This window comes from Streptomyces sp. NPDC038135 (assembly GCF_055601245.1).
This window is the reverse complement of the sequence record NZ_JBVJXS010000012.1, coordinates 221,636-276,607: the sequence shown is the minus strand read 5'-3', so window position 1 is coordinate 276,607 and position 54,972 is coordinate 221,636. Positions and strand designations below refer to the sequence as shown.

Sequence of the window (54,972 nt, the reverse complement as noted above, 5' to 3'; positions counted from 1 at the left end):
CTTCGGCATGGGGATCGACAAGGAGAACGTGCGGTTCGTGCTGCACGCCTCCCTGCCCGGCTCGTTGGACGCCTACTACCAGGAGATCGGGCGCTGCGGCCGCGACGGGCGGCCCGCCCTCGCCGTGCTGCACTACCGGGCCGAGGACACGGGGATGCAGGCGTACTTCAGCAGCCGCACGGTCAGGCCGGAGTCCGTGGGCGAGGTCGTGCGGGCGGTCCACGACAGCGCCGGCGATCCCCCGGACCTGGATGGGCTGCGGCACGACGTGGGCATGTCCCGGGCCCGGGTGACCACGGCCGTGAACCTCCTGGAGGAGGCGGGCGCCGTGGTCACGGACGGCTCGGGCGCCATCCGGCCGGCCTCGGGCATGAAGCCCGCGAGCGCGGTGCGACGGGCCGCGGACAGCGCGGAGGCGCACAAGCGGATGGACCGGTCGAGGGTGGACATGGCCCGGGCGTACGCGGAGGCGACCGGCTGCCGCCGGCACTTCCTCCTCGGCTACTTCGGCGAGCAGTCCGGGCCGGCGTGCGGCAACTGCGACGTGTGCGACGAGCGGGAGGCCGACGGCGACCATGCGGCGTACGACGCACAGCCGTCGCACGCGGGCGCGTATCCGGCCGGGGCGCCGGTGCGGCACGCCCAGTGGGGTCGCGGCACCGTGCTGAGCGAGGACGGGGACCGCATCACCGTGCTGTTCGACGAGGTCGGCTACCGAACGCTCTCCCTCGACGCCCTGGCCGGCCGGGAACAGCTGCTCACGGTGATGAGCGGGAGCGGCGAGGAGTGATCGACGGCCGGGTGGCGCCGGTCCGCGACCGGCCGTGAGGCCGTCACCGGGCAGGTGTGCGGGGCGGTGAACAGCTCCCGGGCGCCGACGAGGTCGAGCAGCCGGTCGACGGCCGGGCCGACGGCGCTCACCGTGAGCGTCTTGCCCTGTCGCCGGGCGTGCTGCCGCAGGCCCAGCAGGACGCCGAGGCCCGCGCAGTCGCAGAAGTCGAGCCTGCTCAGGTCAAGATCCAGGCCGCAGGCCGAGTCGGTGAGCGCGGTGTGGAGCTGGCTGTGCAGATGCCGGCCGGCGTTGAGATCGAGTTCGCCACGGACGGTCACCCGGGTGCGGCATCCGCTCGACGCGTAGGCGACGACCACGAGGCCGGTCGGCACCGGACCACGGCCGTCGTCCGCGCCCGCCGAGGGGCAGCTTCGCACCGTACGGGGCTCTCCGTGATGGGCCGGCTCGCGCATGGCTCCCTCCGTCATCCGATCGACGCGTTGCTCGAGATCCAAAGTACGTCAGTCGATGCCGGAAATAAAGTACGTGTTTTTGGATGCGTGAAGCCTCGGCCAGTAAACTCGAGCCATGGATGGAGTGCCCGAGCCACACAGCGGATGGACGTTCCTCACGAACCATGCCCGCGTACTGGCCGCCATCGCGGACGACCACAACGCCCGTATCCGCGACATCGCTGCCCACTGCCGCCTCACCGAACGCGCGGTGCAGAAGATCATCACCGACCTGGAGCAGGACGGATACCTCTCCCACACCCGGCAGGGACGCAGCAACGCCTACCGGATCGACCCCAGCAGGGTCCTGCGCCACCCGGCGGAGGCGGGGATCGGGCTGACCGTGGCCTCGCTGCTCTCGCTGCTCGCCCAGGACGAGGCGGACCGAACGGTGGCCGCCGACTAGGCGCCGGCCCTCAGGACGGCTCGCACGTCTCGAGGCGGTCGGCGCGGCCGTGCTCGCCGAGGTATCCCTCGCCGACGGTCCTGACCGCAAGCGGGGCGAGCGTGGCGCACAGGCTCGCCGAGCCGTCCTGGTAGACGACCATCACGGTCACCGGCTCGGCGCAGTCGTTGGCGGCTTCGGTGTACCGCCAGCTCTGGTACATCGCCACGCAGGAGGGGGCGGGCGTGGCCGACTCGGGCGCGGCCGACGGTGCCGCGGCCGCGCTCGGCGCCGCGAGGGAGGCGGCGAGGGTCAGCGAGGCCGCGCACACGGCCGTCAGGGTCCCGCCGCGGGACGGCTTTCGCAGGGCTTCGCTCGTGGGTTCCATGCCGGGGAAGCCTGGCAACGACCCGGCTCTCGGCGCAACGCGGAGCACGTCTTTCGGGCACCGCCGGCTTGCGGCGGTGAAACGCTGTGACATCGGCGGACGCCCGACGAGGCCGCCGTCGGAGTCCATCGCGCTTCAACCGGTTCGGGGCCGGGCGGGAGCCTCGTCCGCGTCTCGGCAGGCGGCGGCCCGCCGGACGCGGCGGCGCGCCGCGCCGCCTGCAAGGAACCGCCGCCCGCGGTTGTCCTGGAACCCGGCCCCCGGAATGCGTACAGGCGATCAGTCCGCCAGTCTCCGGAGTGAGTGAGCGATGGCGATGCGGGCACATCGACTGGGGAGGGGATAGGGATGGGGTCCCTGCCCAGCTGTTGTGAGAGAGGTGCCGACCATGGCCGACGAGGCCCTGCTGTTCGTTCTCCCGGAGCGTCATCCGCGTCTGGGTGCGGCCTTGTCCGCGGTCGGCGAGTTGGAGTGTGCCGACAGCCCCGCGGTGCTGGGCTGGCTGCACGCCCACGGGATCCCCGCCTCCTCCGAGCACGTCAGGATCCTGCCGGCCGGGGCCGAGGTGCTCGTACCGGAGGAGGCGGAGCGGCTGCCGGTCCCCCTCAGCGAGGAGGAGACCCTGCGGGTGGAGCACGCCTGCGCGCCCCAGTCCGTGACGGACCTGGAGTCGGAGCTGCTGTCCTTCCGGGACACCACACAGGACTGGCAGTCGCTGGTCCACCGCGCTCTCACCGCCGGAATTCCCGCGCCGCGCATCGCGCAGCTCACCGGACTGGACCCGCGGGACATCGTCCAGTCCGTCGGCGACTGACCGGGCGCCCGCGCGCGGAGCCGGGGACGCCCGGGCGCGCGGCTGCGGCGCCCGGGGCGGTCATCCGGGGTCCGTGCGACCGAACAGGCCGGCGTGGCCCGGCGGCAGCTGGGTGAGCAGGCGGCGCAGCAGGGCCTGGTCCGCCAGCTCGGCGAGCGTGGGCAGCACGGCGTCGATCTCGCGCCGGGCCTCGTCGAGGTCCTCGTTGCTGCGGTCGGCCACGGCCTCGACGAACGACGCCGGGGTCAGCGGTTCGCTGGCCGGCTCGCTCGAGGTCAGCAGTGCTCCGCAGCCCCCGGGCAGGAGCGCGGCCAGGTCCGTGCGGTCGTCGCCCACCAGGTGGGCGCCGAGGACCTCCAGCACGTTCCGCACGGCCCTCGCTCCCTGCTGCGGCCTGTCGTAGCCCGCGCGTTCGGCGACCTGGGTGAGGAAGGTGTCCAGGGTCCAGTTCATGACAGCCTCCTGTCGTGGTTCCCTCTGTCGTGGTCCTCTGCTCCGCGGCGGCCCGTCCTGTCCGGTCGCCGGGTCCTCTCGAAGCGGACCGGACATCACACGGGTGCGGCGTCGTGGACCATGCGGTGGACGTTGGCGACGCTGCCGCAGCGCGCGTTCAGCAACTCGGCCTCCGTCCTGGCGAATCCGGCGCCGAGTTCCTCCCGGCACCGCCGACTGAGGTTCTGCCGCACCCGGTTGACCAGGGTGCGCTCCTCCGCGTCCGTGTGGCGGGCGGTGACGGAGGCCAACTGCTGGAGCCTCCAGTCCCATTCGGCGGAGCCGATGCGGCGCACCTGGAGGAGCGCGAAGAGGACCTTGACGGCTTCCTGGTGGGCGGCCTCGACGTGCTCGACGGTGTCGGCGTCCTCGAAGGACAGCAGAACGGGGTGGACCGACGCCTGTTCGGCCTCCCCGTGCGCGATCATCAGGTGCGCGAAGTCGTGCAGCGCGCCCTGGCGGTCGGCCTCCGTGCTGCGCATCAGGCGGAGCAGGTCTTCCATCGTCCGGTGGTCCTCGAGGATCCTCTCGACGACGTCCTGAGTCGGTGTCATGGGATGCGCCTCCTTGTCGGAGTGACTTTCACATCCCGTTACCCCCGCTCCCGACAGGGATGTTAATTATGCCCCGTTTGCCGGATCACGCCAGGTCGGTGGTCGGCACCGCCGTCGCGGCTTCGAGAGCTCCGGCGCCCCGGCCGGCGTACGACGCGAGGACCTCGGCGGAGCGGGGGCGGTTGGCCCGCAGCCGGCGCAGATAGGACCGGGCCATGGGGCCCGGGGGCACGCCTCGGGCGAAGGCCAGCATGTTGCGCTCACCGGCGTTGTAGCCCAGGGCGAGCAGTTCGTCCCGGCGGTAGCGGCGCACGTGCCGCTCGGGCAGCCGCCCGTCCAGGTCCTTCAGGTGCAGGGCCGCGGCCCGCACGGCGAACGCGGGATCGTCGCGCAGGTCCTTCCACCGGCCCGTCAGCCCGTGTGCGCGCCGCACCTGTTCGAACGTCGCCCGGTGCATGTTGGCTACGCCGAAAGAGGCTTCGGGCTTCCACCAGTGCCACAGCCGCTCCAGCAGCGGATGGTGCGGCTTGTACGCCTCGTTGTGCAGCACGCCCATCAGCAGCAGCGCTGAGATCCCGGCCTCCTCGGCGCTGTCCACGACGAGCGCGGCGTAGTCGCCCGGGTCGTACCCGCCCGGCCGCAGCGACGGAGTGGGGACGTCGTCCCGGTCGGCCGGCCCGGACGAGTACTCCGCCGCCGCGATCGTTTCCCGCGTCATCCCTGCCCACTCTCCCTGTTCTCCTCGACGGATGCGGCACCCCGCCCCGGCTGGGCCGTCGTGACGTCCGCTTGCCCGCGCGGGGGCCCCTCAATCCGGGCCCGGCGGGCGGGCGCGCGACGGCCCCCGGCGCCGCAGGGATGCGGGGCCGGGGGCCGGGTTCCGGCCAGGACGCCGGAGCTACGGGGCGACCGCCGGGGAGGCGGCCCCGGCGCGGACGTCGTCGTCCGCCGAAGCGCTCTCGCCGTCGTCCAGGGAGACGTCCTTGGTCTCCTCGCCGAGGAAGAGCGCGACCAGCGTCAGCACGGCCATGGCGGAGAGGTAGACGCCGACCAGCCAGGGCGATCCGTCACCGGCCTGCCACAGCGCCACCGCGATGAACGGGGCGACGGCCGCCCCCAGGATCGAGCTGACGTTGTACGAGATGCCGGACCCGGTGTAGCGCACGCTGGTCGGGAACAGTTCGGGCAGGAGCGCGCCCATCGGGCCGAACGTCATGCCCATCAGCGTGAAACCGAGCACGAGCCACAGGACCACGCCGAGCGTGCCCAGGCCGATCAGCGGCACCCAGACCAGTCCGAAGACCACGATCGCGGCCGTGATCCACATCAGGGTGGTGCGCCGGCCGTACCTGTCGGCGAGCGGGCCGGAGACCAGCGTGAACACGGCGAAGAACAGCACGCCGAAGATCATCATCAGGACGAAGGTGGTGTAGCTGTAGCCCAGGCCGGGCACGGCGGCGTCCTCGGGGGTGCGGCCGTAGCTCAGGGAGAACGTTGTCATCAGGTAGAAGAGGACGTACGTGGCCAGCATGAAGAAGGTGCCGAGGATCAGCTGCCTCCAGTGGCCGCGGACCACGGTGGCGAGCGGCAGCTTGCGCACCTTTCCCGCCTCGCGCGTCTTGGCGAACACCTCGGCCTCGACGAGCCGCGACCGCACCCACAGGCCGATGGCGACCATCACGGCGGAGAACAGGAACGGGATGCGCCAGCCCCAGCTCAGGAAGGCGTCGGAGGGCTGGGTGGGGTCGGCTCCGGCGGCGGACGGGAGCAAGGCCCCGATGACCAGGAACAGGCCGTTGCCGATGATGAAGCCGAGCGGCGCTCCCAGCTGCGGGAAGGTGCCGTACAGGGCGCGCTTGCCGCGGGGCGCGTTCTCGGTCGCGACCAGCGCGGCGCCGCTCCACTCGCCGCCGAGCGCGAAGCCCTGCGCGAGCCGCATGAGGACGAGCAGCGCGGTGGCGGTCCAGCCGGCCTGGGCGTACGTCGGGAGCACGCCGATGAGCAGCGTGGCGAGGCCCATCGTCAGCAGCGAGACCACGAGGGTCCGTTTGCGGCCGAGACGGTCGCCGAGGTGGCCGAAGACGATGGCGCCGATGGGGCGGGCGACCATCGCGGCGCCGAAGACCGCGAAGGACGACAGCAGCGCCGTGGCCGGGTCGCCGCCCGGGAAGAAGAGGGAGGGGAAGACCAGGACCGCGGCGGTCGCGTAGACGTAGAAGTCGTAGAACTCGATCGTCGTGCCGATGAGACTGGCGATGAGGACGCGAGACCGCGGATTGGCGGGTGTCTGGGCGGAGCAAGTGGATGGTGCGGGCATTGCTCGGTCTTTCGCGCGCGAGGTGGAGATCGGTTACCGAAGGCCCGCGGCCCGCACGCATCCCCTCGCCGAAAGACCGTGCGAACTGTACGGGCGTTGCAAACGATCTCACCCGTCTTGCTTTATGAAAAGCAAGTACCACGATGTGAGATCGACGGTGTTCGGAGCGGCGCTCCACCGGGGCGGCGCTCGGGAGGGGGGTGGACCCGCACCGCTGCCAGGGCCGATCGTGGGCGGCATGAGTGATCACCACATGCCGTCCGCGGCGACCGGCGCGCGCGGCCCGGCCGGGAGCGCCGGCCCGGACGAGGCGGGGGAAGTCCGCCGCTTCTGGAGCGGGCTCGGGATTCCCGGGCTGATCGACGTCCACACGCACTTCATGCCCGAGCGGGTGCTGCACAAGGTGTGGGCCTACTTCGACGCGCAGGGACCGCTGACCGCCGGCCTCCAGTGGCCGATCGCCTACCGGAAGGCGGAGGAGGAGCGGACCTCCCTGCTGCGGTCGTTCGGTGTCCGGGCCTTCACGTCGATGCTCTACCCGCACAAGCCGGGCATGGCCAGGTGGCTGAACGACTGGGCGGCCGGCTTCGCCCGCCGCACGCCCGACTGTCTGCACACCGCCACGCTCTTCCCCGAGCCGGACGCCGAGGCGTACGTCCGCGAGGCCGTCGAGGCGGGCGCCCGGGTGTTCAAGGCGCATGTGCAGGTCGGGGCGTACGACCCGGCCGACCCGCTGCTCCAGCCGGCCTGGGGCGTGCTCGCCGAGGCCGGGATCCCCGTGGTGATCCACTGCGGCTCCGGGCCCGCGCCGGGCGAGTACACCGGACCGGGGCCGATGGCCCGGGTGCTGGCGCGCCATCCGCGGCTGCGGCTGATCGTCGCGCACCTGGGGATGCCCGAGTACGAGGACTTCCTCGGCCTCGCCGAGCGGTACGAGCAGGTGCGGCTGGACACGACGATGGCGTTCACCGACTTCACCGAGGAACTCATGCCCTTCCCGCGCCGGGCCCTGCCCCGGCTCGCCGACCTGGGCGACCGCGTGCTGCTCGGCTCCGACTTCCCCAACATCCCCTACGCGTACACGCACCAGTTGCGCGCCCTGGGGCGGCTCGGTCTCGGCCGGGAGTGGCTGCGGGCGGTGTGCCACGACAACGCGGCGAAGCTGTTCGGGCTGTGAGCATGATGGATGGAGTGCCGCTGCGGTAGGGAAGGAGGCGAGGCCGGTGAGCCGAGCCGAACAGAGCCCGCAGTGGGCGAGGGACCGCACGGAGAGCACCGTCGCGGAACCGAGCGGGTTGCTGGACCTGCTGGGTGTCGCCGCGGTGCTGCTGGAGGCAGACGGCCGGATCGACATGTGGAGCCCGCAGGCCGAGGAGCTGTTCGGCTACACCAAGGAGGAAGCGGTGGGGCAGTACGCGGCGCCGCTGCTCCTGCACCCCGAGCACCGCGACGCGGCGGTCGCGCTCTTCGCCGAGGTGATGGTGTCCGGACGGGGGTGGGCGGGAGCGTTCCCCGTCCGGCACAAGGACGGCCGTACCCGGATGGTGGAGTTTCGCAACATGCGGCTGACGGACAACCTGGGCGATCACTACGCCCTGGGGCTCGCCACCGACCGGGCCACCCTGCGGCAGGTCGAGCACAAGGTGGCCCTGTCCACCCGGCTGGTCACCCAGGCGCCGGTCGGACTGGCCGTCCTCGACAACGACCTGCGGTACCTGGCGGTCAACCCGGCGATGGCCCAGATGCACGGCTTCCCCGAGGCCGAGCACGTCGGCCGGACGTTCCGGGACGTCCTGCCCGGTGAGCCGTTCCGCAGTGCCGAGACCGCGATGCGGGAGGTCCTGGCGACCGGTGCGCCCATGGTGGACCGGCAGATCGTGGGCCGTACCGCCGCCGACCCGGATCGCGACCACGCCTGGGCGGTCTCGCTCTACCGGCTGGAGGACACGCACGGGCACGCGCTGGGCATCGCCAACGTGGTCATCGACGTCACCGACCGTTACGAGGCCGGCCGCAGGGCCGACCGGGCACAGCAGCGGCTGCGGCTGATGGCGAACGGTTCGGCCCGCATCGGCACGACCCTGGAGGTGGAGCGGACGGCGCGGGAACTGGCCGACGTCGTGGTGCCGGACCTGGCCGACATGGTCGCGGTGGACCTGCTGGACTCCGTCCTGCAGACGGGCCGGGCCGACCTGGGCGACGACCTCGCCCAGTTCCGCTCCATGGCGGTCAAGACCGCCTATGTCACCGACGCCGCCGCGGCGATCGTTCCACCCGGCTCCCTCACCACGTACCACGCCGACCATCCGGCGGCCCACTGCGTCCGCACCCGCAAGCCCCTGCTGATCACCCATGTGGACCGCGGCGGCCACGACCGGATCGCCGCCGACTCCGAGAAGGCGGGTCTGCTCGCCCGGGCCGGTGTGCACACCGACATGGCCATCCCGCTCATCGCCCACGACAACGTCATCGGTGTCATGGGCCTGGCCCGCGCCCGCAACCCGCAGCCGTTCGACGACGACGATCTCGCCCTGGCCTGCGAACTCGCCTCCACCGCCGCGCTGAGCATCGACAACGCCGTCCTCCACGAACACATCCGCAGCGCCGCCGAGACCCTGCAGCGCAGCCTGCTCCCCCGGCTCCCGGCCCGCCACCCCGGCCTGGAGGTGGCCGCGCGCTACCGGCCCGCGCAGGCCTTCAGCCAGGTGGGCGGCGACTGGTACGACGTGATCCCCCTGGACGGCGACCGGACCGTCCTCACCGTCGGCGACGTCATGGGCAGCGGCATCGACGCCGCCACCACGATGGGCCGGCTGCGGACCGCCACCTCCACGCTCGCCGATCTGGACCTCTCCCCCGCCCGGGTCCTCACCCACCTCGACAGGATCACCCTGAGTCTCGACCCGTACATCGCGACCTGCCTCTACACCGTCTACGACCCGCGTCGCAGGCTGGTCCACCTGGCCTCCGCCGGTCATCTGCCCCCGGTCCTGATCCCGGCCGGGCGGCCGCCCACGCTGCTGAACCTGCCCACCGGTCTCCCACTGGGCGTGGGCGGCGCACCGTTCGACACCACGAGTCTCACCCTGGAGCCGGGCGACCAGCTCGTTCTCTACACCGACGGTCTGGTCGAGACCCGCGACGACGCCATCGACGACCGTCTCGACGCTCTGCTGCGGCTGCTGGCCGAGCCGGGGAGCACCGTGGAGGAGACCTGCGACCGGCTGCTGGGCCGGCTGCGGCACTCGACCGGCCATGACGACGTCGCCCTGCTCGTCGCCCGCGTCCGGCCGCTGACACCGTAGCCACCGGCGCCCCGGCCGATCAGCTCCCGGTCGTGGGCGCCCGCGCGGGTACGTCGCCCGGGCGTGTCACCTCCTCCCGCACCACGGCTCCGGCGCGGGTCGGCACGGTGAGGACGGCGAGGCACATGACGACGAGCACGATGCCGGTCCAGCCGGCGACGGGGAGCCGTTCGCCCACGACCAGGACGGCCAGGACGGCGGCGACGGCCGGTTCGAGCAGGGACAGGGTGGTGGCCGTGCTGGCCGGCACGTGCGCGAGCCCCCAGCCGAACAGGACGTAGCCGGCGAACATCGGGACCAGTGCCATGTAGGCGCCGACGGCCGCGCCGGACCACGAGTCCAGGAGCGGGGCGCCGGTCGCCACGAGGACGGGGAGCAGGAGCAGACCGCCGAGGCCGAACACGGCGCCCATCGCCGCCCGTGAGGGGATCCCGCCGGTGATCAGCCGGTGCGCGGCCCAGGAGTACAGGGCGTAGGTCGCGGCGGCGACGAGTCCGAGGCCGGTCCCGACCAGCGTGCCGGCCACGGAGCGTCCTCCCGCGCCGCCGGAGGCGTGGGCGGCCTCCGCGACGCACAGCAGGGCCGTGCCGAGCAGGCCGAGGCAGGCGGCCAGCGTCCAGCGGCGGGTGAGGCGGCGGCGGTCCACCACCCGCTCGATCACCGCCGAGGCCAGTGGGGCGGTGCCGATCGAGACCACGGTGCCGACGGCGACGCCGGCCAGCCGCATGGAGCTGTAGAACGCCAGTGGGTAGACGGCCACCGAGACGGCGCCCAGCAGCACGGTCCCGCGGTGAGCGCGCAGGCGTGGTGCGGCGCGGACGGTCCGCCGCGCGGCGGCGAGGGCCTGGAGGAGTCCGCCGAGCCCCATCGCGACCGCGCCGATGGCCAGCGGGCCGACGTCCGGCGCGAAGGTGGCGGCCGTTCCGGTGGTCCCCCACAGCACGGAAGCCGCCAGCACGCACAGCGCACCCGTGCCGGCGGACCGGCCTCGCCCGGCGCCCTTCACAGCCGGTCCAGCAGGCCGGCCGCGAGCGCGCGGGCGTGCCGCAGGCGCTCGTCGTTCCCCTCCAGGCCGGCGCGGGCCATCGCCCCTTCCAGGAGGAACGACAGGTGCTCCGCCGTGGCGCGGGCCTCGTCGGGGCGGCCGGGCAGCAGCTCGGCCAGGTGCCCGGCGATCAGCCGCTCGACCTCCTCCTTGTGGGCGCGGACCACGTCCCGGCCCTCGTCCCCAGCCGGGAACTCGGCGGCGGCGTTCAGCAGACCGCAGCCGCGAAAGCCCCGCTCGTACGCGAACGCGGCGTGGTCCGCGTACGCGTCGAAGACCGCGAGGACCCCGTCCCGCGGGCCCGCGGCCGACTCCAGCCGCGCGCGGTAGAGGCCGAGCCATTCCGCGTGCCGGGCGTCGAGGTACGCGCGGACCAGCTCGGCCTTGGAGGAGAAGTTGTTGTACAGGCTCATCTTCGCGACGCCGGCCTCGGCGGTGATCGTGTCGATGCCGGTCGCCGCCACACCGTCGGCGTAGAACCGCCGGGCCGCCGCCTCCAGCAGCCGCTCCCGCGCCGGTCGCCGCCTGCCGCGCGCCGTCGTACTCATGCCGGTGTCACCCATGGGCCATCCAGATTAGGTAGGTAGGTCTACCTAGATTAGCCCACGTACGGCGGCTGGACACGTGCGGAAGTAAGTCCGGTTTGACCCGATCGGGTGGGTACCCGGTCCGCGAAGACCCGTCACTCACTACGAGGTGAAGGCAATGACCACTTCGCACGGCCCCTCGATGGAGACACACCCCGACATAGTCGACATGCGCATGCGTCACGAGATGGCCGAGCGCGCCACGAGCACCCCGCAGGGGCAGGCCGTCGGCACGTTGGCCTTCCTCACCGGCATCTACATGGCGGCGTCACCGTGGATCACCGGGTTCAACGGCCTGTCCACCCTCGCCGTCAACAACCTGATCGTCGGCATCGCCTACGCCCTCCTCATGAGCGGAGGCTTCGGCCGCGCCTACGAACGCACCCACAGCATGGCCTGGGGAGCCTGCATCCTGGGCATCTGGATGATCATCTCCCCGTGGGTCGTCGCGGGCGACGTCAGCACCACGAAGACCATCGTCAACAACGTCATCACCGGCGCCATCGCCGCCCTGCTCGCGCTGGCGGCCACCGCGGCAGCCGGAAAGGCCGAATCCGGGAAGTCGCGGCACAGCGGCATGTCCGCGCCGTACGCCTCCGGCCGCTGACCGGACAGCGCGTGGCGTCCGACAAGCCGGCCCGCCGGGCGGTGGTGACCGGGGCGTCGTCCGGGATCGGCGCCGAGTACGCCGCCGCGCTGGCACGGCGCGGCTGGGACCTGGTGCTCGTCGCCCGGCGCGCCGACCGGCTCGACGCGCTGGCGGGACGGCTGCGCGAGGGGTGCGGGGCCGGGGTCGAGCCCCTGGTGGCCGACCTCGCCCGCTCCCCGGACCTCGCCCGGGTCGCGGAGCGGGTGACCGCCGACGACGTGGCGCTGCTCGTCAACAACGCCGGGATCAACGGGTACGGACCCTTCACCGAGGTCGATCAGGCCCTGCTCGCCAAGGTGCTGGACGTGAACGTCGTGGCGCCGACGGCGCTCACCCGCGCGGCCCTTCCCGGCATGGTGGCCCGCGGCCGGGGCGCCGTCGTCAACGTCGCCTCGCTGCTGGCGTTCGCCGGCTCCCTGCCCCCGGGCCCCCTCCCCCACCGGGCCGTCTACGGGGGCACCAAGGGCTACATGGTGACGTTCACCAGGACCCTCGCCGCCGAGCTGGCCGACTCGCCGGTGCGGGTCCAGGTCGTCTGCCCCGGGCTGACCGCCACCGAGTTCCACCTCGGCACCGGCGAGGCCCCGGTCGGCGGCGAGGCCCGGGTCCACGAGGACGGCGGCATGCCGCCCGCCGACGTGGTCGCGGCGTCCCTCGCCGGCCTGGAGACCGGGGAGGTGCTGTGCGTGCCCGGCCTGTCCGACCCCGGGCCGCTGACCGGGCTGGCCGAGGCGGAACTCGCCCTGCGCAACGGATCGGGCGCCGTCCTGGCGGAACGCTACCGCGCCGCGGACGCACGGGCGGGTGAGCCGCAGTAGGTGCGTCGGCTTCCGCCGCCGTGCTCGCCCGCATCTTCCGCGTTCCTCCGCGTCCTCCACTTGCCTCCGCGTCGGCACGCGCGGGCCGGCGCGTACGGACACTGCCGCCGGCGTGGTTGTCAGAGCCGGCTGTGCTTGTCGATGTCCTCGGTGAACTCCTCGATCGCCCGGGCGGTGAGCGTCGGCCGGGTGTCGGCGATGGCCGCCAGGTAGTCGTCGGTGGTGGCCGGCGCGCCCCGGCGCTCGGCGACCTCGCGTTCGAACGCGGCCTGGGCGCCCTTGCGGGCCGCGTACTCGATGTCGGCCGGGGTGAACAGCTTGCTGGCCTCCACCAACCGCGCGAGGTCGATGGAGTCGGTGGCGGCCGCTCTGAGGTAGCGGGCCCAGATGGCCGAGCGGGCGGTCGGGTCCGGCGGGCCGATGGGGATGACGTAGTCGAACCGGCCCGGCCGGAGGAACGCCGGGTCGAGGGAGCGGACCGAGTTGGTGGCGCAGGCGAGCAGGCGTGCGTCGTGTTCGCGGAAGACGGGGATGAGCTTGAGCAGCTCGTTGGTGACGCCGTGCCCTGGGTCGACCGCCTTCCCGGACCGCACGGCGGCGATCTCCTCCACCTCGTCGATGAAGAGCACGACCGAGTCCAGTTCGGCCAGTTCCGCGAACACCTCCCGCAGCGCCGCCGCCAGCCCTTCGCCGGTGTCGGCCGCGAGGCGGGAGGGGAAGAGCTCCACGAACGGCCAGCCGAGCCGCGAGGCCACGGCCTTGGCGAAGCTGGTCTTGCCGGTGCCGGGCGGGCCGAACAGCATGACCGCCTTCGGCGGGACGACGCCGTAGCGGTCGGCCAGCACCGGCTCGGTCAGCGGCAGGACGACCCGGCGCTCGATGACCTGCTTCTCCCGCTCCATGCCCGCCATCGCGTCCCACAGCCCCTCCGGCAACATCCGGCCGCCGAGGGCCGCGAGGACGTCGGCGTCGGCGGTCCCCGACGGTTCGAACTTCTCGAAGTAGGTGAGGTCGTCGCGGGACTCGTAGCCCGAGTTGGCCAGGGCCTTCGTCCCGGCCGCGTGGGCGGGCAGCAGCGCGCTGATGTGACGCACTCCGGCGGCCCGCAGCCGCCGCTCCAGCTCGGCGACGAGCGCGCTGCCGATACCGCGCTCGCGCCAGCGGGAGGCCAGCGCCACCAGCAGGATCCAGCCCCGCTTGGCGTAGGACTCCGCCACGGCCATGCCCACGAGCTCCTCGCCGACCACGGCGACGACCGCCGTCTGCCCGGACTTGGCCGCGGCCATCACCTCGGAGACCGGGAACACCCGGTCCTCGTCGGTCCCGCGGCTCTGGTCCCAGATCTGGATGGCCTGGTCGAGATCGTCGTCGTGATAGTCGCGCAGGTGCCATACGGGCATCGTCCCCACCACCTCGCTCGGCGTGGAGATCCCATTGTCCGCCGCGGCAGCGCGCGGTGCCGAGTCGGGCGGGCCGTCGGGTTCCGGGATCACCCGGCGGCCCGATAACGTGCGTGTTCATGACGCGTAGTTGGACCGTCCCGGTGCTGCTGGGGCTCAGCGGTGCGGTGATCGCGACCGGTCTCCGCCTCCTCGGCAGGGGCACCGGAGCGGCCGCGCCGGTGCTGCTGTGGTTCCTCGTGATGGCGGTCCTGTACTCGCCGGTGATCTTCCCGAGGTCGGTCAGTGCGCAGGAGGCCCGGCGGCTCAGCGCGGTCGACGGGCGGCCGGTCGTGTTCTGGCGGCCCGGCTGCAAGTACTGCCTGCGGCTTCGTTTCCGGCTGGGCCGCGAGGCCGGACGGCTGCACTGGGTGGACATCTGGCGCGACCCGGCGGGAGCGGCGGCGGTCAGGGCGGTCAACAACGGCGACGAGACCGTGCCGACCGTCCTCGTGGCGGATCGCCCGTACGTCAATCCCGATCCCGGCTGGCTGCGCGACCGGCTGTCCGAGGCCGCCGGGGGCGGCGGAACGGCACCGGACTCGGCAGGCTGACGGCGGCCGGCGCCCGCGCGTGACGGCGCGGCCGGAGCCGCGCGCCGTGGTGGCGCGGTCAGCCGGCCGTACGGCGTGGCTGCGCGGTCAGTCGGCCGGCGGGGCCGGGCGGATGGTGAAGACCTGGTCGAGGCCGACGATCGTGAGGATCCGCAGGAGGTGGGGCGGGACCGCGGTCAGGACGATGCCGGCGTCCGCGGCCTCGGCCTGCTGGCGTGCCGCGAGCAGGACGGTGATCCCGGTGGAGTCGCAGAACTCCAGGCCGGACAGGTCGATGTCCAGGCACTGGCCCGGGCTCAGGGTGAGGGAGTCCAGTTCCTGCCGCAGCATGGCGGCCTGGGCGTGGTCGAGTTCGCCGGCCACGTAAAGGACGGGTCCCGCGGTGGCGTCGCGGTGCGTGATGTTGAGCGGGGTCATCGTCTGTGCTTCGTTGCCGGGTGGGGACGGGCGGCGGAGGCCCGGGCGGGGACCTTGGGGGCCGGGGCTCCGATGGCGAACAGGGCCGTGTCGTCGTCGAGACCGTCGCCGAAGCCTTCCAGCAGTTCGGTCAGCGCGGCGATCAGCGCCTGCGGGGTGGCCGACGCGTGGTCGGCGGCGAAGGCGAGCAGTCCGTCCTCGCCGTACAGGCTGTCGCGGGTGGGGCCGGTGCGGGCCTCGGTGAGGCCGTCGGTGTAGAGCAGCAGCGTGTCACCGGGGGCCAGGGTGGTCGTGGCGGCGGTGAAGGGCGCGGTGGGCAGGGCGCCGACGAGCAGGCCGCCGGGGGTGTGCAGCGGCTCGGCGCGGCCGTCGGCTCGCATGACGAGCGCCGGGGGGTGACCGCCGGAGGCCAGCCGGACGGTCGTGCGCCCGTCGCCGGTGCCGGGTTCGAGGATGCCGAAGATGCAGGTGCAGTACCTGGGGTCGCCGCCGGCCGTGTACCGCTCGTGCAGGACGGTGTTCAGGGTCGTCAGCGCGGCGGCGGGCTCGGGGGTGTGGTGGGCGGCGGCGCGCAGGGTGTAGCGGGTCAGCGAGGTGAGGGCGGCGGCCTGGGGGCCCTTGCCGCACACGTCCCCGAGGAAGAAGGCCCAGCGGTCGCCGTCGATGGGGAACAAGTCGTAGAAGTCGCCGCCGAGTTGGTCGGGGGACGCCGTGTGGTAGTACACGGCGGTCTCCAGTCCGGGGACGGCCGGCAGGGTGTCGGGCAGCAGGGACTTCTGCAGCACGGCGAGCGCGTCGGCGAGGCGTTCGCGGTCGGCCTCGGCCTGCTTCCTCGCCTCCTCGGCCTCGACGCGCGCCTGTTCGGCCTCGGCGCGGGCGCGTTCGGCGTCCTGGCGGCGGCGCAGCAGTTCCTCTTCGTAGGCGCGCCGGTCGGAGGCGTCGACGACGGTCGTGCGGATCAGCAGGGGCTCGCCCTCGCTGCCGTGCTTGACGGCGGAGGAGACCAGCACCGGGAGCCGGGTGCCCCGGGCGGTCTTCATCTCCAGTGCGACGCCCCGCAGTTCGCCCTGCATGCGCAGCAGCGGCGCGAAGTGCGTCTCGTGGTACATCCTGCCGCCGACGGTCAGCAGGTCGGCGAAGCGCCTGCGTCCGACGACGTCCTCGCGCCGCAGGCCCAGCCACTCGAGCAGGGTGCCGTTGACCTTGGCGACCGTGCCGTCCATCAGGGTGGAGAGGTAGCCGCAGGGCGCCGCCTCGTAGAGGTCCTCGGCGCTGTCCTCGAGCAGGGCGGTGAAGGCCGGGTCGAGGTCCTCCGCGCCGCCGCCCCGGCCGTTGCGGTCGGGCGGCTCGGAGAGGCTGTCCGTACGGCACATCACGACAGGTCCCGCAGGAAGTCGAGGATCGCCGCCGTCGTGGCTTCGGGGGCGCTCAACTGCGGGCAGTGGCCGGTGGCGTCGAGGGTGACGAGGCGGGAGCCGGGGATCGCCGCGTGTACGTAGGCACCGACCTCGCGCGGTGCGATGGCGTCCTCGACGCACTCCAGGACGAGCGTGGGAACGGCCACGCTCTTGAGGTCGTCCCGGCTGTCGGAGAGGAACGTGGTGCGGGCGAAGACACGGGCGATGTCGGGGTCGGTGGCGCAGAAGCTGTTGGTCAGCTCCTGTCCCAGCTCCGGCCGCTCCGGGTTGCCCATGATCACCGGGGCCATGGCGGACGACCAGCCGAGGTAGTTCGACTCCAGGGAGACCAGCAGCTCGTCGATGTCCTCGGCGTCGAAGCCGCCGCGGTAGCCCTCGTCGTCGATGTAGCGGGGCGAGGGCCCGACCATCACCAGGGCGCCGATCCGCTCCGGCGCGGCCCGCGCCGCCAGCACCCCGGCCATGGCGCTGACCGAGTGGCCCACGAACACCGCCCGGTCGAGGTCCAGGTGCTCGCAGACCTCGACCACGTCCCGGGCGTAGCCGTCGAGCGTGGAGTACCGCGCCTCGCTCCAGGCCGACAGGTCGGAACCGCCGGAGCCCACGTAGTCGAACAGCACCACCCGGTACCGCTCCGCCAGTGCCGGCGCGACCAGGCGCCACATGTTCTGGTCGCAGCCGAACCCGTGCGCCAGCACCAGGGCGGGAGCGGCGGCCGGGCCGGCGACCGTCACGTTGTTCCTTCGGCGGATGTCCATACCATGCATCCTCCCATCCGCCACGGCCGGCATGGGACGGCGGCCCCCGGATGCCGGCCCGGCGTCGCCGCGAGCGGCCGGGCGAGCGGCGCCGGCCGGCCGAGCGGCGCCGCCGGGCGACCGGGGCTGCCCGGGCGACCGCCTGATCAGCCCCGCTCGGTCACGTAGAGGCTCTGGGTGCCGCGTCCCAGCGGGCCCTTCTCGTCGTGCAGGGCGGACTCGGCGAGTCCGATGCCGGCGCCGTCCACCATCGTCCGCGCGTCCAGGCAGACCCACTCGCCCTCGGGATGGCGGTGCAGGCTGACGGTGAGATCGGCGTTGACGAAGACGTAGCGGTGGAAGTCGAGCGCCGAGCTGACGCCGTTGCCGGAGTCCGCCGCGGTCAGCACCCTGCTGAGCGGCGCCGTCTCCTCGCCCGCCACCAGGGGCACCCGCATCCGCATCCACGCCGTCGCCGGACCGGGTTCCAGGAACGAGCCCGCGGCGAAGCGCACGTCCATGGCGGTGTGGTAGCCCTGGTCCCAGGGGACGGGGAAGAAGGCCTGCGGGTCCACGGCGCCGGGCCCGGGCACCTGCGGACCCGGCGACACCTCCGGCACCGACTCGGGCGCCGTCCGCATCAGCAGTGCCGTCGCCCGCATCACCTCCGTACCGCCCTCGGGCGTCAGGGCGGCCTCGACGAGTTCCACGCTGCGTCCGGCGCGCAGCACGCGGGTGGTCACGGTGAGCGGCCGCAGGGGGACGGGCCGGGTGATCTCGTAGGTGAGCCGGGTGATCCGCATGTCCGGCCGGGCCCCCGGCCGTTGCTCCACGGCGAGCCCGAGCAGCGCGGCCGGCGGGCCGGCGTGCTGGGAACCGGCGTCCCAGGGACCCCGGGTGTAGCCGGTGGGGAGGAACCGGTCGGCGGCCTCCCGCTCGTAGAAGGCCTCTGCTTGCGACGACGGCATGGTGCGTCCTCCCTGTCCCACGACTTCCCGCAGCTTACCAAGCGCTTGCTCACCTCAGGAGGCCCGCGGCGTACGGAAGGGCGACCGTCAAGGAGTCGAAGATCAAAAGGAATTGGGGCTTCCGTTTCCCTCGGCCACCACGTAGGTTCCGACTACCCCGCGTCGTCGCCCACCGAGGCGTCGGCCCGCCGGTCCCGGGACGGCGGGCCGCGCGGGGTCCAAATACACGGTCACGGCACCCGTGCCGGCCGGCCGGGCGTACGGTGTGCCGCTGTCAGCGGTGCGACCGCGCGCCCCCCTGGTCGACGATGCCCCTGCGCTGCCGCGCGGCCGCCGAAGTCCCTGGCGAGCCCGTCCGGCGGGCCGTGGGGGGGCCGCGTCGATGCGCGGGGCCGATCACCGCCCGGATCCGCGGGTTCCGCGGCCGCCGGACGCCGGCCGCCCCGTGCCGGCCCTCAGGGCAGGATCGCGATGGCGCTCGACCAGTTCAGGCCGAGCCGCTCCTGCGCCGCCATGTGCAGGAACTGGAACGCCTCCAGCTCCCGCGCCCGGCGCAGCGGCCCCACGTCCAGGGGGCGCAGCCCCGCGGAGGAGGCCAGTGCGGACACGGTCTCCTTCGCCGTGTCGTCGTCTCCGGCGACGAAGACGTCCAGCGGCCGACCGGCCACCTCTCCGCTGACGAGCGGGCCGGCGAAGGTGGTGTTGAAGGCCTTGACCACCCGGGCGTCCGGCGCCGCGGCGGCGATCTTCTCGGCCGCCGAGGTGCCGGCCGGCACCACCAGGGAGTCGAAGGTGGTGAAGTCCACCGGGTTCGAGATGTCGACAACCGCCTTCCCGGCCAGGGTGCCGGCCCACGCGGCGGCCACCTCGCAGCCGGCCGGGTAGGGCAGGGCCAGCACCACGACGTCGGAACCGGTCACGGCGCCGGCGTCGGCCGCCGTGACCTCCGGCCCGGAGCCCGCCTGGCTCAGAGCCGTTGCCAGGTCCTCCGCCTTCGCCCGGTTGCGGTCGTACAGCCGGACGGAGTGACCGCCCGCGAGCGCCCGGGTCCCTATGCCGCGTGCCATGTTTCCGGCGCCGACGATGGTGACGATCATGGCTGACTCCTCGGTCCGGGTCCCCGCTCTCCAGCCTCACTCCCCCGCCCGGACATCGCCACCGACGGGCTCGCCCGGCCCACGGCCGGGCGGGCCCGGGGCGGCACGGGCGCGTCAGACCGGGCTGAGCGGGTGGGCCGCCGTGGCGGACCTCGGGGGCCAGGCCTGCGGGGCCAGGATGCCCAGTACGTAGGCCCGCGCCACCAGGGCCGGCCGGGTCGCGGCGTCCAGCAGGTCGCGCAGGCGGCTGAGGTGGTAGTCCACGGTCTGCCGGGACAGGTGCAGCGTCCTGGCGATCTCCGCGTTGCTGCGCCCGGCGGCCAGCAGGGCGAGTATCCGGACCTGGGCGGCGGTCAGGGGCGGCCGCGCCTCGTGGGGCAGGCCCAGGTGCGTCAGCACCGCCCAGACGCCGGCCACCCGCTCCGGGGCCCGGCACACGGCGCTCAACTGGATCAGGGCCCGGCGCCGGCGGTCGTCCGCGTCGACGAGCACGGCGCAGGTGCGGGCGCTTCGGCGCCGGCCGCTCACGAGGTCGTGCCAGATCCGGTGCAGGCCGGTGCGTTCCGGCGTGTCCGCCAGCAGGGAGTCCGCGGGCCGGCCGATGAGGTCGGAGAGGCGCACACGCAGGAGTTGCGCGGCCGCCGTACCCGCCTCCTCCACGAGCCCGTCCACGGACAGGCGGACGCAGGGCAGGCCGCTGTGATCGCGCAGAGCGCGTAAGTCCTCCTCCGCGCGGTGCCGTTGGTCGAGTGCCCGGGTGTGCTCGGTGATGTCGACGTAGATGCCGGCCACGCAGCGCGCGGCGCCCCAGCGGACGGGGAAGCGGTAGCCCGCGGCGTGGCCCGGTGAACCGTCGGAGCGCCGGTAGGCGAGGGTGTGCCGGACGGGTGTGCCGCAGGTGAGGGTCTCGCGGTCCAGGGCGAGGAACCGTTCGACGTCGCCGGGTTCGTCGACGTCGGCGAGGTGGCAGCCGATCACGGCGTCGCGCGTGGTGCCGTACAGGTGGGCGTAGGCGTGGTTGGCCCACAGATAGCGGCCGCCGGCGTCCCGTACGAAGGCCGCGGCCGGGGTGAGGTCGGCGAACGAGGCGTACGGGTTGTCCTCCGCGCCGCCGCCCACCTCGACCGCCACTCCCCTGCTGCCGCGCTCCGGCCCCAGGTCCCGCGCCGGCCAGTTCACGTCGAAGGTCCGGCCCTCGAAGGACGTCTGGTAGGGGCCGGCGTCGGCGGGGAGCGGTGTGCCGCCGCGGTCGGCGCAGAGGGCCTCCAGGAAGCGCCGGGCGGTGCGTTCGTCGTCGAACGCGCCTCCCCCGCTGTCCACGACGGTCAGTCCGCCGTCGGCCTCCCACCAGGACACCGGAAGGGTCTCGAGCAGCGCCTTGAGCTCGGTCTCGTCCACGGCCCAACTCCTTCAACCGTCTACTACGTTACTTTGCGTAACACATCATGCGTTTCCCGTAGCGCGGCGGACATGCGGGGGTGACCGGACGGGGTGCTTCCGGAGCGGCCCGCACCTAGCGCACGACCGGACCCGCGAGCGACCGCCGGCGCCTTCGGCAGTCGGGCATTTGCCTGAGCCGTTCGCGCGTCTCGGGCCCTGCGGCGGGGGTCGGGGCTGGTTCGCTTGAAGGAGGCGGTGAGACGGCGGGCGCGTACGGGCGCCGCGGTCCCGCCGTACGCGCGCGGCACTACGGGCGCGCCTCAACCGACAGTGGATTAAAAGGAGTTGGGTATTCGTGAGCAGGGTGCTGTACGTGCATGCCAAGGGCGGCCCCCCGGTGGGGCACGCCCTGACGCGGGTGGCCGCGAGGTCCGCGGTGCACCTGCTGGCACTCAGCGAACTGCCCGCCGCGGTGGCGGCGGACGCCGGCGGGCTGTGCGAGTCGGTCGTCACGGCCGGGGAGCTGCCGGGTTCGGACCTCGTCGGGCTGATCGCCGACCGGGCGCGCGAGGTCGGCGCGGACGCCGTCGTCACGTTCTCCGAGTACGCGGTGGTCGCGGTCGCCGAGGCGTCCCGTCGGCTCGGGCTGCGGGGCGCGGGCCCGGCCGCGGCGCTGGCCCGCGACAAGCGGCTGATGCGCGCCGCCTGGGAGCGCCGCGGCATACCCCAGCCGAGGTTCCGCCCGGTCACGGACGCCGCCGAACTGGACGCCGCAGCGGCCGAGTTGTCGTACCCGCTGCTGCTGAAGGCCGCCTGGAGCGCCGGTTCGACGGCGCACCAGGTCATCGAGGCGCCCGAACAGGCACGGGAGGCCTGGCACCGGTCGCGGGCGGTGATGACGGAGTCGGCGCTGCTGGGGTTCGCGGAGCTCCATGTGGCGGGCGCCGGTGAGGACTTCATCGTCGAGGAGATCGTCAGCGGCTGTGCCGGTGAGTGGTTCGACGGCTCGGGCTGGGGCGACTACGTCAGCGTCGAGGGCGTCGTGGTGGACGGTGTGTTCCGACCGGTGTGCGTGAGCGGGCGGATGCCGACGGTGGCGCCGTTCACCGAACGCGCCGGCATCACCCCGGCCGCGCTCGGCGGCGACGCCCAGGACCGGATCGTGGAACTGGCCCGGCAGGCCGTCGAGGCCCTGGGGCTGGAGGACTGCGGCACCCACACGGAGATCAAGCTGGGTGCGGACGGCCGGATGTGGGTCATCGAGACGGCAGCGCGGTTCGGCGGCGCGATGACGGTGCCGCAGATCGAGGAGGTTTTCGGGCTGGACCTGGTGGGCCTGTTCACCGACCAGCTGCTCGGCCGCTCGCCCGAGTGGCCCTCGCGGGCGCTGACCGGCGAGGACGCCGAGGGGGCGGCCGGCTCCCTGGTGGTCCTCGCGGTGGACGGCGAGGGCGCGCCGTGGGCCCGACGGCATCTGTGGGACCCGGCGGCGGTGCTGCGCGGCGCGCCGATCGGCGCGGGCAGCTCGCTGTCCGTCGTCCACGAGAGCTCGCTGCCGCAGGGCGCTCCGGTACCGGTCTACGACCCGGCCGCCGGGGCCAACACCATGGCGGGGCTGTGCCTGTTGTCGGCCGACCGGCCGGAGTCCGTGGTCCGCGACCTCACCGCGCTGGTGGACGCCCTGCCGCGCCTCCTGCCCGCGCACGCCGGCGAGGGGGTGCGGGCATGACTCTCGCGCTGGACGGAACGGGCGCGCCCGACGCGGCCGGCGACCGCACGGTCGTCGGGGCCAACCTCTCGCTGCCGCTGTTCCGCACCCTGTCCGGGGTGCTGGCCGGACATCCCTACCTGAAGGTCGTGGTGGACCGTGCGCAGGACACCTGGCATCTGCTCGACACCCGGGTGCACCCCTTCCACGTCAACTACATCGCGACCCGCGTCCTCGGCCTGACGCTCGACGAACTCGACGCGGACCTGGACGCGTTCAACGCCTCCGTGTACACGGACCCCGAGCGCCGCTTCCTGCTGGGCGTGCTGTCCCTGCACACCGACGAGGAGGCCGACGGCGCCGAACGGCCCTTCCTGGTGCTGGAGACGACCGAGGCGGACACGATGCACGGCGCGCTCCTGGAGGAGTTCTACGGCTATGTGCGCGGGCGGGTGGACGGACGCCTGCCGCTGCTGCTGAAGCCCGCGAACCACGGGCAGGAGCACGAGCTGTCCCGCGTCAGCGAGACGCGGGTGCCGCGCATCCTCAGCCACGAGCTGTTCGGCAACCGGACCCGCACCTGCCTCAACCCGGGCGAGGCGCGCGGGCGGCTGCGCTACTTCCGCACCCCGGCGGAGTACGAGGAGGCGGCCGGCGAGCTGGGCTGGTCGGACATCGTCGCCATGCCCTGTCCGCCGGACGACGTGCCGCGCGTCGCCGGGATCATCAACACGGCCCCCATCACGCCGCTCTCCCACACCAACGTCCTCGCCTCGGGCTGGGGCATCCCGAACGCGATCGTCCGCGACCTCGACGAGGTGGTGCGGCGCGACGGGCTCGACGGCGCGTGGGTGCGCTACCGGGCGCAGGAGGACGCCGTCACCCTGGAACGGCTTTCCCGGGCACCGGAGTTGACCAAGCCCGCCTGGCACCAGCAGCGGATCCGGCTGGAGGCGCCGTTCCTGGAGGACGCCCCGGTCCTCGCACTGCACCGGCTGCGCAGCGCCGACCGGGACGGCTACGGCACGAAGGCGGCGAGCCTCGGGGAACTGCACCACGTCCTGGACAGCCGCACCGCGGACCTCACCGCGTTCTACGCGCGTCCGCGTCCGCCGCGGCCCGACCTGCTGGGCCATCTCGCGGCCCGGCTCGGGGAGCCCGGGGCGTCACGGGAGCGGCTGCGGGCCGTGGCAGCGGCACGGGTGGCGGAGACGGTCCGCGCGCCCGAGGGCGTGGCGCTGCCGTTCCGGCTGCACCACCTCTTCCTGACCTCGTCGCCCGCGCTGCAACAGGGCATCGGCAAGCTGAAGATGGCGCTCGAGCTGGAGGCCTTCGAGGTGGTCGACTCCCTCGCGCTCAGTCTCCAGCAGCTGACGCGCACCACGCCGATGCCCGACGAGGTGGAACGCGCGATCACCGCGTCCGTCGCGCCGCTGTCGGCCGACGGGCGCCGTCTGGTGGTGCGCTCCTCGTCCAACGCCGAGGACCTGCCCGGTTTCTCCGCCGCGGGCATCTACGACTCGGTCACCACGGTGCGCGGCACGGACCAGCTCATGGACGCCGTACGGCAGGTGTGGGCGTCGCTGGTGTCGCCGCGCAGCGTGCGCCTGCGGCACCAGGCCGGCATCCCGCTGGACGACACCTACATGGGGGTGATCGTCCAGGAGTACGTGCCGGCCGGTCTCGGCGGTGTGCTGGTGACCTGCAATCCGACCCGCCGCGAGGACTTCCGCAACGTGTACGTCAACTGCGCGCCGGGTTCTCCCGAGCGGGTGGTCGACGGCACGATCCTGCCGCAGCAGTACCTCTACAACACCGTGGAGGGCGGCGGGCGCACCGTGGACGTCGGCTCCTCGGGCGAGGATCTGCCGGCCGCGACGCGCGCCGCGCTGGCCCGACTGGCCCTGGCCGGGCGGCTGTTGCAGTCGCACTTCAGCGCGGACGACCCCGACGGGGCCCTGGACATCGAGTGGCTCATGACCGCGGAGGGAGCGTTCCGCCTGGTCCAGGTCCGCCCCTACTCCCGGTGAGGCCCGGTATGCCATTCTCGCGGTCCACCTCGCCGGCGCCGGTCCCGAGTCCGGCGGCGCGGCGCCTCATCCGCCTGAACAACGGTTTCCAGCTCCTGTTCAACCTGCTGTGGTGGATGCCCGTCTTCTACGCCTACCAGCGCGACGCGGGCCTGTCCGACGACCAGATCTTCGGCATCCAGAGCATCTACTACATCGCGTTCTGCCTCTTCGAGATACCGACCGGAGTCATCGCCGACCGCATCGGCGCCCGCAACTGCCTGAGCGCCGGGGCGGTGGTCATGACGGCGGCCAATCTGGCGCCGGTCCTGTCCCCGTCGTACACGGGCTTCCTGGTGCACTTCCTCGCGATCGCCGCCGGGCGTTCGCTGACGTCCGGGGCGGCGAGCGCCTATCTGTACGACGGACTGCGGGCCGAGGGCGCGCAGGCCCACTACCTGCGCGCCGAGGGCACGGCCCGGGCCCTGGGGCTCGCCGCCAAGGTGGTGTGCTGGCCGCTGGTCGGGCCCCTGATGACGCTGGCCCCGCAGGCCCCGTACGTGCTCAGCGCTGCGAGCGCGGCCGGTTCCCTCGGCTGTGCGCTCGCCCTGCCACGGCTCGCCGCGCCCGGGGGCGGGCGGGCCCGCCCGGAAGGCCGGGCGCGGCGGGACGGCAGCCTCCTGCGCGACACCCGGGCCGCGCTGCGCGCCCTGCGGGCGTCGCCGCGGCTGGCCCTGCTGATGGTGCAGGGGGTGGCCGTCTTCACGCTGTCCCGGATCTGCCAGGTGAACCTGTTCCAGCCGGTGCTGCTGGAGCACGGCGTCGGGGAGGGCGCGCACGGCGGGGTGCTCGCGGCGATGACGGTCGCGGAGGCGGTGACCTCGGCCCGTCCCCAGTGGCTGGGCCGCCGGCTGTCGCCGGTGGTGTGGGTGTCCCTGCTGAGCGTGGCGCTCGCCGCGACGCTCGCGGGCACCGCCGTCGGCGGACCCTGGGCCGTGGTCGTGCTGCTGTGCGCGTTCGCCGCGATCACCGGGTTCGTGTATCCGGTGCAGCGCAAGCTGGTCAACGACGCGATCCCGGCGCAAGCGCCGCGGGCCACGCTGCTGTCGGTGGAGAGCATCGTGGACCGGGGTGTGTGCGCGCTGGCCGCGGTCGCCGCGGGCGCCTACCTGGCCGCCGGGCGGCTGGACGCGCTGCTCTGGCACAGCGCGGCGGTCACCTGCGTGCTGATGCCGGTGCTCCTGCTGGCGCTGCGCCGCACGCGCACGCGAACCGGCCTCCGGGACAAGGGCGATGCCGTCGGCGCCCCGGCGGCGCCGGTGGAGGAGCCGGTCCCGCTGCCCGTCGACGAGGGCGCCGCGCCCCGCCCCTGAGCGGGGCGGGCATGGCGGTCCGGCCGGGCCGCCATGCCTTTGCTTCGCCGCCGATCATGTAAGAAACTGGTGCGCCCCCCGTGCCAGTCCGGCCTCGCGAGACGGTGCCCCCCACCCCGGCTCCCCGCACCCGGTGAAGGACGCCCATGCGACGCTCCACCCTGATCACCCGCGCCCTCGGCGGCGCCGCCCTGGCCTGCGCGGCCGTGGCACTGTCCCTGGTCTTCGCACGCTATGACGCACCCGCCCCGCGCTGGGACATACTGTCGGCCCTCGCAGCGGCCGCCGTCGCCGGCGGCGGCTGGGCGCTCGCCGGCCGTGCGGCGCCGCCGCTGAGCCCGAACACGCCGTCGGCGCCGGAGAAGGTGCCGCCGCTGCCCCGCCGGCTGCCCCTTCCCGCGCGGCAGGCGGGCCGTACCACGGGAGCCGTTCTTCTGCTGCTGACTCCGCTGGTGCTCACCCGGCTGGCCGCCGGCTCGGGCGGTGTGCTCTCCGGAGTGCTGATCCTCCTCGTTCTCGTCCTGACGGTGAAGACCCTGCTGTTCGCCCGCCGTCAGGTCAGTCAGGCCGCCGTCCGGCGCAAGTTGCGGGTGCTGGTGGAGGACGCCGCCCGGGGAGAGCTGCACGCCATCCGGGCCCGCGCCGGGAAGCCGGTGAGGATGCGGTACAGCGAACGAGGCTCGAAACCCGGTGAGTTGAAGGTCACGCAGTACCACTGGCTCGTCCTGGAGGCCGGTGGCCGCGCGCTGAAAATCGCGGCCCCGCCCCAGGAGGTGGGCCGCGCCGCCCTGCTTCTCGGCGGGCAGGAGGGCTGGTTGTGCTGGCCGGAGCGGTGGAAGCTGATCGAGGACGAGCTGCCGGCCGCGTTCGTCGCCGACACCGGCGAGGTGGTCATGGGGCTCGCGGACCCGGACGAGGCACGCCCGCACCTCGACGGCTCCCACCGTCCCGCCGTCTCCGCGCGCCCGGTCCGGCGGCTGCCCCGCACCACCCCGTTCAGCGCGGCCGTGCACGGGCCCGTCCTCGGCGGCGCCCTGCTCGCCGCCGTGTGCGCCTCGCCGGTCCTGTACTTCGGGCCCGACGGGATGCCGTGGGCGCTGGACTGGCTGCTGTGCGCGCTGGCGGCGGTCGCGGTCGTCGTGTTCCCGCTGCGCGGGGCCGGTGCGGCCTCCCAGGCCCTGCCCGAGGGCGTCTCCTGGACCGTCGAGGAGGAGTCCGACCCGTCGATCGCGTGAACCGGGCGGCCCGGCGCGACGGCCTCGCCGAGCGGGTCCGGTAGCGGTACCGGCGGCCGGACCGGTCAGGCGGGCCGGCTGGTCAGGTGCCGCTGGATCCAGTCGGCGGCGGTCCTGCGGAAGAGGCGCCGGTTGTCGGCCCGGCGGAAGTCGTGCCCTTCCTGACGGAGCATCAGCAGCTCGGCCTCAAGGCCGCGTTCCCGCGCCGCCCGGACGAACTGCGTCGACTCCCCCACCGGCACGTTGGTGTCGTGCTCCCCGTGCACGGCGAGCACCGGCACGCGCAGGGCGTCGACGCGGCTCATCGGCGACAGCGACCGCAGCAGTTCGTGGTCGTGTTCGGGGTGCCCGTACTTGTGGGCGGCGGACTCGGCGATCCACGGCTCGGTGCCGGCGAAGAACGTCGTGAGGTCGGACATCCCGCAGACCGCCACGCCGGTGCGGAAGAGCTCCGGGTGCCAGACGAGGGACGCCATCGTCAGATAGCCGCCGTACGAGCGGCCCATCACCGCCAGCCGCCGGGGGTCGGCCAGGCCCGCCACGACGACGTGGGCCGCGCAGGCGGCGACGTCCTCGATCGCGGCGAACCGGTTGGTGCCGAGATCCGCGTCCACGAACGAGCGGCCGTAGCCGGAGGAGCCGCGTACGTCGGGGGCGAAGACGTCCAGTCCGCGGCCGAGCAGTTCGTGGTAGAGGGTCTGCAGGACGGGGCGCTCCTGTTCCTCGGGGCCGCCGTGCAGATGCAGGACGCAGGGGGCCGCCTCGCCCGGGGAGCGGCCGGGCGCCCGGTAGTACCAGCCGCCGAGGGCGAGCCCGTCCCGGGCGACGGGCCGGACGGGGAACGGCTGCACGGGTGCGTGGCCGGCGTCGGGCACCGCGTCCTCGTCGCGCGAGGACCAGGGGGTGCGCAGGGCCGAGGCGTGCGGCAGCCACCACACGCCGGGTCGCCGCCGCGACCCCGACAGGGCCACGACGGGGCCGTCGGGGTCGGGGGTGGGCGCGATCCTGGTGACCACCTCGTGCGGCAGCGGGACGCCGCGGGACGTCCCGGCCCTGGGCACGGCGGCGCCTCGCAGGGCGGCCGGGCCGTCCCCGTCGGGGGCGGTCGCCGGCAGCCTGCTGATCTCCAGCTCGCTGACCCCGCGCACGTTCCAGGACAGGACGGCGTGCCGCCCGTCCCGGTGCAGGCTCAGCAGTTCGAGGTCGCACTCCGGGCGGGCGGCGACCGGCCACTGCGCCAGCCGCTGCCCCCGTGAGTCCAGCCGCACCGCGAGGAGTGCCGCGAACTCGCGGTCGCTGTCGCTGCGCAGCCATACGGTGCGGCCGTCCGGGGCGAAGCCCCCGATCCAGGGATCGCCGTCGGCGACCCGCACGGCGCAGGTGACGGCCCGGTCCCGGCGGCGCACCACGAGCGCCTCGCGCCGGCCGCGCGGCCCCCGGCGCAGCAGGGCGAGCCTGCCGTCCCGGCTGAGGCCGCAGACGCGCAGGGTCGGTGCGCCCTCCTCGCTCGCCACCAGCTCGGGCGCGCTCGCGCCCTCGGGGTCCACGAGGTAGGCCGCCAGTGCCCGATGGCCGGGCTCCCGCGAGGGCGAGGCGTCGAGCCCCTGGAGCACGGTGGCGTCCGCTCCGTACGGGGCCCCGAGCGGCGTTCCGCCCAACAGCACCGCCCGGCCGTCGCGCCCCGCCCAGCCGCCGGTGTGGGCGATGTCCGGGAGGTCCGCCACCGGTCCCTCGGGGCCGTGCCGGGCCCGGCCGGCGGGCGCGGGTTCGGTGAGCGTCACCGCGATCGCCGAACCGTCGTGCGTCCAGCAGCCCAGGTAGGCGGAGGCGCCGGGCCGGCCGCCGGCCAGCAGCCGGCGGCCGGTGCCGTCGGGGCGTACGCACAGGACGCGGGTGAGTTCACCGCCGCCGGGCGCCGTGGTGTAGGCGATCCAGCGGCCGTCCGGCGACCAGGAGACCTCGGTGACCGGGTCCGGGTCGGCGTCCAGCAGCCGTGCCTCCTCGCCGTCGACCGGGCCGGTCCACAGTTGCGGAACCCCCGTCCGGTCGCAGATGAAGGCGACGTTGCGGCCGCCGGGGTCGACGGAGGGGTACCAGCAGCCGTGCGCGGTCAGCCGCTGCGGCACGTCGTGCACGGCGGCGGCGTCGGTGAGCAGGACCGGCTCGGGTGCCGCTCGGGCCGCCGCCGTGGCGCCGCCGGCCGGCTCGGCGCCGGCCTGGGCGACCACGCGCGCGGCGTCGGCCGGAGGCGCCCCCGCGGGCCGTTCAGCGTCCGGGGGCGCGGTCGTCGCCGTGGCGGTGCCCGCCCTCGGCGGGTGCGGCGCCCAGGCGCCGGGGCCGTCGGCCGGGGTCAGCGGATTCCGTGCGTCTGCAGCCATATCTCCAGCAGCGCTACCTGCCACAGTGTGTTCGCTCCTCGCCTGGTGCGGTGCGCGTTGGGTGCTTCGAGCAGTTCCGCGACGTACTCCTCGCGGAAGACGCCGCGTTCCTTCGCCTCCGGCGCGGTGAGGGCCTCGTGGACCCGTTGCAGCACCGGGCCCGCCATGTGCTTGATCGCCGGCACCGGGAAGTAGCCCTTGGGCCGGTCGACGACCTCCGCCGGGAGGACCCTGCGTCCGGCGGCCTTGAGGATGCCCTTCCCGCCGTCGGCGAGCTTCAGCTCGGGCGGGCAGGCGGCGGCCAGTTCGACGAGTTCGTGGTCGAGGAACGGGACGCGGGCCTCCAGGCCCCAGTCCATCGTCATGTTGTCCACGCGCTTGACCGGATCGTCGACCATCATCACCTGGGTGTCCAGGCGGAGGTCGGCGTCCAGCGCCGTCTCCGCGCCCTCGGCCGCCATGTGGGCGTGCACGAACTCGGCGGAGACGTCCCGCCCGGCCAGGAATCCGGGCTCGAGGATGCGGGCGAGCTCGGCGTGGGACCGGTCGAAGTAGGCGTCGATGTAGGCCTCGGCGGCCTGGCCGCGGGGAACGCCGGACATCGCCGGGTACCAGTGGTAGCCCGCGAACACCTCGTCGGCGCCCTGGCCGCTCTGCACGACCTTCACCTCCTTGGCGACCTGCTCGGACAGCAGGTGGAAGGCGACCACGTCGTGGCTCATCATCGGTTCGCTCATCGCGAGCACCGCCGACTCCAGCGCTCCGGGGATGCGGTCGGACGCCACCAGGAGCTGGCGGTGGGCGGTGTCGAAGTGGCGGGCGACCAGGTCGGAGTAGTGGAACTCGTCGCCCTCCTCACCGCCCTCGGCCTCGAATCCGACGCTGAACGTCGCGAGATCGTGCTGTCCCTGCTCGGCCAGCAGGGCGACGATGAGGCTGGAGTCCAGCCCCCCGGACAGCAGCACGCCCACGGGGACGTCGGCCACCATCCGGCGGCGTACGGCGGTGCGCAGCGCGTCCAGCACGGCGTCCGTCCAGTCCTCGGCGCCGAGGGAGGCGAACTCGGGCCGCCGGGTGTGGGACGGCTGCCAGTAGCGGTGGTCGTGCTGGGTGCCGTCGGGCTCGATGACGCGCACCGTGGCCGGGGGCAGCTTGCGTACGCCGTTGAGGACGGTGTGCGGCGCGGTCACGGTGGCGTGCCAGCTGAAGTACTGGTGCAGGGCCACCGGGTCGAGGGAGGTGTCGACGCCGCCGGCCGCCAGGAGGGCGGGCAGCGAGGAGGCGAACCGGAGCCGGTCGGCGGTCCGCGTCAGGTACAGGGGCTTCACGCCGAGCCGGTCGCGGCCCAGTACGAGGCGTCCGCTGTCCAGCTCGACGAGCGCGAAGGCGAACATGCCGTGGAAGTGCCGGACGCAGTCGGGGCCCCACTGCCGGTAGGCCTTGAGTACGACCTCGGTGTCGGAGTCGGAGAAGAACTGGTGGCCGAGCGCCCGCAGTTCGTCGCGCAGCTCGCGGTAGTTGTAGACGCAGCCGTTGAAGACTCCGGCGATCCTGGCGCGCGGGTCGGCCATCGGCTGGGCGCCGTCGTCGGAGAGGTCGATGATCTTGAGCCGGCGGTGTCCGAGGGCGACGGCCCCCTGGGACCACACTCCGCGGCCGTCGGGGCCGCGGGCCGCGAGCCGGTCGGTCATCCGCTCCACCGCCGCGACGTCCGGCCGCTCGCCGTCGAAGCGTATCTCTCCGCTGAGTCCGCACATCAGCTGCTCCTCCGTCCCCCGCCCAGTGGCCGGGCGGGCTCCGGCGCGCGTGTGCCGCGCTTGTGCCGGGCCCCGGGCACGTGCGTGCGCGCGGCACGCCCGGAACGGTGGTGTGCGGGGGCCGGGGGGTGTTGCGAGGTGTGCATGAGGACTTGACTCTCCTGGATCGATGGACGGGATGCCGCGGTCGGCCGGGGCTCATGAGCCGGTCGTGAGGCCGTGCGCCCGGCCGCCGGGGGACGGTTGGCTTCAGGCGCTGCGGGCCGGTGCGGCGGTGCCGTGGCCTGGGGTCTGCGTTCCGGCCGGGTCCCACCACGCGGCGGGCCGGGCCAGCCGTGCCGAGGGCCGGCCTGCCGGCCGCTCGCCGCGGGTCTCGGCCGTCAGCAGGTCGACGCCGGCGAGCAGGCCGCCGGCCCGGGCCGTGCGACGCAGCCGGTGCGCGGCGCTCCCGAGCGACAGTGCCTCCTCCAGGAGCGCGTGCACGGTGTCCCAGTCGCCGGACGCCTCGAGAGCCGGGCGCAGCCGGGCCAGCATGCCAGTCAGCACGGTGCCGGCCGGTGCCGCGAGGCGGCTGACCGGATCGACGAGCCGGCCCTCCAGTCCGGAGCGCGCGGCCCGCCAGGAGGCGGCCCGCAGCCAGTCGTGGCGGCCGTCGCACAGGGGGCCGTCCGACTGGGCCAGGCGCTCGCAGGCGTCGCGGACCAGGGCCCGGAAGAGGCCCGCGACGAGCACCACGGTCTCCACCCGCGGGCAGGCGTCGCAGATGCGCAGTTCGAGCGTGCTCTGGTGGGCCGAGGGCCTGACGTCGTGGTAGACCATGCCGGCGTCGCTGATGACGCCCGAGCGGATCAGTTCCTCGATCGACCTGTCGTACTCGGCGGCGTCCCGGTGGCAGCCGGCCGGTCCGGCGGTCGGCCACCGCTGCCACAGCATGGTCCGCCAGCTCGCGTACCCGGTGTCGGCCCCCAGCCAGTACGGGGAGCTGCCCGTGAGGGCGAGCAGCGGCGGCAGCCAGGGCGAGACGAGGCACATCGCGCGGACGGCGGTGTCCCGGTCGGGGACGTCGACGTGGACCTGCGCGCTGCAGATGAGCTGTTCGTCGGCGACCATGCGGTAGTCGTCGACCATGCGCTGGTAGCGGGCGTCGGCGGTGACGTCCAGGGGGCGCACACGGGCCAGCGGCACGGTGCCCGCGGCCACGACGGCGAGGCCGAGCCCGGCGGCGGCCGCGCCCAGGCGGAGCCGGGTCGAGGAGAGGTCGGTGTACAGCTCCTCCAGCGTGCCGTGCACGCCGCTGTTGCTCTCCACCACCGAACGCTGCAGCTCGGTGGTGAAGTCGGGTCTGCCGAGGTGCTCTATCAGTTCCGCGGCTCGTGGCACGAGTCGGCCGCTCTCCACGTCCAGTACATGGAACTCTTCTTCCGCTCCGAGGCGTGGTGTCACGACTTCTCCCCTGCGAATGGACCACAGCCGCCGGTGCGCTGACGAGGCAGTCCGCACCGGCCGGTTGACGTGGGCCGGGTTCCCTGATCAGTCGGTGTCAATCAACGCTGTTCGCACATGTGTCACACACCCCACTCATGTGAGCGCCGACTCCGCGGCGCGAGGTGCGGTCCGGTGGGCGGCGCGCGATTCGGGGCGCCACCGGCGGTGGACGCGCCGGGTTAGGCCGGATGCCGTGTGTGGATGCGTGCCGGATGCGCGCGCCCCAGGATCCTGATCATGCGGAAATCCACTCTTACCGGGTCCGTCCCGGGGTCCACTGCGCGGCGGCCGCGGCACGGCGGAGCGCGGCACGCCATATGCGCGGCCCTGGCCTGCGGCCTCCTGCTGGCGTCGACGGACGCGTGCGGCTCCGGTGAGCCGCAGGGCCCGGGTGGCGCGCCGGGCACGAACAACCCGGCGATGTCGGCCTCTCCCCAGGCGGCCGTAGGGGCTCGCCTGCCGGGGGTCGGGGACCGGATGTGGCGGCAGGTGCCGGCCGGTTCCCGCCAGGTCGTGGTGGTCTACGGCGAGCGCCGGGACTCGCCCGACAGCCTCGTCGTGCTCTACGAACGGCGGGCCGCGGGCTGGGAGCGGACGGCGGCCTGGCCCGCGCACAACGGCAGGCTGGGCTGGACCACGGAGCACCGGATGGACGACGAGCGCACCCCGGTCGGCGTGTTCGGCCTGACCGACGCGGGCGGCACGCTCGGCAATCCGGGCAGCCGGCTGCCGTACTGGCACGACGACCACGCCTTCGCGTCCACGATCACCGACGACGAGGCCCACGCCCACGACTTCGACTACGTCATCGCCATCAACTACAACCGCCTCGTGGGCGCCCCGCCCTACGACTGGTCCCGGCCCGAAGGGGTGGAGAAGGGCGGCGGCATCTGGCTGCACCTGGACCACGGGGACGGCACGTCGGCCTGCGTCACGATCCCGGAGTCGGGCATGCGGACCCTGCTGCGCACCCTCGATCCCGGCGACCACCCCGTGGTGGTGATGGGTGACCGGGAGCGCCTCATGTCCTGAGCGGGTCACCGCGGGCCGTCCTCGTCGAGCCGGGCGAGTCCGTCCCGCCATCGTCGGCGGCGTTCGGCCCCGGACTGCTCCCACCAGGGTGTGCCGCGTTCGCCCAGCGCGACCTTCGCGCGGTGCACGCGTGCGCGTGCGGACCTCTCGGCGTCCGGGTCGCCAGCGGAGGTCGCGGACCGCACCGCGCGGCGCGCCGCCATGAGATGGCTCCGGAGGCGGGCGGCGGCCTCCTCGGGAAGGTCCGGATCGGTCGCCCGCCAGCGCCGCCCGCCGATGACGACGAAGCGTCCGTCGGGCGTCTTCTCCGGTGGCTGCCGCACGTCCACACCCTCGATTCTGCCCGCACTCGGCCCCGTCGGCCCGTGGAGCGGCCGTCGGCCGGGCGCTGCCCGGCCCGCGCCCGGAGCCCCGGCGGGCCGGTCAGCCGCGCGGGCCACTGACACGGTCGGGCCGGATCACGTAGATCACCCGGACCTGGTCCCGGCCGCCGAACCACGGGTAGGGGCCACCGAGGTACTTGCGCGAGAGCGCCTCGATGTGGTCGACCGCGCCCTCCTTGGTCACCCGCACCACGCGGCCGCGGATCTGAACGTAGGAGGCCGGGTCCGAGGGGTCGGACACCGCTACGGCCACCCGCGGGTCGCGGGCGATGTTCCGGGTCTTCTGGTGCGACTCCACGCTGTTGATCAGGACGTGCTCGCCGTCCGTGTCGACCCAGGTCTGGGTGAGCTGGGGCGAGCCGTCGGGCATCGTCGTGGCGATGTAGCAGGTGCTGGGGCGGCGCAGCAGCGCCACCACGTCGTCACCGAGGGATACGGGCACCGGTGGTCTCCAGGGTCGTGCGGCGGCTGCTGGGGCAGACGTTACGTCGGCCCGCGTGCCGCCGGGACATCAGGCGTCCGAACGCGGGTACCAGATCTGTGGAGGTTCATGATGTTCGAGGCGGGCGACATCCGTGAGTGGCGCGGGCACGACGTGGTCGACCCCGGCGGGCGCAAGATCGGCGCCCTGGAGTCGGTCTACGTCGACACCGCCACCGACGAGCCGTTCTTCGCCACGGTGACCGTGGGGCTGCCCACCCGCCGCCGCCTGGCGTTCGTGCCGCTGACCGGCGCGACCGTCGGCCCGGGGTATCTGCGGGTCGCCTTCGATAGGGACGCCGTGAAGAAGGCTCCCGCCATCGACACCGACGGGGAGCTGCCGGCGTCGGACGAGCCGGCCGTCTTCGCGCACTACGACCTCGACTACGCGCCGGGCGCCGGCGGTGAACGCCGCCTCGGGCGCCGCTGAACACCCGGACCCGAACCGCCGCGGCGGACCCACCGCCGTCGACGCGACCGCCGCCGGGCGGCCGGAGCCACCTGGAGAGCCGATGAGTCTGTTCCTGCTCCTGATCCTCGTGGCCCTCGTCCTGGGCATCATCGGGTTCGCCGCCCACGGCCTGTTCTACCTGCTGATCATCGGAGCCGTCGTGCTGCTCGCCGACCTGGTGTACGGCGCCGTGCGCCTGCGGCGCGGCGGCCGGCGGCACCGCATCGCGCGGTAGCGGGGCCCGGCCTGCGCTGCCATGGCGGGGCGGGCGCCCCGCCATGGCAGCGGCTCCACGTCCCTACCTGCGCCACGGCCCGGTCACCGCGAAGGTGGTGCCGGGCGTGTAGCAGTTGACGTACATCGTGCGGCCGTCGGGGGCGAAGGTGACGCCGGCGAACTCGCCCCACTCCGGCTCCTGCGCCGTCCCGATGTTCTGGCGGCCCCGCGCCATCGCGTACACCTCGCCGCCACGGGTGACGCCGAACACGTGCTGCGCGCCGTTGCCGTCCTCGCAGACCATCAGGCCGCCGCTGGGCGCGAGGCAGATGTTGTCCGGTGACTCGCCGGGCAGTCGCACATCGGTGTCGGGGCCGAACACCACGACCAGGGTCAGCCGGCGGCGCGCCGGGTCGTAGCGCCAGATCTGCCCGTAGTGGTCGGCCGCCGAGCCGTCCGCGCTGCGGGCGAAGGACGACACGAAGTACACGCAGGCGCCGCCCCAGTAGCAGCCCTCCAGCTTCTGCGCGTGGGTGATGCCCCCGGGGCCGTAGTCCTGCAGCCGGGTGGGAGTGGCCGCGGCCAGCGGGTCGGGCACGTCGGCCCATTCGACGCCGTCGAAGTGCGCGCCGGTCTCCTGGATCGTCGACAGGTCCGGTACGCCGGGCACGCGCATCGCCTGGAGCCTGCCGCCCGCCCGCAGCGAACCGACGCCGCCCAGCGGCTTGTCGGGCAGGAACCGGTAGAACAGACCGAAGGGTCTGTCGAAGGCGTCCTCGGTCTCGTAGACGACGCCGTGGCGCGGGTCGACGGCGATCGCCTCGTGCTGGAAGCGGCCCATCGCGGTCAGCGGGACGGCGCCGGTGCGGTGCGGGTCGGTGGGGTGGACCTCGAAGATGAAACCGTGGTCCTTGGTGTACCCGTTGGTGCCGGCCCGGTCCTCGGTCTCCTCGCAGGTCAGCCAGGTGCCCCAAGGAGTGCGGCCGCCCGCGCAGTTGACGGCCGTGCCGGCGATGGCGACCCGCTCGGACAGCACCCGCTGACCGGCGTCGAGCGTCAGCGCCGTGCAGCCGCCCTTGCCCGCCGGGTCGTAGGTGAGGCCCCGGACCGTCTGGACGGGGATCTTGGCGGTGACCCGGTTCTCGTGGTTGCGGACGAGGTGCGTACGGCCTCCCCGGCCGGCGAAGGCGGCCATACCGTCGTGGTTGGAGGGCACCGGGCCCTCCCCCGAACGGAGTCGGTCGCCCTCACGGGAGAGCACGGTGTAGCGGAAACCTTTGGGCAGGTCGAGCAGTCCGGCGGGGTCGGGGACCAGCGGGCCGTAACCGGTGTCGCCCAGGTTCCGCGCGGCGGCGGTGCCCGCGAAGAGCTCGGACAGGGCCCCGGTGAAGGCGATACCCGCCCCCACCGCACGTGCCCGGGCCAGGATCTGACGGCGTGTTGCGGACATGCGGCAGCAACCTTCCTGCTGGCGGACAGGAACTGTGACGCCGCTGTGTCTATCACCTGGTGCGGGCCCCGTGAACCACGCCCGTCGCACGTGTCACGCCGCCGGGCGGGACGCGATCGGCCGCGACGGACCGGTCGGCGCGCCGTGCGCCGTGCCCCTCCGGCGCTCAGGCCGCCCGGGCCACCGGCCGGACGGCGCCGGCGCGAGCGGACCGCGCCGGGGCGGATCTGACGCGGTAGGTGACCTTGCCGGGGTCGACGATCGGGTCGCCGAGGACGATGCGGCCGGCGGCGTGCAGCGCGTCGCACTCGGACACGGGCAGCGCCACGTATCCGCCGCCCCTGCCGGTGGCCGGGTCGAACGGCTGCCAGTAGGCGTACCTGCGGCGTCCGCCCTCGTGCACGGTCAGGAAGACCGAGGTGCCCGGGTCGGCGATGATGCGCAGGAGATCGGCGGCGCCGCGCCCGAGCCGGGCACCTTGGGACCTCTGGTGACGCGGGAGCATCATCTGCATTGAGAACGGCCTCCTACCGCAGGAACTGACGACCGGTTACCCACTTCGGGCCGTGTCGATCTCGCTGCACCGGAATTAATCAGACGGCACTGACAATGGGCCGTGCGACTGTCCGGCTCAGGCGTCCCGCGGGGCCCTCGTGGGCTCCGGCTCCGCGGCGTCCCAGCTCCGTCCGGCGGACATCACGGGCGACCGGGTCAGGCCGATGATGCCCAGCGCCATGAGGAGGACGCCGGCGACCTCGGGCAGCATGCGCCAGCCCAGGGCGATGCTCTCCCCGAAGAGCAGGCCGCCGAGGATGACGCTGATCAGGGCGTCGCCGAGGGTCAGCGCCGGCTGCGAGGCGGCCAGCGTGCCGGCCCGCAGCGCCCACTGCAGGAGCAGGACGCTCAGCAGGCCGGTGACGGCGGCGGCGTAGGTGTGCCAGGTGGTCAGGACCGCGGTGACGCCCCCCGGGAACCGGCCGGTCACTTCCTTGATCAGCGCCGCCGTGACCGCGAAGCAGGCGGCGGTCGCGGTGCCGAGGGTGGCGGCCTGCAGTGGGCCGCGCATCCGCCGGGCGGCCGCCAGGAGGACGGCGACGCAGCACGTCAGCCCGCCTCCCACGGCGAGCCAGTGCCAGTCGGAGGCCCGGTCGCCGCCGGGCGAGGGGGAGGCGCTGAGCAGGAAGAGCGCCAGTCCGCCGGCCAGCATCACGAAGGAGCGCCAGGTGCCGGCCGTGGGCCGGCGGCGGAACACGACCGCGCCGATCAGCAGGGTGAACAGCAGTTCGCTGGCAAGCAGGGGCTGTACCAGCGAGAGCTGCCCGGAGTCGAGGGCGATCACCTGGAAGACGGCGGACGCCGCCATGGCCAGCGCTCCCGCCCACCAGAAGGGGCGGCGCAGCAGTCCGGCCAGGCGGGCCGCGGCCGCCCGGGCGCCGTCTCCGGACACCTCGTCGGGCTCGACCGCGGCCCGCCGCTGCAGGACCGACGCCGCCCCGTTGGACAGCGCGGACAGCAGCGCCGTGATGACGGTGAGCACGTTCATGCGACTGCCTGTCTTCGCGGGAGGAACCCGGCGGGCGGCCACCGCACGCTCGGTAGACGGACAAAGATAGCCAAAGCGAACAAAGACGTATCCGTCGTGCGCGGTGATAAACCTGTTCATACCGCCCGTACACGACGGGTGGCGGACTGGTCGGCGCCCGCCGGCGCCGCTGTCACGTCCACCCGTCGTACCCGTCGTACCCACCGCCCGCCGTTCCCACGAGGTGACCATGCCGCCTACCCGCCCCCGGCCGTGCCCGTGTCCTCCGGCCCGCCTCGCTCCGCCGGTCCGCCGGACCGGGCGGAGGGCCGCCGCGGCGCCGGTGCGGCGTCTGCCGTGAGCCGGCTGCTGGTCGTCAGCGCGAGCATGGGGGCGGGCCACGACGCGGTGGCCCGTGAGCTGGCCCGCCGGCTGCGTGCGGGCGGGCACGAGGCCGTGCACCGGGACGTGCTGGAGCTGCTGCCGGCCCGTGTCGGGGCCGGGCTGCGGGGCTTCTACCGGACGACGATCCGGCATGTCCCCGCGCTCTACGGGGGCATCTACGCCGCCTTCTTCCGCGGCGGCGCGGGGCCGCGGCCGGGCAGCGCGCCGTTCGCCGCGCTCGCCGGGGACCGGCTGCGGGCGGAGGTGGCGCACGAGCGCGCCGACGCGGTCGTGGCGGTCTTCCACCTCGCCGCCCAGCTCACCGGCGGGCTGCGGGCCCGGGGGCGGCTGGCGGTGCCCAGCGCGGTGGTCGTCACCGACTTCGCCGTCCACCGGCAGTGGCTGCACCGGGGCAACGACCTGCATCTGTGCCTCACCCCCGAGATCGCCCGCGAGGTGCGGCGGAGTCTGGGGCGCCCCGCCGCCGCCTGCGGCCCGCTGCTGGCGGACCGCTTCCGGCCGCACCCGGCCGGCGAGGCGTCCTGGCGGCGGCGGCTCACGGCGGACGACGGCCGTCCGCCCGTGCTGCTGTCCGCGGGCGCGTGGGGGGCGGGCAGCCGGCTCGGCGCCACGGCCCGGCTGCTGGTCGGCGCGGGCTATCTGCCGGTCGTGCTGTGCGGGCGCAACGAACGCCTGCGCCGCCTGCTGTCGAGGGTCTCCGGAACGCTCGCGCTGTCCTGGGTGGACGACATGCCGGGCCTGCTCGCGGCGTGCGCCGCGGTGGTCGACAACGCGGCGGGGCAGACGGCGCTGGAAGCGCTGGCCGTCGGCGTCCCGGTCGTCGGCTACCGCCCGATCCCCGGCCACGGCGCCGAGGGGGTGCGCCGCATGGCGGCGCTCGGCCTGACCGACTACGCCGCCGACCCGTGGCGGCTCGTGCAGTGCCTGGACCGCCTCACCTCGGACGGCCCGGGGCCCGGCCGCCGCGCCCCGGCCGGCCGCGGCCTGGTCCGGGGTGACGTCGTGGGCCCGCTGGAACGTCTCTGCTCCTGAGACCCGGGCGACCGGGTCAGCGGGCGCGGGGCGTGCGTGCCGGGTGCGCGACGCCGTGTTCGCCCAGCGGTCCCACGGTCAGGCCCGCCGTGCGGCAGGCGTCCACCAGCCGGGGCAGCGCGGCCAGCGCCGCCCGCCAGCAGTCCGGCGCCGCCTGCCGGTCGGTGTCGTGCAACAGCACCGTGCCGCCGCCCGTCAGCTCCGGCAGGACGGTCGCCAGCACGGAACCGGCGGTGGCGTCGGCCGCCCAGTCGCGGCCCCAGGCGGTCCACAGGACCGGGCGCAGCCCGGTGCGGCGGGCGGCCAGCAGCCGGTCGCCGGTCAGGATGCCGTACGGGGGCCGGTACCAGAAGGGGCGTGCGCCGGACACCTCCGCCACGGCGTGCGCCGCCCGGGCCAGCCGCCGGGCCTCCCTGACCGGCGCGGGCCGCCAGGGGCGGTCGTGCGTCCAGCCGTGCACCGCGAGTTCATGGCCGCGCCGGACGATCTCGTGGCTCAGCTCCCGGTGGGCCGCCACCTGTTCGCCCAGCACGAAGAACGTGGCGCGGACCGCCAGCTCGTCCAGCGCGGCGAGGAAGGCGGGGGTGGAGCGGGGATCGGGGCCGTCGTCGAAGGTGAGCGCCACATGGTCGGCGCGGCCGGCGCCGGCGAGGGAGGGCAGCCAGGCGCGGCGCGGTCCCGGAAGCCAGGTGGCGGCCGGGACGACATGCGCGGCGGCCGCCAGTACGGGCACGGCGGCGACGGCCGCGGTGAGCCGCCGGCCCCGGTCGGCGCCGCTCCTCATGCGCGTCTCCCTTCGCCTCCGGTCCCGCGATCGCCGGGCGCGGGCGGGTCGCCGTACGGTCGTCAGCCGAACCGGGCCGCCAGGCGCCGGTACGGCGCCGGTGCCAGGCCGCGCAGCGCCACCGGGAGGCGGAGCCAGCCCGGCACGAACACCTCGTGGCGGCCGCCGCGCACCGCCTCGACCACCGCAGCGGCCACCCGCTCGGGCGGGACCGGACGCGGGCGCCGGCGGGAGTAGGGCACCCCCCGCCGCGCGAAGAACGGGGTGTCCACCACGCCCGGCACGACATGGGTCACCCCGACGCCGGTGCCGTTCAGCTCGTACCGCAGCGCGTCGGCGAAGGCGCCGAGACCCGCCTTGGCCGCGGAGTACACCGCCTCCTCGCGCACCCCGACGCACCCGGCGACGGAGCCGACGAGCACCAGCCGGCCCCGGCCGCGCGCCACCATGTGCGGCAGCACCTGGCGGACCAGGTGCACCACCGAGGCCAGGTCGACGGTGAGCACCCGGTCCACCTCGCCGCCGGGCATCGAGGTGAACGGTCCGGCCCAGCCCACTCCGGCCGCGGCGACGAGGAGATCGACGCCCGGCGCCCGGTTCAGGGCCTGTTCGGCCAGTCGCCGGGCGCCGTCGGCGCCGGCCAGGTCGCAGGGGATCGCCACGCCGGAGGTCTCGCGCGCCACCGCGTCGAGCCGGGCCCGGTCGCGTCCGGACAGCAGCAGCGTCCACCGCTCCCCCGCCAGGGCCCGCGCCACCGCGGCGCCGATCCCGGAGGAGGCGCCCGTCACCAGCGCCACGCCCGTCGTGGGCGCGGCGCCCGGCAGGAGGGTGGACGGGGCGGGGTACGGATCCGCCGTGGCGCGTCCCAAGCTGAACCTCCTCGAGTGGTGGGGCCCCGGCGCGGCCCGGGGGTCCGCCGGCCGCCCGTGAGCGCACTCTCTGCCCCGCCCGTCCCCGTGCGTCCGTGCGCCGTGCGCCCGTCGGTGCCGGCGACCATCGAGGGATAGCCGGAGCCCACGGCTTTCAAACGTGGGCCGGCGCCGGCCCGCGGGGCACGGCAGCCGCCTCGCCGTCGCGCGGCCGGGTCCGGCCGCGCCGAACCGGTGAGGTGACCGCCCACGGGCCGTCCGGCGCTCCGGTGACCCTGCGGGCGCCGCGCGGGCGGCGCGGCGATGAGCCATGCGGGTGTTCTTTCCGGGACGGTCCCGGCCGGGGTCCCGCCGTCCGGAGCCTTCGCCGGGCCCGGGCGGGAGGATGGCACGCCGTGGTCTACCTCTTCGCCCTTCCCGCCGCCTGTCTGCTGGGCTTCGGCTTCGTGCTCCAGCAGCACGCGGCCGAACGCGAACCCCTGTCCCTGATGCTGTCCTTCCGGCTGCTGCTGGATCTGATGCGGGTGCCGCTGTGGCTGGCGGGCATCGCCTGCATGGTGGTCGGTCAGGTCCTCGGCGCGCTGGCGCTGACGCAGGGCAGCCTGGCGCAGGTGGAGCCGCTGCTCACCATGAACCTGCTCTTCGCGATGGCCCTGGCACGGTGGATGGGCGACCAGCCGCTGGGCTGGTCGGGGTGGCTGGGAGCGCTGGCCCTGAGCGGCGGGGTCGCGGCCTTCGTGGTGGCGGGGCGGCCGCACAGCGGCCAGGGCGAGGTGGGCGCGCTGCGGCACTGGCTCGTGATCGGGTGCGTGCTGGGGGTGGCCGGAATCCTCGTCGTCGTCTCCCAGCGGCTGCGGCTGCTGCACCGGCCGCCCCTGCTGGCCGCGGCGGCCGGCACGCTGTACGGCCTGCAGGACGCGCTCACCCGGGTCTGCGGCGGCATCTTCGGCGCGAAGGGGCTCACCGGGCTGCTGGCCTCCTGGCAGCCCTGGGGGGTGGTGGCGCTGGCGGTGGTGGGGCTGCTGCTGGTGCAGAGCGCATTCGAGGCCGGGCCGCTGCGGCTGTCGCTGCCCGCGCTGAGCGCCGCCGAGCCGCTGAGCGGCATCGCCTGCGGCATCGGCTTCCTCAACGACGAACTGCGGACGACACCGGGCGCGCTGGCCTGGCAGGCGGCCGGCGTGGTGGCGGCGCTCACCGGCGTCTTCGTACTCGGCCGGCATCCGGTGATGCCCAGCGGCGAACGGCGCCCGGAGCCGCCGCCGCACCACCTCGTCCACCGGCACTGACGGGCTCTACGGTGTGCCGGCGAGCCGGGCTGCGGTCTCCAGCATCACGGCGTGGACGAAGGCCTGCGGAAGGTTGCCGCGCAACTGGCGCTGGGCGATGTCGAACTCCTCCGCGTACAGCCCGGACGCGCCGCAGGCGGCCCGGTTCCGCTCGAACCAGCGGTGCGCCTCGACCTCGTCGCCCTGCCGGTGCTCGGCCAGCGCCATGAGGAAGCCGCACAGCAGGAACGCGCCCTCGGCGTCCTCCAGGGGCCGGTCGTCGTGCCGGAACCGGTAGACGAAGTGGTCCTGGGTGAGCTGGTTCCGGCAGGCGGCGAGGGTGGCGCGGGTGCGCGGGTCGTCGGGGGGCAGCAGGCCGCGCACGGAGGGCAGCAGCAGGGCAGCGTCGACGGCCGGGTCGTCGGGGGTGCGCTGCCAGTGCCCCCGCGGGTGCACGCAGCTCGCCGCCGTCTCGGCGAACAGGGCGTCGGCCAGGTCGGCGCAGGTGGCGGCGAGCGGCAGGCCGGGGGCCGCGTCGGCGAGGGCGCGCAGCCCGGCGACGCAGCTCAGCCGGCTGTGCGTCCAGAGCCGGTCGTCCAGCTCCCAGATGCCCGCGTCCGCTTCCCAGCGGCGCTCGGCGACGGCCCGTACCGCGGCCTCGGCGGCCTTTCGGCCGTCGGGGTCCAGCCGGCCCATGCGTTCGGCGGCGGCGAACAGCAGCAGCGCCTCGCCGAAGCAGTCGAGCTGGAACTGCCGCTCGACGTGGTTGCCGACGCGGCTGAAACCGCCGGGGTAGCCGGGCAGGTCGAGTTCGCGCTGCTCGGGGACGGGCGTGCCGTGCACGGTGTAGGCGGGGGCGAGCCGCGGGCCGTCGGCGAGCAGCCGCTCGCTGACGAAACGGACGGCGGCGTCGAGGAGTTCCGGTGCGTTCGCGGCGGCGGCCGCCTGCCCGGCGTAACTCTGGTCGCGGATCCACACGTACCGGTAGTCGTAGTTGCGGCCGGCCTCCGCGCGTTCGGGCAGGCTGGTGGTGGCCGCGGCGACCATGCCGCCGCCGTGGGCGGTCAGGCCGCGCAGCACGGCGTAGGCGCGGCGGGCGTCGCCGGTGGCCACGGTGTGCTCGAGCGCCGGCACGGACCGGCGCCAGGCCCGTTCGGTGGCGGCCCAGGCCCGGTCGGCCCTCGGCAGCGGGTGCGGGAGCGGCGAGTCGGAGCACTCCAGGACCAGGTCGTGCTTCTCACCGGGCTCGAGCACCAGGTCGGCGGTCAGTCCCTCGGCGCGTACGGCGGCCGTCGGCGCGCCCTGCCAGCGCAGGCGGTGGTGGCCGGTGGTGAGGTGCCAGACGCCGTCGTCGTCGCGGTGCGTGGCGGCCGGCGGGGCGTGGCCGTAGTCGGCGCGCGGGTCGAGTACGAGGCGGACGTGGGCGGTGCCGTCGACGGCGCGCAGCTGCCGCAGCAGGACCAGGCGACCGGGCTCGCCGGGGAAGGCGAGGGCCTCGCGGCACTCGATGACTCCGTCCGTGGTGATCCAGCGGCTGCGCCAGATCAGGGAGCCCTCCTCGTAATAGCCGCCGGGCACCCAGCGGCCGCGCGGCGTCACGGCGTGGACGCCCGCGCCGCCGATGAGGGAGGCGAAGACGGCGTCGTCGTGCCAGGTGGGCGCGCACAGCCAGTTGACGGCGCCGTCCGGTCCGATCAGCGCGCCGCGTTCCCCGTCCGCCAGCAGCGCGTAGTCGTGCAGCGCGTGCGGTGGGAACGAGGTGCTGATCATCGGTGCCGTCTCCTCTCCCTCCGGCCGCCCGGGTACCCTTCCCGGCCGCCCGTATGGGAACGGGATCGCACGGCGGGCGGCGTGGCGCGCGCGGCGCGCGGGAGATCGCCGCGCGCGTCGGGCGAGGGGCGAGGGGCCGTCATACGGTGTCGCCGGAATCCGTGTCAGCCGGGTCCGGGCAGAACACCGGCACCCGCTGAACCAGGTTGTTGGCGAAGCCGCCCCGGTTCCAGGACTGTTCGAGCGGCTGGGTGTTCCCCGCCGCGTCGTGGGCGCGGACGCTCAGCAGGTGGTCGCCGGGCTCGGCGGACCACTCGCAGGTCCACCGGCGCCACGCCCAGCGGTGTCCGTGGTCCGGTTCGAGATCCACCGGGTGACGGCTCGCGCCGCCGTCCGTGCTGAACTCCACGGTCGTCACCGGGGCGCGCCCCGACCAGGCCCGCCCCTCGACGCGGACCGGGCCCGGCGCGACGACCCGGGTGCGGGACATGAAGTCGGGGAAGCCGGGCGGTATCAGCAGCGCACGGGGAGCGATCCGGGTGACGGGCCGTCCCGCCTCCCCGGTCTCCTGCCTGATCCGGTAGGCGACGGACTGCTGGAAGCCGGTGAAGGGCTCGTCGACGACCGTGATCGCGCGCAGCCACTTGACCTGGGCCATGCCGTACCAGCCGGGCACCACCAGGCGCAGCGGTCTGCCGTGCTGGGGCGGCAGCGGCGCGCCGTTCATGGCGTAGGCCACCAGGACCTCGGGCTCCGCGCCGGTGGCGACGTCGAGCGGGAGGGAGCGTGCGTAGTCCTGTTCGACGCCGCGTTCCACGCCGTGGTCGGCGCCGGTGAAGACGACGTCGACGGCGTCGGAGGCGACCCCGGCCTCGGCGAGCAGGTGGCGCAGCGGTACCCCGGTCCACTCCGCCGTGCCCACCGCCTCCAGCAGCCAGGGCTGGCTCACCGGCCTCGGCGACAGCAGGGCCCTGCCGTTCCCGGCGCACTCCAGGGTCACCCGGGTGGTGACGGCGGGAAGGGCGCGCAGGTCGGCGGCCGAGAGGGTGAGCGAGCGCCGCACCCGTCCGCCCAGCGTCAGCCGCCAGGCGTCGTCGTCGGACACGTACGGGATGTCGTAGTGGGTGAGGACGTAGTGCAGGCCGGGCGGGGTGAGGTCGTAACGCAGGGCCTCCAGCGGCAGGCCGTGGTTGCGGGCGGCAAGCGCCAGTTCGTCCTGTCCCAGGCCCTCGCCCGCCGCGGCCAGCCGGGCGGGAGCGCTCACGTCGGTGAGTCGGCGCCCCATGCCGTCGATTATTCGCCCTGGGCCGCGCTCGCGCACCGGCTGGATCGGCGCGCGGCCCGCGCCCGGGGTGCGGCGGGCGTCTTGACGTTCCGGGCGGCAGTGGCGATCCTCGGGGCAGATTGTGTCGTACATGACAACATTAGCCCGACCGTACCGCGCCATCCCGCCGACCGAGGGACGTGGGCCGTGACCGTACGCAGAGACCCCCAGCGCCACCGCAGGGAGGCGGGCGTCCTCACGGCGCTGCTCCTGGTGCTGGCCGTCGTCCTGAGCCCCACGCCGAGTTCGGCGGCCGCCGCCGGGAACGACTGGTGGACACCCGTGTCACGGCCCGCGCCGGACTCGGGGATCGGCGTCACCGGCGAGCCGTTCAAGGGCACCGACGCCCAGGGCCGGGTGCGGGGGTTCGCCGACGCCCACGACCACCTGTTCGCCAACGAGGCCTTCGGCGGCCGGCTCATCTGCGGCAGGGTGTTCTCCGAGGCCGGGATCGCCGACGCGCTCAAGGACTGCCCCGAGCACTACCCCGACGGCTCGCTCGCCGTCTTCGACTTCATCACCAAGGGCGGCGACGGCAGGCACGACCCGGTCGGCTGGCCGACGTTCAAGGACTGGCCCGCCCACGACTCGCTGACCCACCAGCAGAACTACTACGCCTGGGTGGAGCGCGCCTGGCGCGGCGGTCAGCGCGTGCTCGTCAACGACCTGGTCACCAACGGCGTCATCTGCTCGGTCTACTTCTTCAAGGACCGCGGCTGCGACGAGATGACCTCGATCCGGCTGCAGGCGAAGCTGACGTACGACCTCCAGTCCTACGTCGACCGGATGTACGGCGGCCCCGGCAAGGGCTGGTTCCGGATCGTCACCGACAGCGCGCAGGCACGCGAGGTCGTCGAGCAGGGCAAACTCGCGGTCGTGCTGGGCGTGGAGACCTCCGAGCCGTTCGGCTGCAAGCAGGTCCTGGACGTCCCGCAGTGCGACCGGCACGACATCGACGCGGGCCTGGACGAGCTGTACGCGCTCGGCGTGCGCAGCATGTTCCTCTGCCACAAGTTCGACAACGCGCTGTGCGGAGTGCGCTTCGACTCCGGCGGACTCGGAACGGCGATCAACGTCGGCCAGTTCCTGTCGACCGGCACGTTCTGGAGGACCGAGAAGTGCGCGGGCCCGCAGCACGACAACCCCATCGGCTCGGCGGCCGCGCCCGGGACGGAGGCCAAGCTGCCGCCGGGGGTGAGCGTTCCCGGGTACGGCGCGGACGCGCAGTGCAACGCGCGCGGGCTCACCGACCTCGGCGAGTACGCCGTGCGCGGCATGATGAAGCGCAGGATGATGCTGGAGATCGACCACATGGGCGTCAAGGCCGCCGGCCGCGCGCTCGACATCCTGGAGGCCGGCTCCTACCCCGGCGTGATCTCCTCGCACAGCTGGATGGACATGAACTGGACCGAGCGGGTCTACGGCCTCGGCGGTTTCGTCGCCCAGTACATGAACGGCTCGAAGGGCTTCGTCGCCGAGGCGGACCGCACCAAGGCGCTGCGGGAGAAGTACGGAGTCGGCTACGGCTTCGGCACCGACATGAACGGCGTCGGCGGCTGGCCGGGGCCCCGGGGCGCGGACGCCCCCGACAAGGTCGTCTACCCCTTCCGCAGCGTCGACGGGGGTTCCCTGATCGACCGTCAGACCACGGGCGAGCGCACCTGGGACCTGAACACCGACGGGGCCGCGCACTACGGCATGGTGCCGGACTGGATCGAGGACATCCGGCGGGTGGGCGGCCAGGACACGGTGGACGACCTCTTCCGCGGGGCCGAGTCCTACCTCGGCACCTGGGGGGCGGCCGAGCGGTACCAGGCCTCGGCCGACCTCGCCGTCGGCGCGCCGGCCGCGGCCAGTTCGTCCGAGTGGAACCCGTTCACCAGCTACGCGCCGGGCCGGGCTGTGGACGGCCGGCGGGACACCCGCTGGGCCAGTGACTGGAGCGACGGCCAGTGGCTGCGGATCGACCTGGGCTCGACCCAGCTCGTCGGGCGGGTCACGCTCGACTGGGAGCGGGCGTACGGCAGGTCGTACCGCGTCGAGCTCTCGACGGACGGAGTGAACTGGCGGACCGCCTGGTCGACGACCAGCGGCGACGGCGGCCTGGACACCGCCCGCTTCTCCCCCGGGCCGGCCCGCTACGTCCGCGTCACGGGCACCGGGCGCGGAACCCGGTGGGGCTACTCGCTCTACGAGGTCGGCGTCCACAGCGGCTGACGCCGGCGGCCCCGGCCCCTCAGGAGCGGCCGCTCCCGGACCCCGCCGTTCCGCCCGGCACGCCCGCGGGCGCAGGCGGCGGAACGGGCCCGGCGGACGACGGGGCGGCCGGGTCCTCGTCGTCCAATTCGCCGCGCAGGGCCGCGACGGCGAACGCCACCATGGAGGCGGCGAGGAGCACGGCCAGCGGCCCCCAGATCGCCGGGATCGCCCACATCGGCCAGTCGTTGGCGGACTGCGCCCAGAGCGTCATGAGGGCGGTGACGGCCATGCCGAAACCGTGCCACCGCACCACGGCCGCCGCCCGGGCGTGCCGCCGGTCGCTCCGGGCGAACAGGGACCACAGCGCTCCGACGAGTGCCGTCAGACCGAACGAGCCGCAGGCCAGGGCGCCGCCGAGCCGGTCCTCGGGCCACCCCACGGGCCCGTCGGACGTCTGCTGGCGCCGCCCCTGGGCGTCCCGCACCTCGACGACACGGCCGTGCCAGATCAGCCCGACGACCTCGTCGCCCGGTTCCAGCTCGGACAGCACGGGGTCCGTCTGCCGGAACGTCACCCGCCACGGCTTGCCGGAGGGCAGCGCCAGCCGGGCCTCCGGCGACTCGTTCCGCTGCGCGCGGTGCAGGTCGGCCGTGCGGACGGTGAAACCCTGCCGCCACACGCAGGCCGAGGGCTTCACGGGCACGGAGGGGCACGCGGGCGCGGCCCGGTAGGCGCGCTCCCGCTCCAGCGCCCCGCGGATCTCGGAGGCCGAGGCCACGGCACCGCCGAGAGCCACCACGGCGACCAGCAGCCACATCACGCTCCGCAGCCCGTTGTGCTCCCCCGCCCCCACCCTGCCCCCTCGCCTCACCCGTGCCGTTCCCTGCCCGTATCCGAGCATGCCGGTGCCGGGCCCGCCCAGGCCCGGCACCGGCAAAGCGCACCCCGGCGGACCTGCCGGACCCCGGCAGCGAGCGGAGAGCCGGCCCGCCGCCGGCGCCCCATCCCGCGGCGCCGTCTTGTGGCGAGCCGTCACAGCCACTTCAATGCTCCCTACCTCCCCACAGGAGAACACCTGTCCCACACACCCAGTGAAGGGGTTCTTCTTGACCGCCATACGCGCCACCGCCGTGACCGCGGCGACCTGCGCCCTCGTCCTCGCCGCCGCGCTGCCGTCCTCCGCGATCAACTCGTACAACGCCGCTCCCGCGCCCGAACGCACCGAGGTGGGCGCCCTCGTGGCCACCTGGGACGACGACGGCGATCCGGCGACCCCGGACCGCACCGACTGGGTGTGCTCCGGCACCATGGTCGACGCGAACACCTTCCTGACCGCCGCGCACTGCACCAGCGACTGGCCGGCCGGCGTCAGGTTCCACGTCTCCCTCGACCAGGACGTCCAGGCCGGGCTCGACGCCGCCGCGAAGCGGTACCCGGGCGACCCGGCCGCCCAGGCGGACGCCGTCGGGGTCGAGGGCCTCGCGCACACGCACCCCGCCTACCCCGGCCCCTCCTCCGACCCGCACGACATCGCGGTGATCGAACTGCCCGCCGCGAAGGTCGCGTCCCGCTGGTCGTTCACCCCGGCCGCCCTGCCGGCCGCGAACCAACTGGACGGCCTCACCTCCAAGGAGCTGAACTCCACCGAGTGGACCGTCGCCGGGTACGGCACCCAGGAGGCCGCACGGGGTCCGGGCGGCCAGACGCACCCGGGCGGCGGAGTCCGCATGAAGGCGCCCGTGAGCTTCGACGCGCTCAACAAGGCATGGGTCCGGCTCGCCATGACGGCACCCCAGGGCAACGGCGGGGCCTGCTACGGAGACTCCGGCGGCCCCAACTTCGCCCAGCTCGGCGGCCGGAGGGTCCTCACCTCCACGACCATCACCGGCGACGGCCCGTGCTACGCCACGAACGTCACCTACCGCCTCGACACCCCGGGGGCCCGGGCGTTCCTGTCCCCCTTCGTGAAACTGCCGTGACGCCCACCGCGCGCCAGGAGCGCTCACCGCGTCCTCTGTCCCGCCGGTCGGATGACATGATCACCGTGTGACCAGCGAACTCGGCAGCACCGGGGCACGGAAGTACCTCCTCTTCGACGTCGACGGCACGTTGATCGACGCCGTGGCGAACCAGCGCCGGGTCTGGGACACTTGGGCCCGGCGCTACGGTCTGGATCCCGCCGAGGTCTACCAAGTCGCCCTCAGGACACGGCCGATGGAGACGTTCGCCGTCGTCGCTCCGAACGAGGACCCCCGAGTGTGCCTGGCGGCGCTGCACGAACTGGAGGACCACGACGTCCGGTACGGCGAGTACTCCGCCTTCGACGGCGCGGGCGAGTTGCTGGCGGCCCTGCCCGCCGGCTGCTGGGCGCTGGTGACCTCCAACTACGAGCACCGGGTGCGGGGGCGGTTCGCCCGGACCGGGCTGCCGGTTCCCCAGGTGCTCGTGGACGCCGGATGCGTCGAGGAGGGGAAGCCTTCGCCCGTCCCGTACCTGCTGGCCGCGCGACGGCTCGGGGCCGAGCCGCGGGACTGCCTGGTCGTCGAGGACGCGCCGTCCGGGGTCGAATCCGGACGGCGCGCCGGCATGACCGACCGGTGCGCACCGCCACTTCCGTACCCTGCGCGAGGCGATCCCCGAGATCCTCGCCTTCGCGGCGGAGGCGCGCGGAACGCGCCCGGCGGAGCCGGAACCGGCTGCCTGAGCGGGCCGGGGCGCCGGTTCAGGCCGCCGTCGCCCCTCCGTGTTCCGCGCGGTCGCGGTGGATCGGTGTGTCCGTGCCGGTCAGGGGGACCCCCGTACCGCCGCGCCGGGCGGCGACGATCTCCGCCGCGATCGACAGGGCCGTCTCCTCCGGGGTGCGGGCGCCCAGATCGAGTCCGATCGGGGACCGCAGCCGGTCCAGTTCCCGAGCGCTCACGCCCTCCTCCCGCAGCCGCCGCAGGCGGTCCTCGTGGGTGCGGCGCGAGCCGAGCGCGCCGACGAACGCCACCGGAAGCGCCAGCGCCGCCTTGAGCAGCGGTACGTCGAACTTCGCGTCGTGGGTGAGGACGCACAGCACCGTGCGGGCGTCGGTCTCCGTCCGCCGCAGATAGCGGTGGGGCCAGTCGACGACGACCTCGTCGGCGTCCGGGAAGCGGGCCCGGGTGGCGAAGACGGGCCGGGCGTCGCAGACGGTCACGTGGTAGCCGAGGAACTTCCCGGCCCGGGCCAGCGCGGACGCGAAGTCCACCGCACCGAAGACGATCATGCGCGGGGGCGGCACGTTCGCCTCGACCAGCAGGGTGATGCCGCCGGGGCAGCGCGAGCCGTCCTCGGCGATGTCGACCGTGCCGGTGCGCCCCGCCTCCAGCAGCGCCCCGGCCTCCGCCACCGCCGTCCGGTCAAGGTCCGGGTGGCCGCCCAGGCCCCCCTCGTACGTGCCGTCGGGCCGCACCAGCACGGCTCGGCCGAGGAGTCCGGCCGGGCCCCGGACGACCCGGGCGAGCGCGGCCGGCTCGCCGTGGGCCGCGGCCGCCAGGGCCGGCGCCAGCGCCGTGCGGGCGGGTGCCGCCGCGCCCACCGGCGTGATCAGCACGTCGAGGGTGCCGCCGCAGGTCAGGCCGACGGCGAAGGCGTCCTCGTCGCTGTAGCCGAACCGCTCCAGGACGCTCTCACCGGTCTCCAGCGCCTCCTGGCACAGGTCGTACACGGCGCCCTCCACGCACCCGCCGGAGACCGAGCCGATGACGGCGCCCGCACGGTCGACGGCCAGGGCCGCGCCGGGCCCGCGGGGCGCGCTGCCGGCGACGGCCACCACGGTGGCGACGGCGAACTCCCGCCCCTGTGCCATCCAGTCGTTCAGTTCCCCGGCCAGGTCAAGCATCCGGCGCTCCTCCGGAGGCGGTGAGGACGCGGTCGGGCCGGATGGGCAGGTTCCGGTGGCGTACGCCGGTCGCGTGCCAGACCGCGTTGGCGATGGCGGCCGCGGCGCCCACGATGCCGATCTCGCCGATGCCCTTGATCCCGACCGGGTCGTCGGGATCGGTGTCCTCGATCCAGTCGGCCTCGATGTGCGGCACGTCGGCGTGGGTGGCCACGTGGTAGCCGGCGAGGTCGGGCCCGACGTGGCCGCCGCTCGCGCGGTCCCGGACGGCCTCCTCGTGCAGGGCCATGGAGATGCCCCAGGTCATGCCGCCCAGGAACTGGCCGCGTGCCGTGAGCGGGTTGACGATCCGGCCGGCCGCGAAGATGCCGAGCATGCGGCGCACGCGCACCTCGCCGGTGGCGACGTCCACGGCGACCTCCGCGAACTGGGCGCCGTAGGAGTGCCGTTCGGCGGGTGCGAGGGCGCCGACGGCCGCGGTGGTGTCCGAGCGAACGGTGATGCCCTCCGCCGGGATGTCGCCGCTCAGGGCGAGCCGTTCGCGCAGTTCGGCGGCGGCCGTGGTGACCGCCCAGGACCAGGAGCGGGTGCCCATGGAGCCGCCGGCGATCATCGCCGGCCCGAAGTCGCTGTCGCCGATGCGGACCCGGACGCGGTCGGGGGCGGCGCCCAGGGCGTCCGCGGCGACGAGGGTGAGCGCGGTGCGGGCTCCGGTGCCGATGTCGGCGGCCGCGATACGGACGGTGAAGGTGCCGTCCGGATGGGCGGTCGCGGTGGCGGTGGACGGTGCGGCGCCGGCGCCGAAGGACGCCGCGGCCGTGCCCGTTCCGAGCAGCCAGCGGCCGTCGCGGCGCCGTCCGGGGCGCGGGTCGCGGTCCGCCCAGCCGAACCTGCGGGCGCCCTCCCGGAAGCAGGCGGGCAGACTGCGGCCGGCGAAGGGCAGCCCGGAGACCGGCCCCCGCTCCGGTTCGTTGCGCAGGCGCAGTTCGATCGGGTCGACGCCGCACTGCTCGGCCAGTTCGTCCAGCGCCGCCTCCAGCGCGAACGAGCCAGGCGCCTCGCCCGGGGCCCGCATCCAGGTCGGGGTCGGCAGGTCGAGCCGTACCACGCGGTTGGCGGTGTGGTGGGCGTCGGCGTCGTACATCACCCGGGCCACGCCGGCGCTGGGTTCCACGAACTCGTGCACGGTGGAGGTGACGCTCACCGAGCGGTGCTCGAGAGCGCGCAGCCGGCCGGTCGCGTCGGCGCCCAGCCGGACGTGCTGCGTGGTGGGGCTGCGATAGCCGGCCAGCGAGAACATCTGACGCCGGGTCAGCACCACGCGCACGGGCCGCCGCAGGGCGGTCGCCGCCATCACGGCGGCGACCTGGTGGGCGCGGACGCCCTTGCTGCCGAAGCCGCCGCCGACGTGCTCGGAGCGCACCCGCACCGACGCCGGGTCGAGCGAGAAGAGGTTGGCGAGTTCACCGACGACCCAGGTGGCGCCCTGGTTGGAGTCGACCACCTCGAGCCGCCCGCCGTCCCAGCGGGCGGTCGCCGCGTGCGGCTCCATCATGCTGTGGTGCTCTTCGGGCGTGGTGTACTCGGCGTCCACGACATGGGCGGAGGCGGCGAGTTCGGCGTCCAGGTCGCCCTTGCCGGTCACCGCCGGCATGAAGCCGTCCACCGGGTAGGCGTCCGGGTGCTCGCCGTCGAAGTCGATGTCGTGGGGCTCCTGTTCGTAGTCCACGACGAGCGACTCGGCGGCCTCCCTGGCCTGTTCCGGCGTCTCGGCGACGACCAGCGCGACCGGCCAGCCCAGGTGCGGCACCCGGTCGTGCTGGAAGACGGCGCAGGTGGGGTCCGGCGGCGTGCCCAGCATGCCGACGTAGTCGGTGTTGAGGCGCGGGGCGTTGCGGTGGTCCAGGACGGCGACGACGCCCGGCATGTCCAGGACGGCGTCGGTGTCGAGGGCGCGGATGCGACCGCGGGCGATCGTGGAGAGCACCAGCCAGCCGTGCGCCAGGCCGGCGAAGGGGATCTCCCCCGAGTAGCGGGCGGCTCCGGTGACCTTGTCCCTGCCCTCGACGCGGGTGTGCGCGGTGCCGACGGAGGCGGGTCGCGCGGGGGTGCCGGTGGTGACGGTGGTCATCGGGCGGCCTCCTCGGCGAGTTCGGTCAGGACGGCCACCACGAGGTTGCGCATCAGGGTCACCTTGTATCCGTTGCGGGGCAGCGGCCGGGCTGCCGACAGTTCGGCGTCCGCGGCGGCCGCGAAGGTGTCGGCGCCGGCCGGGGCGCCGGTCAGGACTTGTTCGGCCGCGTGGGCGCGCCAGGGGCGGGAGGCGACCGCGCCCAGGGCCAGGCGCGCGTCCCGGACCACTCCGTCCCGGATGTCGAGCGCGGCGGCGACCGAGCCGATGGCGAAGGCGTACGAGGCCCGCTCGCGCACCTTGCGGTAGCGGGAGTGGGCGGCGACCGGCGCGGGCGGCAGCGAGACGCCGGTGATCAGGGCGCCGGCCGGCAGGGCGGTCTCGCGGTGCGGGGTGTCGCCGACGGGCAGGTAGAAGTCGGCGAGTGGCGACCGCCCCGGACCGTCGGCGGTCTCGAAGTGGACGACGGCGTCGAGCGCGGTGAGCGCGACGCCCATGTCCGAGGGGTGCACGGCGACGCAGTGACCGGACGCCCCGAGGATGGCGTGGTTGTGGTGCTCGCCCTGGACGGCCGGACAGCCGCTGCCCGGGACGCGCTTGTTGCACGGCTTGGTGACGTCGGTGAAGTAGCCGCAGCGGGTGCGCTGCAGCAGGTTCCCGCCGACCGTGGCCATGTTGCGCAGCTGTCCGGACGCGCCGGCCAGCACCGCCTGCGCCAGCACCGGGTAGCGGCGCCGGACCGCGGGGTGCGCGGCCAGGTCGCCGTTGGTGACGGTCGCGCCGATGCGCAGGCCGCCGTCCTCGGCCGACTCGATCTCGTCCAGCGGCAGTTCGCGGATGTCGACGAGCCGGGCCGGCCGTTCCACACCGGTCTTCATCAGGTCGACGAGGTTGGTCCCGCCGCCGAGGAAGCGCGCGTCCGGGTCGGCGCCGAGCACCGCGACGGCGCCGGCGACGTCGGACGCCCGCTGATAGCCGAACTCCCTCATGCCGAGGCCTCCTTCGTGCTCGCCGCGGGGGTGGCGGAGACGGCGGTGTCCGCTTCGGCGCCGGCCGCGCGGGCCACCGCCCGGACGATCGACACGTAGGCGCCGCAGCGGCACAGGTTGCCGCTCATCCGCTCCCGGATCTCCTCCGCGGTCAGGGGTGGCGGCCCCGCTTCGGGACTGATGTCGCCGGTGACGGCGCTGGGCCAGCCCGC

51 protein-coding genes and 1 pseudogene (2 of these 52 only partly in view) are annotated in these 54,972 nt (G+C 74.4%); 20 read left to right on the top strand and 32 right to left on the bottom strand.

Annotated features, from left to right (window positions below):
• Positions 1–790, top strand: the 3' end of a protein-coding gene (locus tag ACZ7JA_RS31870; RefSeq protein WP_470811822.1) for a RecQ family ATP-dependent DNA helicase. It extends 905 nt beyond the left edge of the window; the window shows 790 of its 1,695 coding nt (coding positions 906–1,695); its start codon lies beyond the left edge, outside the window; its stop codon occupies positions 788–790.
• Here ACZ7JA_RS31870 and ACZ7JA_RS31865 read toward each other — a convergent pair.
• A complete protein-coding gene (locus tag ACZ7JA_RS31865) occupies positions 712–1,245 on the bottom strand; it encodes an STAS domain-containing protein (protein ID WP_389450539.1) in 534 nt (177 codons plus the stop codon). The two genes, ACZ7JA_RS31870 and ACZ7JA_RS31865, sit on opposite strands and share 79 nt — an antisense overlap.
• A 115-nt stretch (positions 1,246–1,360) precedes the next feature.
• Between ACZ7JA_RS31865 and ACZ7JA_RS31860 the strand changes: the two genes are divergently transcribed.
• Positions 1,361–1,690 carry a helix-turn-helix transcriptional regulator gene (locus tag ACZ7JA_RS31860; protein WP_351669354.1) on the top strand — a complete coding sequence of 110 codons (330 nt, stop codon included), beginning with the start codon at positions 1,361–1,363 and terminating at the stop codon, positions 1,688–1,690.
• A gap of 10 nt (positions 1,691–1,700) precedes the next feature.
• Here ACZ7JA_RS31860 and ACZ7JA_RS31855 read toward each other — a convergent pair whose 3' ends face one another.
• Positions 1,701–2,057: an alpha-amylase gene (locus ACZ7JA_RS31855; protein WP_351669352.1), complete on the bottom strand. Its 357-nt coding sequence runs from the start codon at positions 2,055–2,057 to the stop codon at positions 1,701–1,703.
• Between the two features lie 388 nt (positions 2,058–2,445).
• On the opposite strand from ACZ7JA_RS31855, the gene ACZ7JA_RS31850 reads away from it, so the two are divergent.
• On the top strand, positions 2,446–2,871 hold the full coding sequence (locus ACZ7JA_RS31850) for a DUF6003 family protein (RefSeq protein WP_389450533.1): 426 nt from the start codon (positions 2,446–2,448) through the stop codon (positions 2,869–2,871).
• Positions 2,872–2,931: 60 nt separating this feature from the next.
• Here the strand turns inward: ACZ7JA_RS31850 and ACZ7JA_RS31845 are convergent, their stop codons facing one another.
• The 4 genes from ACZ7JA_RS31845 to ACZ7JA_RS31830 all read right to left on the bottom strand — a co-directional run bounded on the left by ACZ7JA_RS31845 (position 2,932) and on the right by ACZ7JA_RS31830 (position 6,234).
• Positions 2,932–3,324 (bottom strand): DUF2267 domain-containing protein, encoded by a 393-nt coding sequence (locus tag ACZ7JA_RS31845; protein ID WP_470811818.1) that lies wholly within the window; start codon positions 3,322–3,324, stop codon positions 2,932–2,934.
• Between the two features lie 95 nt (positions 3,325–3,419).
• Positions 3,420–3,917, bottom strand: a complete 498-nt coding sequence (locus ACZ7JA_RS31840) for a hemerythrin domain-containing protein (RefSeq protein ID WP_470811816.1) — start codon at positions 3,915–3,917, stop codon at positions 3,420–3,422.
• A gap of 85 nt (positions 3,918–4,002) precedes the next feature.
• The gene (locus ACZ7JA_RS31835) at positions 4,003–4,635 is read right to left on the bottom strand and encodes a lytic transglycosylase domain-containing protein (protein ID WP_389450529.1); all 633 of its coding nucleotides are present in this window, start codon (positions 4,633–4,635) and stop codon (positions 4,003–4,005) included.
• 180 nt (positions 4,636–4,815) lie between these two features.
• Complete coding sequence (locus ACZ7JA_RS31830) at positions 4,816–6,234, bottom strand: MFS transporter (RefSeq protein ID WP_470811814.1); 1,419 nt, start codon at positions 6,232–6,234, stop codon at positions 4,816–4,818.
• Between the two features lie 253 nt (positions 6,235–6,487).
• Between ACZ7JA_RS31830 and ACZ7JA_RS31825 the strand changes: the two genes are divergently transcribed.
• Positions 6,488–7,411 (top strand): amidohydrolase family protein, encoded by a 924-nt coding sequence (locus ACZ7JA_RS31825; protein WP_470811886.1) that lies wholly within the window; start codon positions 6,488–6,490, stop codon positions 7,409–7,411.
• Between the two features lie 46 nt (positions 7,412–7,457).
• A complete protein-coding gene (locus ACZ7JA_RS31820) occupies positions 7,458–9,539 on the top strand; it encodes a SpoIIE family protein phosphatase (RefSeq protein ID WP_351669339.1) in 2,082 nt (693 codons plus the stop codon).
• A 19-nt stretch (positions 9,540–9,558) separates the two neighbouring features.
• On the opposite strand, the gene ACZ7JA_RS31815 is transcribed toward ACZ7JA_RS31820, so the two are convergent.
• Positions 9,559–10,545 (bottom strand): DMT family transporter, encoded by a 987-nt coding sequence (locus tag ACZ7JA_RS31815; RefSeq protein WP_450746776.1) that lies wholly within the window; start codon positions 10,543–10,545, stop codon positions 9,559–9,561.
• On the bottom strand, positions 10,542–11,147 hold the full coding sequence (locus tag ACZ7JA_RS31810; protein ID WP_351669335.1) for a TetR/AcrR family transcriptional regulator: 606 nt from the start codon (positions 11,145–11,147) through the stop codon (positions 10,542–10,544). Before ACZ7JA_RS31810 ends, ACZ7JA_RS31815 begins: the two co-directional genes overlap by 4 nt.
• Before the next feature lie 166 nt (positions 11,148–11,313).
• On the opposite strand from ACZ7JA_RS31810, the gene ACZ7JA_RS31805 reads away from it, so the two are divergent.
• Positions 11,314–11,778: an SPW repeat protein gene (locus tag ACZ7JA_RS31805; protein WP_450746783.1), complete on the top strand. Its 465-nt coding sequence runs from the start codon at positions 11,314–11,316 to the stop codon at positions 11,776–11,778.
• 11 nt (positions 11,779–11,789) lie between these two features.
• A complete protein-coding gene (locus tag ACZ7JA_RS31800; RefSeq protein ID WP_470811811.1) occupies positions 11,790–12,638 on the top strand; it encodes an SDR family NAD(P)-dependent oxidoreductase in 849 nt (282 codons plus the stop codon).
• Positions 12,639–12,757: 119 nt separating this feature from the next.
• On the opposite strand, the gene ACZ7JA_RS31795 is transcribed toward ACZ7JA_RS31800, so the two are convergent.
• Positions 12,758–14,038 carry an ATP-binding protein gene (locus ACZ7JA_RS31795; RefSeq protein ID WP_470811809.1) on the bottom strand — a complete coding sequence of 427 codons (1,281 nt, stop codon included), beginning with the start codon at positions 14,036–14,038 and terminating at the stop codon, positions 12,758–12,760.
• Between the two features lie 119 nt (positions 14,039–14,157).
• Here ACZ7JA_RS31795 and ACZ7JA_RS31790 point away from each other — a divergent pair, with 119 nt between their 5' ends.
• Positions 14,158–14,631 (top strand): glutaredoxin domain-containing protein, encoded by a 474-nt coding sequence (locus tag ACZ7JA_RS31790; protein ID WP_351669329.1) that lies wholly within the window; start codon positions 14,158–14,160, stop codon positions 14,629–14,631.
• Positions 14,632–14,718: 87 nt separating this feature from the next.
• On the opposite strand, the gene ACZ7JA_RS31785 is transcribed toward ACZ7JA_RS31790, so the two are convergent.
• The 6 genes from ACZ7JA_RS31785 to ACZ7JA_RS31760 form a co-directional block, all read right to left on the bottom strand.
• Positions 14,719–15,048 carry an STAS domain-containing protein gene (locus tag ACZ7JA_RS31785; RefSeq protein ID WP_351669327.1) on the bottom strand — a complete coding sequence of 110 codons (330 nt, stop codon included), beginning with the start codon at positions 15,046–15,048 and terminating at the stop codon, positions 14,719–14,721.
• Positions 15,045–16,421 carry a PP2C family protein-serine/threonine phosphatase gene (locus ACZ7JA_RS31780; RefSeq protein ID WP_470811806.1) on the bottom strand — a complete coding sequence of 459 codons (1,377 nt, stop codon included), beginning with the start codon at positions 16,419–16,421 and terminating at the stop codon, positions 15,045–15,047. The genes ACZ7JA_RS31785 and ACZ7JA_RS31780 overlap by 4 nt, the downstream gene beginning before the upstream one ends.
• A complete protein-coding gene (locus ACZ7JA_RS31775) occupies positions 16,421–17,224 on the bottom strand; it encodes an alpha/beta fold hydrolase (RefSeq protein WP_389298274.1) in 804 nt (267 codons plus the stop codon). The genes ACZ7JA_RS31780 and ACZ7JA_RS31775 overlap by 1 nt, the downstream gene beginning before the upstream one ends.
• A 146-nt stretch (positions 17,225–17,370) precedes the next feature.
• A complete protein-coding gene (locus ACZ7JA_RS31770; protein ID WP_351669321.1) occupies positions 17,371–18,171 on the bottom strand; it encodes a thioesterase family protein in 801 nt (266 codons plus the stop codon).
• A 455-nt stretch (positions 18,172–18,626) separates the two neighbouring features.
• Positions 18,627–19,268 (bottom strand): NADPH-dependent F420 reductase, encoded by a 642-nt coding sequence (locus ACZ7JA_RS31765; RefSeq protein ID WP_389450509.1) that lies wholly within the window; start codon positions 19,266–19,268, stop codon positions 18,627–18,629.
• 114 nt (positions 19,269–19,382) lie between these two features.
• Complete coding sequence (locus ACZ7JA_RS31760; RefSeq protein ID WP_470811803.1) at positions 19,383–20,666, bottom strand: helix-turn-helix transcriptional regulator; 1,284 nt, start codon at positions 20,664–20,666, stop codon at positions 19,383–19,385.
• Positions 20,667–21,003: 337 nt separating this feature from the next.
• Between ACZ7JA_RS31760 and ACZ7JA_RS31755 the strand changes: the two genes are divergently transcribed.
• The 4 genes from ACZ7JA_RS31755 to ACZ7JA_RS31740 all read left to right on the top strand — a co-directional run bounded on the left by ACZ7JA_RS31755 (position 21,004) and on the right by ACZ7JA_RS31740 (position 26,973).
• Positions 21,004–22,377 (top strand): ATP-grasp domain-containing protein, encoded by a 1,374-nt coding sequence (locus tag ACZ7JA_RS31755; RefSeq protein ID WP_351669315.1) that lies wholly within the window; start codon positions 21,004–21,006, stop codon positions 22,375–22,377.
• Complete coding sequence (locus tag ACZ7JA_RS31750) at positions 22,374–24,386, top strand: PEP/pyruvate-binding domain-containing protein (RefSeq protein WP_351669313.1); 2,013 nt, start codon at positions 22,374–22,376, stop codon at positions 24,384–24,386. Before ACZ7JA_RS31755 ends, ACZ7JA_RS31750 begins: the two co-directional genes overlap by 4 nt.
• A gap of 8 nt (positions 24,387–24,394) precedes the next feature.
• The gene (locus tag ACZ7JA_RS31745) at positions 24,395–25,738 is read left to right on the top strand and encodes an MFS transporter (protein WP_389298265.1); all 1,344 of its coding nucleotides are present in this window, start codon (positions 24,395–24,397) and stop codon (positions 25,736–25,738) included.
• A 146-nt stretch (positions 25,739–25,884) separates the two neighbouring features.
• Complete coding sequence (locus tag ACZ7JA_RS31740; protein ID WP_470811800.1) at positions 25,885–26,973, top strand: hypothetical protein; 1,089 nt, start codon at positions 25,885–25,887, stop codon at positions 26,971–26,973.
• A 65-nt stretch (positions 26,974–27,038) separates the two neighbouring features.
• Here ACZ7JA_RS31740 and ACZ7JA_RS31735 read toward each other — a convergent pair whose 3' ends face one another.
• The 3 genes from ACZ7JA_RS31735 to ACZ7JA_RS31725 all read right to left on the bottom strand — a co-directional run bounded on the left by ACZ7JA_RS31735 (position 27,039) and on the right by ACZ7JA_RS31725 (position 32,551).
• Complete coding sequence (locus ACZ7JA_RS31735) at positions 27,039–29,351, bottom strand: prolyl oligopeptidase family serine peptidase (RefSeq protein ID WP_470811798.1); 2,313 nt, start codon at positions 29,349–29,351, stop codon at positions 27,039–27,041.
• Positions 29,324–31,108 (bottom strand): N-acetylglutaminylglutamine amidotransferase, encoded by a 1,785-nt coding sequence (locus ACZ7JA_RS31730; protein ID WP_470811796.1) that lies wholly within the window; start codon positions 31,106–31,108, stop codon positions 29,324–29,326. Before ACZ7JA_RS31730 ends, ACZ7JA_RS31735 begins: the two co-directional genes overlap by 28 nt.
• Before the next feature lie 249 nt (positions 31,109–31,357).
• Positions 31,358–32,551: a carboxylate-amine ligase gene (locus ACZ7JA_RS31725; protein ID WP_470811794.1), complete on the bottom strand. Its 1,194-nt coding sequence runs from the start codon at positions 32,549–32,551 to the stop codon at positions 31,358–31,360.
• 462 nt (positions 32,552–33,013) lie between these two features.
• Between ACZ7JA_RS31725 and ACZ7JA_RS31720 the strand changes: the two genes are divergently transcribed.
• Complete coding sequence (locus ACZ7JA_RS31720) at positions 33,014–33,625, top strand: L,D-transpeptidase family protein (protein WP_389298257.1); 612 nt, start codon at positions 33,014–33,016, stop codon at positions 33,623–33,625.
• 5 nt (positions 33,626–33,630) lie between these two features.
• On the opposite strand, the gene ACZ7JA_RS31715 is transcribed toward ACZ7JA_RS31720, so the two are convergent.
• Both ACZ7JA_RS31715 and ACZ7JA_RS31710 read right to left on the bottom strand, forming a co-directional pair.
• A complete protein-coding gene (locus ACZ7JA_RS31715; protein ID WP_389298255.1) occupies positions 33,631–33,954 on the bottom strand; it encodes a hypothetical protein in 324 nt (107 codons plus the stop codon).
• A gap of 94 nt (positions 33,955–34,048) precedes the next feature.
• Positions 34,049–34,450: a PPOX class F420-dependent oxidoreductase gene (locus ACZ7JA_RS31710; protein WP_351666467.1), complete on the bottom strand. Its 402-nt coding sequence runs from the start codon at positions 34,448–34,450 to the stop codon at positions 34,049–34,051.
• Between the two features lie 111 nt (positions 34,451–34,561).
• On the opposite strand from ACZ7JA_RS31710, the gene ACZ7JA_RS31705 reads away from it, so the two are divergent.
• On the top strand, positions 34,562–34,918 hold the full coding sequence (locus ACZ7JA_RS31705; protein WP_470811884.1) for a PRC-barrel domain-containing protein: 357 nt from the start codon (positions 34,562–34,564) through the stop codon (positions 34,916–34,918).
• 82 nt (positions 34,919–35,000) lie between these two features.
• Positions 35,001–35,174 (top strand): hypothetical protein, encoded by a 174-nt coding sequence (locus ACZ7JA_RS31700; protein ID WP_351666465.1) that lies wholly within the window; start codon positions 35,001–35,003, stop codon positions 35,172–35,174.
• Between the two features lie 63 nt (positions 35,175–35,237).
• On the opposite strand, the gene ACZ7JA_RS31695 is transcribed toward ACZ7JA_RS31700, so the two are convergent.
• From ACZ7JA_RS31695 to ACZ7JA_RS31685, 3 genes are all read right to left on the bottom strand, one after another.
• Complete coding sequence (locus tag ACZ7JA_RS31695; RefSeq protein ID WP_389298251.1) at positions 35,238–36,605, bottom strand: alkaline phosphatase PhoX; 1,368 nt, start codon at positions 36,603–36,605, stop codon at positions 35,238–35,240.
• A gap of 166 nt (positions 36,606–36,771) precedes the next feature.
• Entirely contained in the window at positions 36,772–37,119 is a 348-nt protein-coding gene (locus ACZ7JA_RS31690) for a hypothetical protein (RefSeq protein ID WP_351666461.1), read from the bottom strand.
• A gap of 117 nt (positions 37,120–37,236) precedes the next feature.
• Positions 37,237–38,148 carry a DMT family transporter gene (locus tag ACZ7JA_RS31685; protein WP_470811790.1) on the bottom strand — a complete coding sequence of 304 codons (912 nt, stop codon included), beginning with the start codon at positions 38,146–38,148 and terminating at the stop codon, positions 37,237–37,239.
• Between the two features lie 366 nt (positions 38,149–38,514).
• Here ACZ7JA_RS31685 and ACZ7JA_RS31680 point away from each other — a divergent pair, with 366 nt between their 5' ends.
• Entirely contained in the window at positions 38,515–39,564 is a 1,050-nt protein-coding gene (locus ACZ7JA_RS31680; protein ID WP_450753164.1) for an MGDG synthase family glycosyltransferase, read from the top strand.
• Positions 39,565–39,580: 16 nt separating this feature from the next.
• Here ACZ7JA_RS31680 and ACZ7JA_RS31675 read toward each other — a convergent pair whose 3' ends face one another.
• A complete protein-coding gene (locus ACZ7JA_RS31675) occupies positions 39,581–40,348 on the bottom strand; it encodes a polysaccharide deacetylase family protein (protein WP_389298249.1) in 768 nt (255 codons plus the stop codon).
• Positions 40,349–40,410: 62 nt separating this feature from the next.
• Positions 40,411–41,217, bottom strand: coding sequence for an SDR family NAD(P)-dependent oxidoreductase (locus ACZ7JA_RS31670; RefSeq protein WP_389298248.1), 807 nt, complete (start codon positions 41,215–41,217; stop codon positions 40,411–40,413).
• A gap of 395 nt (positions 41,218–41,612) precedes the next feature.
• Here ACZ7JA_RS31670 and ACZ7JA_RS31665 point away from each other — a divergent pair, with 395 nt between their 5' ends.
• Entirely contained in the window at positions 41,613–42,503 is an 891-nt protein-coding gene (locus tag ACZ7JA_RS31665) for a DMT family transporter (RefSeq protein WP_351666455.1), read from the top strand.
• A gap of 6 nt (positions 42,504–42,509) precedes the next feature.
• On the opposite strand, the gene ACZ7JA_RS31660 is transcribed toward ACZ7JA_RS31665, so the two are convergent.
• Positions 42,510–44,252, bottom strand: coding sequence for a glycoside hydrolase family 15 protein (locus tag ACZ7JA_RS31660; protein ID WP_470811787.1), 1,743 nt, complete (start codon positions 44,250–44,252; stop codon positions 42,510–42,512).
• Positions 44,253–44,391: 139 nt separating this feature from the next.
• Positions 44,392–45,537: a sulfite oxidase gene (locus ACZ7JA_RS31655; protein ID WP_450744076.1), complete on the bottom strand. Its 1,146-nt coding sequence runs from the start codon at positions 45,535–45,537 to the stop codon at positions 44,392–44,394.
• Between the two features lie 186 nt (positions 45,538–45,723).
• Here ACZ7JA_RS31655 and ACZ7JA_RS31650 point away from each other — a divergent pair, with 186 nt between their 5' ends.
• Positions 45,724–47,793: a galactose-binding domain-containing protein gene (locus tag ACZ7JA_RS31650; protein WP_470811785.1), complete on the top strand. Its 2,070-nt coding sequence runs from the start codon at positions 45,724–45,726 to the stop codon at positions 47,791–47,793.
• A 19-nt stretch (positions 47,794–47,812) separates the two neighbouring features.
• Here ACZ7JA_RS31650 and ACZ7JA_RS31645 read toward each other — a convergent pair whose 3' ends face one another.
• Entirely contained in the window at positions 47,813–48,628 is an 816-nt protein-coding gene (locus ACZ7JA_RS31645) for a hypothetical protein (protein WP_470811783.1), read from the bottom strand.
• 253 nt (positions 48,629–48,881) lie between these two features.
• Here ACZ7JA_RS31645 and ACZ7JA_RS31640 point away from each other — a divergent pair, with 253 nt between their 5' ends.
• Positions 48,882–49,754 carry a trypsin-like serine protease gene (locus ACZ7JA_RS31640; RefSeq protein ID WP_470811781.1) on the top strand — a complete coding sequence of 291 codons (873 nt, stop codon included), beginning with the start codon at positions 48,882–48,884 and terminating at the stop codon, positions 49,752–49,754.
• Between the two features lie 67 nt (positions 49,755–49,821).
• A pseudogene (locus tag ACZ7JA_RS31635) lies at positions 49,822–50,479 on the top strand (HAD-IA family hydrolase).
• A gap of 18 nt (positions 50,480–50,497) precedes the next feature.
• On the opposite strand, the gene ACZ7JA_RS31630 reads toward ACZ7JA_RS31635, so the two are convergent.
• The 4 genes in view from ACZ7JA_RS31630 to ACZ7JA_RS31615 are tightly spaced (each overlapping or abutting the next) and all read right to left on the bottom strand, a layout consistent with a single transcriptional unit that may run on beyond the window.
• Positions 50,498–51,640 carry an XdhC family protein gene (locus tag ACZ7JA_RS31630; RefSeq protein WP_351666442.1) on the bottom strand — a complete coding sequence of 381 codons (1,143 nt, stop codon included), beginning with the start codon at positions 51,638–51,640 and terminating at the stop codon, positions 50,498–50,500.
• Positions 51,633–53,771, bottom strand: a complete 2,139-nt coding sequence (locus ACZ7JA_RS31625; RefSeq protein ID WP_351666441.1) for a xanthine dehydrogenase family protein molybdopterin-binding subunit — start codon at positions 53,769–53,771, stop codon at positions 51,633–51,635. The genes ACZ7JA_RS31630 and ACZ7JA_RS31625 overlap by 8 nt, the downstream gene beginning before the upstream one ends.
• A complete protein-coding gene (locus tag ACZ7JA_RS31620; RefSeq protein ID WP_389298237.1) occupies positions 53,768–54,760 on the bottom strand; it encodes an FAD binding domain-containing protein in 993 nt (330 codons plus the stop codon). Before ACZ7JA_RS31620 ends, ACZ7JA_RS31625 begins: the two co-directional genes overlap by 4 nt.
• Positions 54,757–54,972: the 3' portion of a (2Fe-2S)-binding protein gene (locus ACZ7JA_RS31615; RefSeq protein WP_351666511.1), read on the bottom strand. It continues 369 nt past the right edge of the window; only the last 216 of its 585 coding nucleotides appear in the window; its start codon lies off the right edge, out of view — the gene reads right to left on this strand; the stop codon is at positions 54,757–54,759. Before ACZ7JA_RS31615 ends, ACZ7JA_RS31620 begins: the two co-directional genes overlap by 4 nt.

What these genes read in the sequence shown, in the direction of transcription:
- ACZ7JA_RS31865 (WP_389450539.1), bottom strand. Translation starts at nt 1,245, where the DNA reads ATGCGCGAGCCGGCCCATCACGGAGAGCCCCGTACGGTGCGAAGCTGC.
- ACZ7JA_RS31860 (WP_351669354.1), top strand. Translation starts at nt 1,361, where the DNA reads ATGGATGGAGTGCCCGAGCCACACAGCGGATGGACGTTCCTCACGAAC.
- ACZ7JA_RS31855 (WP_351669352.1), bottom strand. Translation starts at nt 2,057, where the DNA reads ATGGAACCCACGAGCGAAGCCCTGCGAAAGCCGTCCCGCGGCGGGACC.
- ACZ7JA_RS31850 (WP_389450533.1), top strand. Translation starts at nt 2,446, where the DNA reads ATGGCCGACGAGGCCCTGCTGTTCGTTCTCCCGGAGCGTCATCCGCGT.
- ACZ7JA_RS31845 (WP_470811818.1), bottom strand. Translation starts at nt 3,324, where the DNA reads ATGAACTGGACCCTGGACACCTTCCTCACCCAGGTCGCCGAACGCGCG.
- ACZ7JA_RS31840 (WP_470811816.1), bottom strand. Translation starts at nt 3,917, where the DNA reads ATGACACCGACTCAGGACGTCGTCGAGAGGATCCTCGAGGACCACCGG.
- ACZ7JA_RS31835 (WP_389450529.1), bottom strand. Translation starts at nt 4,635, where the DNA reads ATGACGCGGGAAACGATCGCGGCGGCGGAGTACTCGTCCGGGCCGGCC.
- ACZ7JA_RS31830 (WP_470811814.1), bottom strand. Translation starts at nt 6,234, where the DNA reads ATGCCCGCACCATCCACTTGCTCCGCCCAGACACCCGCCAATCCGCGG.
- ACZ7JA_RS31825 (WP_470811886.1), top strand. Translation starts at nt 6,488, where the DNA reads ATGCCGTCCGCGGCGACCGGCGCGCGCGGCCCGGCCGGGAGCGCCGGC.
- ACZ7JA_RS31810 (WP_351669335.1), bottom strand. Translation starts at nt 11,147, where the DNA reads ATGGGTGACACCGGCATGAGTACGACGGCGCGCGGCAGGCGGCGACCG.
- ACZ7JA_RS31805 (WP_450746783.1), top strand. Translation starts at nt 11,314, where the DNA reads ATGGAGACACACCCCGACATAGTCGACATGCGCATGCGTCACGAGATG.
- ACZ7JA_RS31795 (WP_470811809.1), bottom strand. Translation starts at nt 14,038, where the DNA reads ATGCCCGTATGGCACCTGCGCGACTATCACGACGACGATCTCGACCAG.
- ACZ7JA_RS31790 (WP_351669329.1), top strand. Translation starts at nt 14,158, where the DNA reads ATGACGCGTAGTTGGACCGTCCCGGTGCTGCTGGGGCTCAGCGGTGCG.
- ACZ7JA_RS31785 (WP_351669327.1), bottom strand. Translation starts at nt 15,048, where the DNA reads ATGACCCCGCTCAACATCACGCACCGCGACGCCACCGCGGGACCCGTC.
- ACZ7JA_RS31780 (WP_470811806.1), bottom strand. Translation starts at nt 16,421, where the DNA reads ATGTGCCGTACGGACAGCCTCTCCGAGCCGCCCGACCGCAACGGCCGG.
- ACZ7JA_RS31775 (WP_389298274.1), bottom strand. Translation starts at nt 17,224, where the DNA reads ATGGACATCCGCCGAAGGAACAACGTGACGGTCGCCGGCCCGGCCGCC.
- ACZ7JA_RS31770 (WP_351669321.1), bottom strand. Translation starts at nt 18,171, where the DNA reads ATGCCGTCGTCGCAAGCAGAGGCCTTCTACGAGCGGGAGGCCGCCGAC.
- ACZ7JA_RS31765 (WP_389450509.1), bottom strand. Translation starts at nt 19,268, where the DNA reads ATGATCGTCACCATCGTCGGCGCCGGAAACATGGCACGCGGCATAGGG.
- ACZ7JA_RS31750 (WP_351669313.1), top strand. Translation starts at nt 22,374, where the DNA reads ATGACTCTCGCGCTGGACGGAACGGGCGCGCCCGACGCGGCCGGCGAC.
- ACZ7JA_RS31745 (WP_389298265.1), top strand. Translation starts at nt 24,395, where the DNA reads ATGCCATTCTCGCGGTCCACCTCGCCGGCGCCGGTCCCGAGTCCGGCG.
- ACZ7JA_RS31740 (WP_470811800.1), top strand. Translation starts at nt 25,885, where the DNA reads ATGCGACGCTCCACCCTGATCACCCGCGCCCTCGGCGGCGCCGCCCTG.
- ACZ7JA_RS31735 (WP_470811798.1), bottom strand. Translation starts at nt 29,351, where the DNA reads ATGGCTGCAGACGCACGGAATCCGCTGACCCCGGCCGACGGCCCCGGC.
- ACZ7JA_RS31730 (WP_470811796.1), bottom strand. Translation starts at nt 31,108, where the DNA reads ATGTGCGGACTCAGCGGAGAGATACGCTTCGACGGCGAGCGGCCGGAC.
- ACZ7JA_RS31720 (WP_389298257.1), top strand. Translation starts at nt 33,014, where the DNA reads ATGTCGGCCTCTCCCCAGGCGGCCGTAGGGGCTCGCCTGCCGGGGGTC.
- ACZ7JA_RS31705 (WP_470811884.1), top strand. Translation starts at nt 34,562, where the DNA reads ATGTTCGAGGCGGGCGACATCCGTGAGTGGCGCGGGCACGACGTGGTC.
- ACZ7JA_RS31700 (WP_351666465.1), top strand. Translation starts at nt 35,001, where the DNA reads ATGAGTCTGTTCCTGCTCCTGATCCTCGTGGCCCTCGTCCTGGGCATC.
- ACZ7JA_RS31695 (WP_389298251.1), bottom strand. Translation starts at nt 36,605, where the DNA reads ATGTCCGCAACACGCCGTCAGATCCTGGCCCGGGCACGTGCGGTGGGG.
- ACZ7JA_RS31690 (WP_351666461.1), bottom strand. Translation starts at nt 37,119, where the DNA reads ATGCAGATGATGCTCCCGCGTCACCAGAGGTCCCAAGGTGCCCGGCTC.
- ACZ7JA_RS31685 (WP_470811790.1), bottom strand. Translation starts at nt 38,148, where the DNA reads ATGAACGTGCTCACCGTCATCACGGCGCTGCTGTCCGCGCTGTCCAAC.
- ACZ7JA_RS31680 (WP_450753164.1), top strand. Translation starts at nt 38,515, where the DNA reads ATGGGGGCGGGCCACGACGCGGTGGCCCGTGAGCTGGCCCGCCGGCTG.
- ACZ7JA_RS31675 (WP_389298249.1), bottom strand. Translation starts at nt 40,348, where the DNA reads ATGAGGAGCGGCGCCGACCGGGGCCGGCGGCTCACCGCGGCCGTCGCC.
- ACZ7JA_RS31660 (WP_470811787.1), bottom strand. Translation starts at nt 44,252, where the DNA reads ATGATCAGCACCTCGTTCCCACCGCACGCGCTGCACGACTACGCGCTG.
- ACZ7JA_RS31655 (WP_450744076.1), bottom strand. Translation starts at nt 45,537, where the DNA reads ATGGGGCGCCGACTCACCGACGTGAGCGCTCCCGCCCGGCTGGCCGCG.
- ACZ7JA_RS31630 (WP_351666442.1), bottom strand. Translation starts at nt 51,640, where the DNA reads ATGCTTGACCTGGCCGGGGAACTGAACGACTGGATGGCACAGGGGCGG.
- ACZ7JA_RS31625 (WP_351666441.1), bottom strand. Translation starts at nt 53,771, where the DNA reads ATGACCACCGTCACCACCGGCACCCCCGCGCGACCCGCCTCCGTCGGC.
- ACZ7JA_RS31620 (WP_389298237.1), bottom strand. Translation starts at nt 54,760, where the DNA reads ATGAGGGAGTTCGGCTATCAGCGGGCGTCCGACGTCGCCGGCGCCGTC.